49 protein-coding genes and 1 pseudogene (2 of these 50 only partly in view) are annotated in these 57,671 nt (G+C 72.4%); 24 read left to right on the top strand and 26 right to left on the bottom strand.

Features of this window, described 5'->3' with window-relative positions:
* The 4 genes from OIE51_RS17895 to OIE51_RS17880 all read left to right on the top strand — a co-directional run.
* Positions 1-1,329: the 3' portion of an ABC transporter permease gene (locus OIE51_RS17895; RefSeq protein ID WP_326598723.1), read on the top strand. The gene continues 126 nt to the left of window position 1, outside the view; the window shows 1,329 of its 1,455 coding nt (coding positions 127-1,455); its start codon lies off the left edge, out of view; the stop codon is at positions 1,327-1,329.
* An 18-nt stretch (positions 1,330-1,347) separates the two neighbouring features.
* Positions 1,348-2,034: an ABC transporter ATP-binding protein gene (locus OIE51_RS17890; protein ID WP_326598722.1), complete on the top strand. Its 687-nt coding sequence runs from the start codon at positions 1,348-1,350 to the stop codon at positions 2,032-2,034.
* Positions 2,035-2,113: 79 nt separating this feature from the next.
* The gene (locus OIE51_RS17885; RefSeq protein ID WP_326598721.1) at positions 2,114-2,779 is read left to right on the top strand and encodes a nucleoside triphosphate pyrophosphatase; all 666 of its coding nucleotides are present in this window, start codon (positions 2,114-2,116) and stop codon (positions 2,777-2,779) included.
* A gap of 739 nt (positions 2,780-3,518) precedes the next feature.
* Positions 3,519-5,297 (top strand): acetyl/propionyl/methylcrotonyl-CoA carboxylase subunit alpha, encoded by a 1,779-nt coding sequence (locus OIE51_RS17880; RefSeq protein WP_326598720.1) that lies wholly within the window; start codon positions 3,519-3,521, stop codon positions 5,295-5,297.
* A gap of 71 nt (positions 5,298-5,368) precedes the next feature.
* Here the strand turns inward: OIE51_RS17880 and OIE51_RS17875 are convergent, their stop codons facing one another.
* A complete protein-coding gene (locus OIE51_RS17875) occupies positions 5,369-6,274 on the bottom strand; it encodes a DeoR/GlpR family DNA-binding transcription regulator (RefSeq protein ID WP_442811954.1) in 906 nt (301 codons plus the stop codon).
* A gap of 168 nt (positions 6,275-6,442) precedes the next feature.
* The gene (locus tag OIE51_RS17870) at positions 6,443-7,882 is read right to left on the bottom strand and encodes an NAD(P)H-quinone dehydrogenase (protein WP_326598718.1); all 1,440 of its coding nucleotides are present in this window, start codon (positions 7,880-7,882) and stop codon (positions 6,443-6,445) included.
* A 95-nt stretch (positions 7,883-7,977) separates the two neighbouring features.
* Between OIE51_RS17870 and OIE51_RS17865 the strand changes: the two genes are divergently transcribed.
* The 3 genes from OIE51_RS17865 (at position 7,978) to OIE51_RS17855 (ending at position 11,040) form a co-directional block, all read left to right on the top strand.
* A complete protein-coding gene (locus OIE51_RS17865; protein ID WP_326598717.1) occupies positions 7,978-8,424 on the top strand; it encodes a gamma-glutamylcyclotransferase in 447 nt (148 codons plus the stop codon).
* Between the two features lie 104 nt (positions 8,425-8,528).
* Complete coding sequence (locus tag OIE51_RS17860) at positions 8,529-9,329, top strand: purine-nucleoside phosphorylase (protein WP_326598715.1); 801 nt, start codon at positions 8,529-8,531, stop codon at positions 9,327-9,329.
* A gap of 34 nt (positions 9,330-9,363) precedes the next feature.
* Positions 9,364-11,040, top strand: a complete 1,677-nt coding sequence (locus OIE51_RS17855; protein WP_326598714.1) for a phospho-sugar mutase — start codon at positions 9,364-9,366, stop codon at positions 11,038-11,040.
* Positions 11,041-11,430: 390 nt separating this feature from the next.
* Here the strand turns inward: OIE51_RS17855 and OIE51_RS17850 are convergent, their stop codons facing one another.
* Positions 11,431-12,075 carry a PH domain-containing protein gene (locus tag OIE51_RS17850; protein ID WP_326598713.1) on the bottom strand — a complete coding sequence of 215 codons (645 nt, stop codon included), beginning with the start codon at positions 12,073-12,075 and terminating at the stop codon, positions 11,431-11,433.
* A gap of 308 nt (positions 12,076-12,383) precedes the next feature.
* Here OIE51_RS17850 and deoC point away from each other — a divergent pair, with 308 nt between their 5' ends.
* The 3 genes from deoC to OIE51_RS17835 are packed head-to-tail and all read left to right on the top strand — an operon-like array spanning position 12,384 to position 15,646.
* Complete coding sequence (gene deoC / locus OIE51_RS17845; RefSeq protein WP_326600672.1) at positions 12,384-13,337, top strand: deoxyribose-phosphate aldolase; 954 nt, start codon at positions 12,384-12,386, stop codon at positions 13,335-13,337.
* Positions 13,338-13,344: 7 nt separating this feature from the next.
* Entirely contained in the window at positions 13,345-14,775 is a 1,431-nt protein-coding gene (locus OIE51_RS17840; RefSeq protein WP_326598712.1) for an aldehyde dehydrogenase family protein, read from the top strand.
* Positions 14,768-15,646, top strand: a complete 879-nt coding sequence (locus OIE51_RS17835) for an aldehyde dehydrogenase family protein (protein ID WP_326598711.1) — start codon at positions 14,768-14,770, stop codon at positions 15,644-15,646. The genes OIE51_RS17840 and OIE51_RS17835 overlap by 8 nt, the downstream gene beginning before the upstream one ends.
* A gap of 159 nt (positions 15,647-15,805) precedes the next feature.
* On the opposite strand, the gene OIE51_RS17830 is transcribed toward OIE51_RS17835, so the two are convergent.
* Positions 15,806-16,531 carry a SigE family RNA polymerase sigma factor gene (locus OIE51_RS17830; protein ID WP_326598710.1) on the bottom strand — a complete coding sequence of 242 codons (726 nt, stop codon included), beginning with the start codon at positions 16,529-16,531 and terminating at the stop codon, positions 15,806-15,808.
* 199 nt (positions 16,532-16,730) lie between these two features.
* Between OIE51_RS17830 and OIE51_RS17825 the strand changes: the two genes are divergently transcribed.
* The 4 genes from OIE51_RS17825 to OIE51_RS17810 all read left to right on the top strand — a co-directional run bounded on the left by OIE51_RS17825 (position 16,731) and on the right by OIE51_RS17810 (position 20,302).
* Positions 16,731-17,408: a response regulator transcription factor gene (locus OIE51_RS17825; protein WP_326598709.1), complete on the top strand. Its 678-nt coding sequence runs from the start codon at positions 16,731-16,733 to the stop codon at positions 17,406-17,408.
* Positions 17,405-18,958, top strand: a complete 1,554-nt coding sequence (locus tag OIE51_RS17820; protein ID WP_326598708.1) for a HAMP domain-containing sensor histidine kinase — start codon at positions 17,405-17,407, stop codon at positions 18,956-18,958. The genes OIE51_RS17825 and OIE51_RS17820 overlap by 4 nt, the downstream gene beginning before the upstream one ends.
* Positions 18,955-19,614 carry a hypothetical protein gene (locus OIE51_RS17815; protein WP_326598707.1) on the top strand — a complete coding sequence of 220 codons (660 nt, stop codon included), beginning with the start codon at positions 18,955-18,957 and terminating at the stop codon, positions 19,612-19,614. The genes OIE51_RS17820 and OIE51_RS17815 overlap by 4 nt, the downstream gene beginning before the upstream one ends.
* A 157-nt stretch (positions 19,615-19,771) precedes the next feature.
* Positions 19,772-20,302 (top strand): VanZ family protein, encoded by a 531-nt coding sequence (locus OIE51_RS17810; RefSeq protein ID WP_326598706.1) that lies wholly within the window; start codon positions 19,772-19,774, stop codon positions 20,300-20,302.
* A 114-nt stretch (positions 20,303-20,416) separates the two neighbouring features.
* Here OIE51_RS17810 and OIE51_RS17805 read toward each other — a convergent pair whose 3' ends face one another.
* The 3 genes from OIE51_RS17805 to OIE51_RS17795 form a co-directional block, all read right to left on the bottom strand.
* Entirely contained in the window at positions 20,417-20,794 is a 378-nt protein-coding gene (locus OIE51_RS17805; RefSeq protein WP_326598705.1) for an ATP-binding protein, read from the bottom strand.
* Between the two features lie 163 nt (positions 20,795-20,957).
* Positions 20,958-22,091, bottom strand: a complete 1,134-nt coding sequence (locus tag OIE51_RS17800) for an adenosine deaminase (RefSeq protein ID WP_326598704.1) — start codon at positions 22,089-22,091, stop codon at positions 20,958-20,960.
* Positions 22,092-22,245: 154 nt separating this feature from the next.
* The gene (locus OIE51_RS17795; protein ID WP_442811953.1) at positions 22,246-23,268 is read right to left on the bottom strand and encodes a LysR family transcriptional regulator; all 1,023 of its coding nucleotides are present in this window, start codon (positions 23,266-23,268) and stop codon (positions 22,246-22,248) included.
* 92 nt (positions 23,269-23,360) lie between these two features.
* Between OIE51_RS17795 and OIE51_RS17790 the strand changes: the two genes are divergently transcribed.
* From OIE51_RS17790 to OIE51_RS17780, 3 genes are all read left to right on the top strand, one after another.
* The gene (locus tag OIE51_RS17790; protein ID WP_326598703.1) at positions 23,361-24,644 is read left to right on the top strand and encodes an MFS transporter; all 1,284 of its coding nucleotides are present in this window, start codon (positions 23,361-23,363) and stop codon (positions 24,642-24,644) included.
* Positions 24,645-24,902: 258 nt separating this feature from the next.
* Complete coding sequence (locus OIE51_RS17785) at positions 24,903-25,955, top strand: hypothetical protein (RefSeq protein WP_326598702.1); 1,053 nt, start codon at positions 24,903-24,905, stop codon at positions 25,953-25,955.
* 209 nt (positions 25,956-26,164) lie between these two features.
* Positions 26,165-26,776 carry a TetR/AcrR family transcriptional regulator gene (locus tag OIE51_RS17780; protein WP_326598701.1) on the top strand — a complete coding sequence of 204 codons (612 nt, stop codon included), beginning with the start codon at positions 26,165-26,167 and terminating at the stop codon, positions 26,774-26,776.
* 543 nt (positions 26,777-27,319) lie between these two features.
* Here the strand turns inward: OIE51_RS17780 and OIE51_RS17775 are convergent.
* Positions 27,320-28,282 carry a GlxA family transcriptional regulator gene (locus tag OIE51_RS17775; protein WP_326598700.1) on the bottom strand — a complete coding sequence of 321 codons (963 nt, stop codon included), beginning with the start codon at positions 28,280-28,282 and terminating at the stop codon, positions 27,320-27,322.
* A gap of 122 nt (positions 28,283-28,404) precedes the next feature.
* Here OIE51_RS17775 and OIE51_RS17770 point away from each other — a divergent pair, with 122 nt between their 5' ends.
* The gene (locus tag OIE51_RS17770) at positions 28,405-29,331 is read left to right on the top strand and encodes an NAD-dependent epimerase/dehydratase family protein (RefSeq protein ID WP_326598699.1); all 927 of its coding nucleotides are present in this window, start codon (positions 28,405-28,407) and stop codon (positions 29,329-29,331) included.
* 24 nt (positions 29,332-29,355) lie between these two features.
* Positions 29,356-29,559, top strand: a complete 204-nt coding sequence (locus tag OIE51_RS17765; RefSeq protein ID WP_326598698.1) for an NAD-dependent epimerase/dehydratase family protein — start codon at positions 29,356-29,358, stop codon at positions 29,557-29,559.
* Positions 29,560-29,971: 412 nt separating this feature from the next.
* On the opposite strand, the gene OIE51_RS17760 is transcribed toward OIE51_RS17765, so the two are convergent.
* From OIE51_RS17760 to OIE51_RS17685, 16 genes and pseudogenes are all read right to left on the bottom strand, one after another.
* A complete protein-coding gene (locus tag OIE51_RS17760) occupies positions 29,972-30,406 on the bottom strand; it encodes a nitroreductase family deazaflavin-dependent oxidoreductase (protein WP_326598697.1) in 435 nt (144 codons plus the stop codon).
* Positions 30,407-30,472: 66 nt separating this feature from the next.
* Entirely contained in the window at positions 30,473-31,798 is a 1,326-nt protein-coding gene (gene mgtE / locus OIE51_RS17755; RefSeq protein ID WP_326598696.1) for a magnesium transporter, read from the bottom strand.
* A gap of 289 nt (positions 31,799-32,087) precedes the next feature.
* Positions 32,088-33,365 (bottom strand): thymidine phosphorylase, encoded by a 1,278-nt coding sequence (locus OIE51_RS17750; RefSeq protein WP_326598695.1) that lies wholly within the window; start codon positions 33,363-33,365, stop codon positions 32,088-32,090.
* A gap of 17 nt (positions 33,366-33,382) precedes the next feature.
* On the bottom strand, positions 33,383-33,769 hold the full coding sequence (locus OIE51_RS17745) for a cytidine deaminase (protein WP_326598694.1): 387 nt from the start codon (positions 33,767-33,769) through the stop codon (positions 33,383-33,385).
* Positions 33,766-35,055, bottom strand: a complete 1,290-nt coding sequence (locus OIE51_RS17740; protein ID WP_442811952.1) for an ABC transporter permease — start codon at positions 35,053-35,055, stop codon at positions 33,766-33,768. The genes OIE51_RS17745 and OIE51_RS17740 overlap by 4 nt, the downstream gene beginning before the upstream one ends.
* Entirely contained in the window at positions 35,052-36,170 is a 1,119-nt protein-coding gene (locus OIE51_RS17735) for an ABC transporter permease (RefSeq protein ID WP_326598693.1), read from the bottom strand. The genes OIE51_RS17740 and OIE51_RS17735 overlap by 4 nt, the downstream gene beginning before the upstream one ends.
* Entirely contained in the window at positions 36,167-37,759 is a 1,593-nt protein-coding gene (locus OIE51_RS17730; protein ID WP_326600669.1) for an ABC transporter ATP-binding protein, read from the bottom strand. Before OIE51_RS17730 ends, OIE51_RS17735 begins: the two co-directional genes overlap by 4 nt.
* A gap of 481 nt (positions 37,760-38,240) precedes the next feature.
* Entirely contained in the window at positions 38,241-39,293 is a 1,053-nt protein-coding gene (locus tag OIE51_RS17725; protein ID WP_326598692.1) for a BMP family lipoprotein, read from the bottom strand.
* Between the two features lie 177 nt (positions 39,294-39,470).
* Entirely contained in the window at positions 39,471-40,676 is a 1,206-nt protein-coding gene (locus OIE51_RS17720) for an amidohydrolase (RefSeq protein ID WP_442811951.1), read from the bottom strand.
* A 142-nt stretch (positions 40,677-40,818) separates the two neighbouring features.
* On the bottom strand, positions 40,819-41,871 hold the full coding sequence (locus OIE51_RS17715; protein ID WP_326598691.1) for a hypothetical protein: 1,053 nt from the start codon (positions 41,869-41,871) through the stop codon (positions 40,819-40,821).
* A 95-nt stretch (positions 41,872-41,966) separates the two neighbouring features.
* Positions 41,967-42,902, bottom strand: coding sequence for an N-acetylneuraminate synthase family protein (locus OIE51_RS17710; protein WP_326598689.1), 936 nt, complete (start codon positions 42,900-42,902; stop codon positions 41,967-41,969).
* Complete coding sequence (locus tag OIE51_RS17705; RefSeq protein ID WP_442811950.1) at positions 42,899-44,104, bottom strand: cytidylyltransferase domain-containing protein; 1,206 nt, start codon at positions 44,102-44,104, stop codon at positions 42,899-42,901. Before OIE51_RS17705 ends, OIE51_RS17710 begins: the two co-directional genes overlap by 4 nt.
* 94 nt (positions 44,105-44,198) lie before the next feature.
* Entirely contained in the window at positions 44,199-45,557 is a 1,359-nt protein-coding gene (locus OIE51_RS17700; protein ID WP_326598686.1) for a DUF6716 putative glycosyltransferase, read from the bottom strand.
* A gap of 203 nt (positions 45,558-45,760) precedes the next feature.
* Positions 45,761-47,344 carry an acyl-CoA mutase large subunit family protein gene (locus OIE51_RS17695; RefSeq protein ID WP_326598685.1) on the bottom strand — a complete coding sequence of 528 codons (1,584 nt, stop codon included), beginning with the start codon at positions 47,342-47,344 and terminating at the stop codon, positions 45,761-45,763.
* A 301-nt stretch (positions 47,345-47,645) separates the two neighbouring features.
* A pseudogene (locus OIE51_RS17690) lies at positions 47,646-48,188 on the bottom strand (RNA polymerase sigma factor); the annotation flags it as partial.
* Between the two features lie 323 nt (positions 48,189-48,511).
* Entirely contained in the window at positions 48,512-50,143 is a 1,632-nt protein-coding gene (locus OIE51_RS17685; RefSeq protein WP_326598684.1) for a beta-N-acetylhexosaminidase, read from the bottom strand.
* Between the two features lie 221 nt (positions 50,144-50,364).
* Here OIE51_RS17685 and sdhC point away from each other — a divergent pair, with 221 nt between their 5' ends.
* From sdhC to OIE51_RS17660, 5 genes are all read left to right on the top strand, one after another.
* Positions 50,365-50,745 (top strand): succinate dehydrogenase, cytochrome b556 subunit, encoded by a 381-nt coding sequence (sdhC, locus tag OIE51_RS17680; RefSeq protein ID WP_326598683.1) that lies wholly within the window; start codon positions 50,365-50,367, stop codon positions 50,743-50,745.
* A 5-nt stretch (positions 50,746-50,750) separates the two neighbouring features.
* On the top strand, positions 50,751-51,212 hold the full coding sequence (locus OIE51_RS17675; protein ID WP_326598682.1) for a succinate dehydrogenase hydrophobic membrane anchor subunit: 462 nt from the start codon (positions 50,751-50,753) through the stop codon (positions 51,210-51,212).
* Positions 51,213-51,233: 21 nt separating this feature from the next.
* Positions 51,234-52,988, top strand: coding sequence for a succinate dehydrogenase flavoprotein subunit (gene sdhA / locus OIE51_RS17670; protein WP_326598681.1), 1,755 nt, complete (start codon positions 51,234-51,236; stop codon positions 52,986-52,988).
* The gene (locus OIE51_RS17665; protein WP_326598680.1) at positions 52,988-53,770 is read left to right on the top strand and encodes a succinate dehydrogenase iron-sulfur subunit; all 783 of its coding nucleotides are present in this window, start codon (positions 52,988-52,990) and stop codon (positions 53,768-53,770) included. Before sdhA ends, OIE51_RS17665 begins: the two co-directional genes overlap by 1 nt.
* A gap of 143 nt (positions 53,771-53,913) precedes the next feature.
* Positions 53,914-55,281, top strand: coding sequence for an FAD-binding oxidoreductase (locus tag OIE51_RS17660; RefSeq protein ID WP_326598679.1), 1,368 nt, complete (start codon positions 53,914-53,916; stop codon positions 55,279-55,281).
* Positions 55,282-55,300: 19 nt separating this feature from the next.
* Here the strand turns inward: OIE51_RS17660 and OIE51_RS17655 are convergent, their stop codons facing one another.
* Positions 55,301-56,131 carry a hypothetical protein gene (locus tag OIE51_RS17655; RefSeq protein ID WP_326598678.1) on the bottom strand — a complete coding sequence of 277 codons (831 nt, stop codon included), beginning with the start codon at positions 56,129-56,131 and terminating at the stop codon, positions 55,301-55,303.
* 23 nt (positions 56,132-56,154) lie between these two features.
* Positions 56,155-57,671: the 3' portion of an ABC transporter substrate-binding protein gene (locus OIE51_RS17650; protein ID WP_326598677.1), read on the bottom strand. 124 nt of this gene lie beyond the right edge of the window; only the last 1,517 of its 1,641 coding nucleotides appear in the window; its start codon lies beyond the right edge, outside the window — the gene reads right to left on this strand; it ends in the stop codon at positions 56,155-56,157.

Raw genomic sequence — 57,671 nt, 5'->3', positions numbered from 1 at the left:
CGCGCCCAGGACGACGTCCTGGAGTCCCTCTACGGGCTCGGCACCGACATGACCGTCAGCAAGTCGGCGCCGACCCCCGAGGAGATAGAGAACGGCGAGGGGGGCGGGGCGGTACAAGGGCCGCGCTTCCGGTTCGACGCCGAGGAGGGCGCCGAGCAGGGCGGTGACGAGCTGGTCCTCGATGGCTTCCAGACGCTGGACGAGTCCGACGTGGACGAGATCGCCGGCATCGACGGCGTGGCCGGCGCCGTCGGCGGGCTCAAGCTGCGCGACCTCACCGTCTCCGGGTCCTTCGAGCCCGGCGAGGTCCGTCCGGTGGATCCCGGGGAGGACGGGGCCGGAGCCACCGGCCGCATGGATGTCGGGGGCGGCGGCGCCGACTTCGGCGTCGACCAGTTCGCCGTCTACGGCGCCGACGTCACCGCGCCCGGCATCGGCCCGCTCAGCGGCACCGAGGTCACCGAAGGGCGCGCGTTCACGGCGGAGGACGTGGACGCCGACGTGGCCGTCCTGGACACCGACTACGCGACGAGCGAGGACCTGGGCGTCGGCGGCACCATCACCCTGAAGGAGACCGACTTCGAGATCGTCGGCCTCGTCACCGCCACCACCGGCGACGCCGCCGGCGACGTCTACCTTCCGCTGGCCCGCGCCCAGGAGCTGTCCGACAACGCGGACAAGCTCAGCGAGGTCTACGTCCAGGCCACCGACAGCCAGCGGCTGGACGCGATCGAGACCGCCATCACGGACGTGGTGGAGGACGTCGACGTCACCACCGCCGACGACCTCGCCGACCAGGTGTCCGGCTCGCTGTCGACCGCCGCCGACCTGGCCGACGGCGTCGGCAGGTGGCTGTCGTACCTGGTCCTCGCCGTCTCGTTCCTCGTCGCCGGTCTGATGGCGTCCTCCGCCGTCAGCCGCCGCGTCCGGGAGTTCGGCACGCTGAAGGCGCTCGGCTGGACCCGCGTCCGGATCACCGGGCAGGTGATGAGCGAGTCCCTGGCCACCGGCCTCTTCGGCGGCGCGCTCGGCCTCGGCCTCGGGCTGCTGGCCGCCTGGACGATCAACACCGTCCGCCCCGACCTCACCGCCGAGCTGGGCGGCACGGGCGGCCCCGAGGCCGCCGGACCGCGCGGCGGCGGGTTCGTGCGTGAGGCGACCGAGACCGCGGCCGAGAGCCTGGACATCGGCCTCACCGCCCCCGTCAGCACGAACGTCCTGCTCCTCGCCATCGCCCTGGCCGTCACCGGCGGCCTGGTCGCCGGCGCGTTCGCCGCCTGGCGCGCCGCCCGCCTCCGCCCCGCAGACGCCCTCAGCCGCGTCGCCTGACCCTCCCGGAGACCTCCCGTGTACGAACTCACCGGCGTCACCAAGCAGTACCGGCGCGGCAAGGCCACCATCGCCGCCCTGGACGGCGTCTCGCTGTCCGTGCCCACCGGCAGCAGACTCGTCATCCAGGGCCCCACCGGAGGCGGCAAGTCCACGCTCCTGCAGCTCCTCGGCGGCCTCGACCGGGCCACGGCCGGCAGCGTGGTGCTCGACGGCACCGACCTCTCCCGGCTCTCCGAGGCCAAGCTGACCAAGCTGCGCGCGGAGCGGATCGGCTTCGTCTTCCAGGGCTTCCACCTCATCCCCACCCTCACCGCCCAGGAGAACGTGGAGACCGCCCTCGTCCCGCTCGGCCTGAAGACCTCGGAACGCCGCCGGCAGGCCGCCGAGGCCCTCGCATCGGTGGGGCTGGCCGAACGGGCCGGCCATCTGCCGAGCGAGCTCTCCGGCGGTCAGCAGCAGCGCGTCGCGATCGCCCGCGCGCTGGCCAAGCGGCCCCAGGTGCTGCTGGCCGACGAACCCACCGGAAATCTCGACGAGTCGACCCGCGACGAGGTGATCGAGGTGCTGGAGAGGCAGTGGAAGGAGCTGGGGCTGACGTTCATCATGGTCACCCACGACAGCGCCGTGGCCCGCCGGGCCGACCGGCTGGCGCGCATCGCGCGCGGGAAGATCACGGTCACCGACCGCCCGGCGGCCGACTGATACCCCACCCCTGGACGCCCCCGCCTCCGGTCCCGGCCCAACCCGCCGACCGGAGGCGGGGGCCGTTACGCTGACGCGCATGAGCGCCGCACCGACCTCGCCTTTCTCCCAGCCCGTCCGGCGGCTGGTCCTCGCTTCTCAATCGCCTGCTCGGCTGGGGCTGTTGCGGCAGGCCGGGCTCGCGCCCGAGGTCATCGTCAGCGGGGTGGACGAGGACGCGCTGAGCGCGGACACCCCGGCCGAGCTGGCGCGGGTGCTGGCGGAGGCCAAGGCGGCGGCGGTCGCGGCGCGGCCCGAGGCGGCCGGGGCCCTGATCGTGGGCTGCGACTCGGTGCTGGAGCTCGACGGGCGCGCGTACGGCAAGCCGGCCGACGCCGAGGACGCCATCGCCCGCTGGAAGGCCATGCGGGGGCGCTCCGGCCTGCTGCACACCGGTCACTGCGTCATCGACACGACGGCCGGCCCGGCGGCGCGGGACGTACCCGCGCGCGACGTGCCCGCGCGCGCCTCGGCCACCGCGTCAACGACGGTCAGGTTCGGCCAGCCCACGGACGAGGAGATCGCCGCCTACGTCGCGTCCGGCGAACCCCTCCGCGTGGCGGGGGCGTTCACCCTCGACGGCCGCTCGGCCCCGTTCGTCGAAGGGATCGACGGGAACGCCGGCAACGTCATCGGGCTGTCCCTGCCACTCCTGCGCGCGCTGCTCGCCCGGGTCGGGACCGGCATCACCGACCTGTGGGTCTGACACGGGACCGGGACCGGGACCGTCGACCGGCGGATACAGGCTCAGCGCCAGCATCACCAAGACGAATCCCACCATCAGCCCGGTGAACGCCACCCAGCCCGCGAGACCCACCGCGAGGGCGGCCAGCACCGCGTGCAGGACCGCCGCCGAGACGAGCGCGACACGCCCCAGCGGGCGCGGCGGGCGGTTCCCCACCGCCATCCGCACAAGAAGCACTCCGCACAACAGCAGGAAGGCGGACTGGAGTCCGCCCACCACCCACGAGGACACGCTGATCGTCGTCGCCGAGACCCCGCCGACGGACATGTCCTGTTTGTCCGCGGCTATTCCGAGAATCCAGTTCAGCAGCCCCAGGACCACCGCTGTTCCCCATACCAGCACTGCCGCCACCGCGGCCACACTTCGTCTGCCCCGGTTCACGTCGCGCACGCTACTGCCGAGTAAGCCTCCTCACAACCCCCACAGCGGAACGGGCTTCACGACCCAGGCGAATACTGGGTCGTTGTCCCTTTCCTACAAGGTCCGTTGAGCCACCCTGTGTCAGGCCGCCGGAGACTGGGACCCCGTCCCGTTGCCTAAGGTAAACAGCAGCGGGGCGCGTACCTTGGGACAGCAAGGCAAGTGAGCCGACCGAGGCGGTGCCCCTCACAGTGCGTGTGGGCAAGGTCACCCCTGTGGGCGACTCGTTGCGAGGTGTCGCCGGTACCTAAACTCGCCTTGTTCCAAGGAAGGAGTCATCGTGCGCAAGGTGCTCATCGCCAACCGCGGCGAAATCGCCGTCAGGGTCGCCAGGGCGTGCCGGGACGCCGGTATCGCCAGTGTGGCCGTCTACGCCGAGCCGGACCGGGACGCGGTGCACGTCCGGGCGACGGACGAGGCGTTCGCGCTGGGCGGTGACACCCCCGCCGCGAGCTACCTGGACATCGAGAAAGTCCTCAAGGCCGCCGCCGACGCGGGGGCCGACGCCATTCATCCCGGCTATGGATTCCTCTCGGAGAACGCCGACTTCGCGCAGGCCGTGCTGGACGCGGGCCTGACCTGGATCGGCCCGCCGCCCCACGCGATCCGCTCGCTGGGCGACAAGGTCGCCGCCCGCCACATCGCGCAGCGCGCCGGCGCCCCGCTGGTCGCCGGCACCCCCGACCCGGTCTCCGGCGCCGACGAGGTCCTCGACTTCGCGCGGGAGCACGGTCTGCCGGTCGCCATCAAGGCGGCCTTCGGCGGGGGCGGTCGCGGCCTGAAGGTCGCGCGCACCCTCGACGAGGTCCCGGAGCTGTACGAGTCGGCCGTCCGCGAGGCCACCGTCGCCTTCGGCCGCGGCGAGTGCTTCGTCGAGCGGTATCTCGACCGGCCCCGGCACGTGGAGACCCAGTGCCTGGCCGACCAGCACGGCAACGTCGTGGTCGTCTCCACCCGCGACTGCTCGCTGCAGCGCCGCCACCAGAAGCTCGTCGAGGAGGCCCCGGCGCCCTACCTCACCCCCGAGCAGAACCAGCAGCTCTACAGCGCCTCCAAGGCCATCCTGAAGGAAGCCGGCTATGTCGGCGCCGGCACCTGCGAGTTCCTCGTCGGGCAGGACGGGACGATCTCCTTCCTGGAGGTCAACACCCGCCTCCAGGTCGAGCACCCGGTCACCGAGGAGATCTCCGGCATCGACCTGGTGCGCGAGCAGCTCCGCATCGCCGGGGGCGAGGAGCTGGGATACGACGACCCGCCGCTGCGCGGCCACTCGTTCGAGTTCCGCGTCAACGGCGAGGATCCCGGCCGCGGCTTCCTGCCCGCGCCCGGCACCGTGACCACCTTCGCCCCGCCCAGCGGCCCCGGCGTCCGCCTGGACGCCGGCGTGGAGTCCGGCTCGGTCATCGGCCCCGCCTGGGACTCGCTGCTGGCCAAGCTGATCGTCACCGGCGCCACGCGCAAGCAGGCTCTGGAGCGCGCGGCACGGGCCCTGGCGGAGTTCCGCGTCGAGGGCATGGCCACCGCCCTGACGTTCCACCGGGTGGTCGTCAAGGACCCGGCGTTCGCGCCCGAGGTCAACGGCCGCGAGGGCGAGCCGTTCACCGTCCACACCCGCTGGATCGAGACGGAATTCGCCGCCACGATCGAGCCGTTCGACCCCACGGGCGGCGCAGACGGCGAGGAAGGCGACATCCGCGAGACCGTCGTCGTCGAGGTCGGCGGCAAGCGCCTGGAAGTCTCGCTGCCCGCCACGCTGGCCATGCCCCTGGCGCGGGCGGCCGTCGCGGGCGGCGCGCGTCCCGCCCGCCGCAAGCCCGCCAAGCGGGCCGGCGCCGCGGCGACCGGCGACTCCCTCGCCTCTCCCATGCAGGGCACCATCGTCAAAGTCGCCGTGGAGGACGGCCAGCAGGTCGAGGAAGGTGACCTGGTCATCGTCCTGGAGGCGATGAAGATGGAACAGCCGATCAACGCGCACCGCTCCGGCACCGTGTCCGGCCTCAAGGCCGACGTCGGCGCCTCGGTCTCCTCCGGTGCCGTCATCTGCGAGATCAAGGACTGATCCGGCGCCTCTTCCGAGGCCCGGGCCCGGCCGCCGCCTTCCGGGCGGCGGCCGTGGCATGTGCCGTGCCGCTATCTGCGGCGCGACGGAGCCAGGTCCGAGATCCGCTGACCCAGCGGCGAGGGGCCGGCCAGCCCCGGGTGCGCGCCGCCGCGCGGCGGCGGCACCGGGGCGTCTCCGCGCCGCGGCGGGTCGCCGCCGCGTTCGGACCCCGGCTTGCCGCCGGTGGCGCACGGGCCCACGACGGAGATACGCACCCCCTGATTCGCCAGCGCCTCCAGCTCCATCCCCGCGCGCTCGCACTCGGGCGGCGGCTGGTCGGTGACCAGCTGCGTGATCGAGTCCGTGGGCACGGTCTGGAAGGCCGTCTCCGCGCCGAGCTTGGTGTGGTCGGCGAGCACCACCACGTCACCGGCCGCGCGCACCAGCGCCCGGTCCACGCTGGCGGCCAGCATGTTGGACGTGGACAGACCGCGGTCGGCGGTGAGCCCGGAGCCGGAGAGGAAGGCCCGGCTGACGCGCAGCCCGAGCAGCGACTGCTCGGCGCCGCTGCCCACCAGCGCGTAGTTGGACCCGCGGAGGGTGCCGCCGGTCATCACCACCTCCACGCGGTTGGCGTGCGCGAGCGCCTGGGCGACCAGCAGGGAGTTGGTGACCACCGTGAGCCCCGGCACCCGGGCCAGCCGGCGGGCCAGCTCCTGGGTCGTGGTGCCGGCGCCGACCACGATGGCCTCGCCCTCCCGGACCAGGCCGGCCGCGTACTCGGCGATGGCGGTCTTCTCCGCCGTCGCGGCCAGGGCCCGCTGGGGGAAACCCGACTCGCGGGTGAGACCACCCGGGAGGACCGCGCCACCGTGTCTGCGGTCCAGCAGTCCTTCTGCCTCCAGGGCGCGGACATCGCGCCGCACGGTCACTTCTGAGGTCTGGACGACGCGGGCGAGCTCCCGGAGCGACACGGCTCCGTTGGCACGCACCATTTCGAGAATCATCTGGCGACGTTCTGCAGCGAACACGGAACCGACAGTAACCCCAACGACCATCTGCTTTCAGCCGGTTGCGCAGAATTACCGAAGTTGTCTGTGCGTACGCCCCCGGCGTGCTATATGCCAGGGGCGCATGCCTGCGATCCCAGCGCTGACCAGTGCCTACTGGTCAGCGGAGAGTTTCCGTGTATGGAGCTGCCGGGCCGCCTCGGCGATCGAGCCGGACAGAGACGGGTACACGGTGAACGCTTTTGCGATCTGTTCCACGGTCAGGCTGTTGTCGACCGCGATCGAAATCGGATGGATCAGCTCGCTCGCGCGCGGGGCGACGATCACGCCGCCGACCACGATCCCCGTGCCCGGACGGGCGAACAGCTTGACGAAGCCGTCCCGCACGCCCTGCATCTTCGCCCGGGGGTTGCGCAGCAGCGGCAGCTTCACCACGCGGGCGTCGATCCGGCCCTCCTCCACATCGGCCTGGGAGTAGCCGACGGTGGCGATCTCGGGGTCCGTGAAGATGTTCCCCGAGACGGTGTTCAGGTCGAGCGGCGCCACCGCGTCGCCGAGGAAGTGGTACATCGCGATCCGGCCCTGCATCGCGGCGACGGAGGCCAGCGCCAGCACGCCCGTGCAGTCCCCGGCCGCGTAGACGCCGGGGGCCGTGGTGCGGGAGACCTTGTCGGTCCAGATGTGCCCGGAGTCCCTGAGCTTGACGCCGGACTCCTCCAGGCCCATGTCCGTCGTGTTCGGCACCGCGCCGACCGCCATCAGACAGTGCGTGCCGGAGATGACCCGGCCGTCGGCCAGCGTGATCTCCACACGGTTCCCCACGCGCTTGGCCGCCGCCGCCCGCGAGCGGGCCATCACGTTCATCCCCCGGCGGCGGAAGACGTCTTCCAGCACGGCCGCCGCGTCCGGGTCCTCGCCGGGCAGCACGCGGTCCCGCGAGGAGACCAGCGTGACCCGGGAGCCCAGCGCCTGGTACGCCCCGGCGAACTCCGCGCCGGTGACCCCGGAGCCGACCACGATCAGCTCCTCGGGCAGCTCCCCGAGGTCGTAGACCTGGGTCCAGGTGAGAATCCGCTCGCCGTCCGGCCGGGCGTCCGGGATCTCCCTCGGGTGGCCGCCGGTGGCGACCAGCACGCAGTCCGCCACCAGGCTCCGGGTCTCGCCCTCCGTGTCGGTGACCGTGACCCGGCGCGAGCCGTCCGGCGCCTGGTCCGGCTCCAACCGGCCGTGCCCGCGCAGCACCCGCACCCCGGCGCGGGTGACGGAGGCGTTGATGTCGTGCGACTGGGCGAGCGCGAGCCGCTTGACCCGGCGGTTGACCTTGCCGAGGTCGACGCCGATGCCGCGCACCTCGTCGCCGATGCCGTCCCCGTCGTGGTCGATCTCTATACCGAGCTCCTCGTGCGAGGAGTCGAAACCCGTCATGACCTCGGCCGTCGCGATCAGCGTCTTGGACGGCACGCAGTCGGTGAGCACCGAGGCACCGCCCAGTCCGTCCCGGTCGACGACGGTCACCTCCGCACCGAGCTGCGCGCCCACCAGCGCTGCCTCGTAGCCGCCAGGTCCGCCACCAATAATCACGATCCGAGTCACCTTTCCAGTGTCTCGCACCACTCGCCCGATCTCGCCCCCGGGGCAGGTGGTGCCGGACCGACCGCCACCGCCACCCCTCCCGTACGCTCAGTCCCATGTCCCTCTACGCCGCATACGCCGGAAACCTCGACCCCCGGCTGATGTCCCGTCGCGCACCGCACTCCCCCCTGCGTGGCACCGGCTGGATCACCGGCTGGCGACTCACGTTCGGCGGCGAGGAGATGGGCTGGGAAGGCGCCTTGGCCACGATCGTCGAATCGGCCGGCCAGCCGGCGTCGGACGTCTTCGTGGCCCTCTACGACATCGCGCCGATGGACGAGGACGCGCTCGACCGCTGGGAGGGCGTCGGCCTGGGGATCTACCGCCGCACCCGCGTCCAGGTCCACACGCTGGACGGCACGGTCTCGGCCTGGGTGTATGTGCTGAACGCCTACGAGGGCGGCCTGCCCTCCGCCCGCTACCTGGGCGAGGTCGCCGACGCGGCGGAGTCGGCGGGCGCCCCGCACGACTACGTGATGGAGCTGCGCAAGCGCCCCTGCTGAGGCGGGCGGCGGGGGTCGCGCGACGCGGCTGATGTTGGCTGTGATGCGTTCTTGCACCCGGCGAGCGTCTACGCGCGTAGGCAAATACCGGTTAGGCTCAGCGCGTGAACGCATCTGAGATTGAGGGCGCGGCCGACGCCGCGGCGGCCCGCATCCGGGAGTTGACCGGGGTCGCCGGCCACGACGTCGCGCTGGTCATGGGCTCCGGCTGGGTGCCGGCGGCGGACCAGCTCGGGGAGCCGCGGCACGAGTTCGACTTCACCGAACTGCCCGGCTTCCCGGCCCCCAGCGTCGAGGGGCACGCGGGCCGGATCCGCTCCTACCGGGTGGGCGAGAAGCAGGCACTGGTCTTCCTCGGCCGCACCCATTATTACGAGGGACGCGATGTCGTCGCCGTGGCCCATGGCGTGCGCACGGCCGTCGCCGCGGGCTGCAAGGTCGTGGTGCTCACCAACGGCTGCGGCGGTCTCCGCGCGGGCATGCGCCCCGGCCAGCCGGTTCTCATCGGTGACCACATCAACCTGACCGCCGCCTCGCCCATCAACGGCGTCAACTTCGTCGACCTGACCGACCTGTACTCGCCGCGGCTGCGCGCGCTGTGCAAGGAGATCGACCCCAGCCTCGAAGAGGGCGTGTACGTCCAGTTCCCCGGGCCGCACTACGAGACCCCGGCCGAGATCCGGATGGTCCGCGCCATCGGCGGCGATCTGGTGGGCATGTCGACCGTGCTGGAGGCCATCGCCGCCCGCGAGGCGGGCGCCGAGGTGCTGGGCATCTCGCTGGTCACCAACCTCGCCGCGGGCATCACCGGCGAGCCGCTGAACCACGAGGAGGTCCTCCGGGCCGGCCGCGACTCCGCAGCCCGGATGGGCGGTCTGCTCTCCCAGGTGCTAGGACGGATCTGACCGCGACGCCATCGCGACGGGAGGAGAGGAAACGATGCCCCAGGAGACCGAGGACGGCTCGGCGCTGATCGCCCGCGCCCGGGACTGGCTCGCCGAGGACCCGGATCCGGACACGCGCAAGGAGCTGGCGGGCCTGATCGCCGAGGGCGCGACCGAGGCGCTCGCCGAACGGTTCGCCGGGACGCTCCAGTTCGGCACGGCGGGGTTGCGCGGAGAGATGGGCGCCGGCCCGGCGCGCATGAACCGCGCGGTCGTCATCCGCGCCGCCGCCGGCCTGACCGCCTACCTCGCCCGGCGCTCCCCCGGCCTGGTCGTCATCGGCTACGACGCCCGGCACAAGAGCGCCACCTTCGCCCGCGACACCGCCGCCGTGGTCACGGGCGCCGGGCTGCGCGCCGCGCTGCTGCCGCGCCCGCTGCCCACGCCCGTGCTGGCCTTCGCGATCCGGCACCTCGGCGCGGTCGCCGGAGTGACCGTCACCGCCAGCCACAACCCCCCGCGCGACAACGGCTACAAGGTCTACCTCGGCGACGGCAGCCAGATCGTGCCCCCGGCGGACGCGGAGATCGCCGCCGAGATCGCCGCCGTCGGCCCGCTGCACACCGTCCCCCGCGCCGAGGAGGGCTGGCAGGTGCTCGGCGAGGAGATCGTGGACGCCTACCTGGCCCGCACGGACGCCGCGCTCTCGGCCGACTCGCCGCGCACCACCACGGCCGTCTACACGCCGCTGCACGGCGTCGGCCGGTCGGTGCTGACGGCCGCGTTCGCCCGCGCGGGCTTCCCCGCGCCGATCGAAGTGGCCGCACAGGCCGAGCCCGACCCCGACTTCCCCACCGTGGCCTTCCCCAACCCGGAGGAGCCCGGGGCGATGGACCTGGCCTTCGCCGCGGCCCGCGCCGCCGCGCCGCGGCCCGATCTGGTCATCGCGAACGACCCCGACGCCGACCGCTGCGCGGTGGGCGTCCCGGACCCGGCGGCCGACGGCGGCTGGCGCATGCTGCGCGGCGACGAACTCGGCGCGCTGCTGGCCACCCACCTGGTGGGCGAGGGCGCGCGCGGTACGTTCGCGGCGTCGATCGTCTCCTCCTCCCTGACCGGGAAGATCGCCGCGGCGGCCGGGCTGCCGTACGAGGAGACGCTCACGGGCTTCAAGTGGCTCGGCCGCGTGCCCGATCTGGCGTACGCCTACGAGGAGGCCCTCGGGTACTGCGTCGATCCGGTCGGCGTCCGCGACAAGGACGGCATCACCGCCGCCCTCCGGGTGGCCGAGCTGGCCGCCGTGCTGAAGGCGCGGGGCCGGACCCTGACGGACCTGCTGGACGACATCGCCGTGACCCACGGCCTGCACGCCACGGACCAGCTCTCGGTCCGGGTCGCGGACCTGTCGCTGATCGCGGACGCGATGCGACGGCTGCGGACCGCGCCACCCACCGAACTGGCGGGCCTGCCGGTCACCACGGCCGAGGACCTCGGCCGGGGCACGGAGACGCTGCCGCCGACCGACGGCCTGCGCTACACCCTCGCCGGGTCCGACGCCATCACCTCGGCCCGCGTGATCGTCCGGCCGAGCGGCACGGAGCCGAAGATCAAGTGCTACCTGGAGGTCATCACCCCGGCCCCCACCACCGCCGACCTGCCGACGGCCCGCACCAGGGCCGCCGCCGTCCTGACCCGCCTGAAGGAGGACCTGGCCCACCACGCCGGCCTGTGACCCCCGCCCCGCCGCCCCTGCCCAGCACCCCGGCGCACGGGCGGCGGGAGCCGGGCGGACCGGCGATCCGGCACGCCACACAGGGCGGCAAGCACCCCGCACCACCGGGGCTCGGACAACGCCGACGGCCGAGCGACCCACCCAGCCCCAGGCGGGGACGGCGGCAACGGCCGACCCGCCCGCCGTCCCGACGCAGAACCGATCCGGCACGGCGCGCGGGCCCGAGAACACCACGCCCAGCCCCAGCACCCGGGCCTCGCGGCGCCAGCGACCGGGCGACCTCCCCGCCGCCCGCACCAGGGCCCCGGTCGTCGAGACGGCGGCCGAAGTCCGCCCCGGCACGGGCGACGGGGACCGGTCAGCGCGTCAGCGCGTCAGCGCGTCAGCGCGTCAGCGCGTCAGGAGGAGGACGATCAGCGCCACCGCGCCGACGGCCAGTGGCGCCAGGATCTCGTAGCTCCACCGGACCCCGACCCCGCCCTGCGCGGCCTCGTCCGCCGCGTGCCGCTCGGCGAGCTCGCGCAGCTCGGCCACGGCCGCGTCGCCGGGCGCCGTCTTCGGCCCCGGGTCGTTCCCCACGTCGAACGTCCCGCCGCCGAGCCCGAGGCCGCCCATCAGGCCCGAACGGCGCGGCTGACTGCCGGCCGCCTGCTCGTTGTGCCGGTTCGCCTTCGAACGGGCCCGCAGGGAGACCGGAATCGCCCACAGCTGATACTTCGCGCCGGCCGCCAGCAGCTCCGTCGAATAGCTCGCGCGGATCGCCTCCACCGCGCCCCAGGGCGCCGTGATGGTGCGGAACGGGTTCCGCACGCGGAGCCGCTCGTCCGAGGCGAACACGGCCGGCCGGAAGGTGAAGGCCACGACCAGCGGCACCACGAAGAGCAGCACGGACGCGGCGGTCGCGGGCTCACGGCCCTCGCCACGCAGGATCGCGTCCCCGCCCAGCCATCCCCCGAGGCCGAGCAGCAGGCAGCCCGCCACGACGGCGGCCGGGGAGCGGTAGACGCGATCCGCGTACTTCTGGGGCTCACTCATGCGTCCGATTCTGCCGGACCCCTCGGCCGGAAAACGCCGGTCGCCCCCACCCGGAGCCGCCGAACGCCTCACCGGGTCGGCGCGGACGGCACCGACGCGCCGACCTCCCGACGGCGCGGCCCCGAAGGTCTGTGGCACACCATCCGCCGACCACGCCGTACCCGCGCCCGACATCCCCCTCCGGCCACTCCCCCGCACGCCACGGCCCCCCGCCCGGCCCGGAAGCGACCGGCCCACGCGCGAACAAGCCACTTCCCGCCTCGGACGTGACAGGCCACTACGCGCGTAGATATGCTGATCTGGTGACCATGCCATCCACAGCACCGGCACTGCCCCTGGCCGACGTGACCGCGACCGACGCGGCCTTGCGCCGCTTCCTGCACGGTCTGCCCGGAGTCGACGCGGTCGGGCTCGAAGCCCGCGCCGCGGCTCTGGGGACTCGTTCGATCAAGACGACATCGAAGGCGTTCGCCATCGATCTGGCGATCTCGATGATCGACCTCACCACCCTGGAGGGCGCGGACACCCCGGGCAAGGTGCGGGCGCTGTGCGCCAAGGGCATCCGGCCCGATCCGGGGGACCGGTCCGTGCCGTCCGTGGCGGCGATCTGCGTCTACCCGGACATGGCCGCCGTCGCCGTGGAGGCGCTGCGCGGCACCGGGGTGTCGGTCGCCTCGGTCGCCACCGCCTTCCCGGCCGGCCGTGCGGCCCGTTCGGTGAAGCTGGCGGACGTCGCCGAGGCCGTCGCGGCGGGCGCGGGCGAGATCGACATGGTGATCGACCGGGGCGCGTTCCTCGCGGGCCACTACCTGGAGGTCTTCGAGGAGATCACCGCCGTGAAGGAAGCCTGCGGGCAGGCCCATCTCAAGGTCATCCTGGAGAACGGCGAGCTGGCCACCTACGACGCCATCCGCCGCGCGTCCTGGCTGGCGATGCTGGCGGGCGCGGACTTCATCAAGACCTCGACGGGCAAGGTCGCGGTCAACGCCACCCCGGCCAACACCCTGCTGATGCTGGAGGCCGTGCGCGATTTCCGCGCCGCCACCGGCGTCCAAGTGGGGGTCAAGCCCGCAGGCGGTATCCGCACCAGCAAGGACGCGATCACGTACCTGGTGCTGGTGAACGAGACGGCGGGCGAGGACTGGCTGAGCCCGCGCTGGTTCCGCTTCGGCGCCTCCAGCCTGCTCAACGACCTGCTCATGCAACGCCAGAAGCTGAGCTCCGGCCGGTATTCCGGTCCCGATTACGTGACGGTGGACTGAGGCTGCCATGAAGTTCGAGTACGCACCCGCGCCCGAGTCCCGGGCGACCGCCGACATCGCGCCGTCCTATGGGCTGTTCATCGACGGCGCGTTCCGCGAGGCGGCCGACGGCACGGTCTTCAAGACGATCTCGCCCGCCTCCGAGGAAGTCCTCTCCGAGGTCGCCCAGGGCGGCGCCGAGGACGTGGACGCCGCCGTGGCCGCCGCCCGCGCCGCGTTCCCCGGCTGGTCCGCGCTGCCGGGCGCGGAGCGCGCCAAGTACCTGTTCCGGATCGCCCGGATCGTCCAGGAGCGCTCCCGCGAGCTGGCCGTGCTGGAGTCCCTGGACAACGGCAAGCCGATCCGCGAGTCCCGCGACGTCGACCTCCCGCTGGTCGCCGCGCACTTCTTCTACTACGCGGGCTGGGCCGACAAGCTCAGCCACGCGGGCTACGGCCCCGACCCGAAGCCGCTGGGGGTCGCCGGCCAGGTCATCCCGTGGAACTTCCCGCTACTGATGCTCGCCTGGAAGATCGCCCCCGCCCTGGCCTGCGGCAACACGGTGGTCCTCAAGCCGGCCGAGACCACCCCGCTCACCGCCCTGCGCTTCGCCGACATCTGCCGCCAGGCGGGCCTGCCGTCCGGCGTGGTCAACATCGTCACCGGCGACGGCACCGCGGGAGCCGCCCTCGTCGGGCACCCGGACGTGGACAAGGTCGCCTTCACCGGCTCGACGGAGGTCGGCCGCGCGATCGCGCGCACCCTGGCCGGTACGGACAGGAAGCTCACGCTCGAACTCGGCGGGAAGGCGGCCAACATCGTCTTCGACGACGCCCCGCTCGACCAGGCCGTCGAGGGCATCGTCAGCGGCATCTTCTTCAACCAGGGCCACGTCTGCTGCGCCGGCTCCCGCCTCCTGGTCCAGGAGTCCGTCGCGGACGAGGTGCTGACCGCCCTCAAGCACCGCATGACCACCCTGCGCGTGGGCGACCCGCTGGACAAGAACACCGACGTCGGCGCGATCAACTCCGCCGCCCAGCTCGCCCGCATCCGCGACCTCGCGCGGGCGGGCGAGGCCGAGGGCGCCGAACGCTGGTCGCCCGCCTGCGACCTGCCCGACACGGGCTTCTGGTTCGCGCCGACCCTCTTCACGGGCGTGAGCCAGGCCCACCGGATCGCCCGCGAGGAGATCTTCGGCCCGGTCCTGTCCGTGCTGACCTTCCGCACCCCCGACGAGGCCGTGGCCAAGGCCAACAACACCCCCTACGGCCTGTCCGCCGGCATCTGGACGGACAAGGGCTCCCGCATCCTGTGGATGGCCGAACGGCTGCGCGCCGGGGTCATCTGGTCCAACACCTTCAACAAGTTCGACCCCACCTCGCCCTTCGGCGGCTACCAGGAGTCGGGCTACGGCCGCGAGGGTGGCCGCCACGGACTGGAGGCTTACCTCGATGTCTGAGTCGTCCGCGCCGGCGATCCCGGTCCTGAAGACCTACAAGCTGTTCATCGGGGGGAAGTTCCCCCGCTCCGAGAGCGGACGGGTGTACGAGGTGACCGACGCCAAGGGCCGCTGGCTGGCCAACGCGCCGCGCGCCTCCCGCAAGGACGCGCGCGACGCCGTCACCGCCGCCCGCAAGGCGTTCCCCGGCTGGTCGGCGGCCACCGCCTACCACCGGGGCCAGATCCTCTACCGCGTCGCCGAGATGCTCCAGGGCCGCGCCGACCAGTTCCGCGCCGAGGTCGCCGCCGCCGAGGGCCTGTCCAGGCCCGCCGCCCGGACGGCGGTCGACGCGGCGATCGACCGCTGGGTCTGGTACGCGGGCTGGACGGACAAGGTCGCCCAGATCGCCGGCGCGGCCAACCCGGTCGCCGGCCCCTACGTCAACCTCTCGACCCCGGAACCGACCGGTGTGGTGGCCGTGGTGGCGCCGCCGGAGTCGTCGTTCCTCGGCCTGGGCTCGGTCATCGCCCCGGTCGTCGCCACCGGCAACACGGCCGTCGTGGTCACCGCGCGGAGCTCCCCGCTGCCCGCCCTCACCCTGGCCGAGGTCCTGGCCACCTCCGATGTCCCCGGCGGCGTGGTCAACATCCTCTCCGGCCACACCGACGAGCTGGCCCCGACCCTCGCCGCCCACCAGGACGTCAACGCCATCGACCTCACGGGCGCGGACCCGGAGCTGGCGAGGGAGTTGGAGATCAGCGCGGCCGACAACCTGAAACGGGTCCGCCGCCCGCGCCGCTCCGCCGAGAACTGGACGGCCGACCCCGGCACCGGCCGCCTGCTCGCGTTCCTGGAGACGAAAACCGTCTGGCACCCCATGGGCGTCTGAGCGCGCGAGCGGGAGACGACGCGAAGGCGTGCGGGTCCGGCCGAACCCCCCGGCCGGCCGGACCCGCACTCCCCCACTCCCCCCACTCCCCCCGTTCCCCCTGGTCCCCCCGTCTTTCCCCCGGTCCCCCGCTCCCCTTCCCCTCGGGCTCCCCGTCGGTCAGGCGACCAGCTCGCCGAAGGACTCCTCCACGTCCTCGCCGAAGCTGAGCGTCCGGTCCTCGCGCAGCCGGCGCAGCGTGCGCCAAATGCTGCTCTTCACCGTGCCGACGCTGATGTTGAGCGTGTCGGCGATCTCCGGGTCGGTGCGCCCCTCGTAGTAGCGGAGCACCAGCATCGTGCGCTGCTGCTCCGGCAGCCGCGCCAGCGCCTGCCAGAGCACGGTCCGCAGCTCGGTGCCGCGCATCGTGTCCTGCTCACCGGGCGCCTCGGGCAGTTCCTCGGTCGGGTACTCGTTGAGCTTCCGCCGCCGCCAGGCGCTGATGTGCAGGTTGGTCATCGTCCGCCGCAGGTATCCGCCGACGGCCGCCTTGTCGGTGATCCGGTCCCAGGCGCGGTAGGTGGAGAGCAGCGCGCTCTGGAGCAGGTCCTCCGCCTCGTGCCGGTCACCGGTCAGGTGGTACGCCGTGGCGTACAGGGAGGCGCGGCGCTCGCGCACGTAGGCGGTGAACTCCGCCTCCGTGCCCCCCTGGCGCCGCACGCTCCCGGTACGTCCCCCCTTCACGTCCACCGCGGTCAGGTGCGGTGAACGCTGATGCCCGATGCCCCGCCGGCCCCCCAGCCGGTGCGCGGCCCCGGACTTCTCCCCGTACCGGACGGGAACCATCCCGGCGGTCTGGCGCGTCTCACTCGCCGCCGTACCGGTGACGCTGTGCACTGCGCTCATCCCGCTCCCCCTCGTGAAGGCCGTCCGTGTCGTGCGCTGGGCAATACACTGCCGGGCCAGTTTCATGACGGAGTCCCCCGTCTGTCACAGCGGTGTCACAGCGACCGCCGCACCCGGGCGGGAAGGGGCCAGGCTGACGGGGACGCTTCAATCAACAGAGAGTCGAACTCCGCCCGATCCATAGGACACAATGACCAGCGTGGCTTTCCTGTTGCTGATCGAGGACGATGAGGCGGTGCGGACTGCCCTGGAGCTGAGCCTGACGCGCCAAGGGCACCGTGTCGTGACCGCCGCGACGGGTGAGGACGGCCTGAAGCACCTGCGAGAACAGCGGCCCGACTTGATCGTGCTGGACGTCAACCTGCCCGGTATCGACGGCTTCGAGGTGTGCCGGCGCATCCGCCGCACCGACCAGCTCCCCATCATCCTGCTCACGGCGCGCAGCGACGACATCGACGTCGTCGTCGGCCTGGAGTCCGGCGCCGACGACTATGTGGTGAAGCCGGTCCAGGGCCGGGTCCTCGACGCCCGTATCCGCGCGGTGATGCGGCGCGGCGAGCGGGAGTCCAACGACGCGGCGACGTTCGGCGCGATCATCATCGACCGGGCCGCCATGACCGTGACGAAGAACGGCGAGGACCTCCAACTGACCCCCACCGAGCTGCGCCTGCTGCTGGAGCTGAGCCGCCGTCCCGGCCAGGCCCTGTCCCGCCAGCAGTTGCTGCGCCTGGTGTGGGAGCACGACTATCTGGGCGACTCCCGCCTGGTCGACGCCTGTGTCCAGCGGCTGCGCGCGAAGGTCGAGGACGTGCCCTCGTCGCCCAAGCTCATCCGCACCGTGCGTGGTGTGGGGTACCGGCTGGACGCCCCTTCGTGAGCGATGCCGCGGAGGCCCGGGTGCGCGGCTGGCTGCGTCGCCTGCTGCGGCTGACCAGTCTGCGACTGCGGCTGGTGACGGTCTTCGCCGTGGTGGCGCTGGTCGCCGCCGTCTCGGTGTCCGGCATCGCGTACTGGCTGAACCGGGACGCCGTGCTGACCCGGGCCCAGAACGCGGCCCTCCGCGACTTCCGCGACTCCCTCGGCGACCAGGCGAGCGCGCTGCCCGAGGCGCCGAGTTGCGACGATCTGCGCGGCATGGCCCACGACGTGGCGAACAACACGCTCAACTACCTCGTGGTGCTCGTCTCCGACGGGGACGACGGGCTGATATGCACCGCCGAGTCCAATCCGTCCGCGTTCAGGCTGGAGACCATCCCCGACTCGCTGATGGACGCCGTGCGCGAGCCGCGCGAGGGCGACGGCTCCACGACCTACCACATGTACTGGCAGCGGATCACGCTGAACGGCGATCCGTATCTCATCGGCGGCGGGCAGGTGATGGACGGCGGCCCGACCGGGTACATGCTCGCCTCCCTGGCCCCGGAGCGCGACGACCTCAACTCGCTGGCCTGGTCGCTCGGGATCGCCACCGCGCTGGCCGTGATCGGCTCGGTGCTGCTCGCCCAGGCCGCCGCCACCATGGTGCTGCGGCCGGTGCAGCGCCTGAGCGACGCCGCGCAGCGACTCGGCGACGGCGAGCTCGACACCCGCCTCCAGGTGCGCGGCGCGGACGAACTGGCCGAGCTGACGCGGAGCTTCAACCACGCCGCCGCGTCGCTCGAACGGCGCGTGCAGGACCTCAGCGCGCGCGAGGCGGCCAGCCGCCGGTTCGTCGCCGACATGTCGCACGAGCTGCGCACCCCGATGACGGCGATCACCGCGATGACCGAGGTGCTGGAGGACGAGGTCGACAACCTCGACCCGATGATCGCGCCCGCCGTCCAGCTGGTGGTCAGCGAGACACGGCGGCTGAACGACCTGGTGGAGAACCTGATGGAGGTCACCCGCTTCGACGCGGGGACCGCCCGCATGGTGCTGGACGAGGTGGACATGGCGGACCAGGTGACGGCCTGCATCGACGCCCGCGCCTGGCTCGACGCGGTCCATGTGGACGCGCCGCGCGGCGTCCTGGCGCTGCTGGACCCGCGCCGGCTCGATGTGATCCTGGCCAACCTCATCGGCAACGCCCTCAAGCACGGCGGCAGTCCGGTGCGGGTCACGATCACCGAGGAGGGCTCGGACGTGCTGGTCGAGGTCGCGGACCACGGTCCCGGCATCCCGGAGGAGGTGCTGCCGCACGTCTTCGACCGGTTCTACAAGGCCAGCGCCTCCCGGCCGCGTTCGGACGGCAGCGGTCTGGGCCTGTCGATCGCGCTGGAGAACGCCCACCTGCACGGCGGCGACATCGCGGCCCGCAACGGCCCGGACGGCGGCGCGGTGTTCACCCTCCGGCTGCCGCGCGAGGCGAGCCCGCCGGAGGAGGAGCAGCTGCCGGGAAGCGACAGCGGCCGGCGGGCGGCGGGCACGACCGAGCGAGACGCGCGGTGAGCGCGGGAAACGCGGCACGGCGCGCGTGCGCCGTCCTGCTCGCCGCCACCGCCGCCGCTGCCGCCGCCGGATGCGGGATCAGGGCGACGGATGTCCCCGTGGACGCGGGCCCGGCGCCGACCCGGGCGAGCTGCGACATCCCCACCGAGGACACCGCCGGGGACGGCAGCGAGATCTACCTGGTGTGCGGCTCGCGCGTGCAGGCCGTGAGCCGGACCGTGCCGGCGGACGGGGACGACGGGGACGACGGGGACGACGGGAGGGGACCGGAGAGCGACGGGAACGGGACCGCGGACGACGACCGGGTGGCCGTCGCCGAGGCGTTGCTGGCCGAGCTGCGGGCCGACCCGACGCCGGACGAGCAGGCGGCGGGCCTGAGCAGTGAGGTCCCGGCCGGCCTGGAGGTGTCCGGGCCGGTCGCGGACGACCCGGTGCCGGCGCTGCGGCTCAGCCAGCGGCCGGGCGACCTGTCACGGGTCGGACTCGCCCAGATCGTCTGCACCTTCGCCAACGACGAGGCGCTCGGCAGCTCCGGGGAGACCGTGATGTTGGGCGGTCCCGCCGACTCCTCACTGGGCCAGCCGAGGATGTACTCCTGCGCCACGGCGATGCGCACCATCTCCGAGACCGGGCGCTCACCGCTCAGCCCGCCCTGAGCCACGGCGCCGGCCGACCCCGGCCGTAAGACCCAGGTCACACCGGGACCGGATCACACCAGCGGCGGGAACCGGGCCCGCCGCGCCGGGCGTCCTGATCCCCGTGCGGCATCATCCTGCGGGCTCGCCAGGGCCCGGCGTACACCCGAGACTGCGGGTGACGGCTCTCGTTCTCCTCATCACCTACCTGGTGTGCGTCACCGGGCTGGCGCTCCGTCCGCTGGAAGTGCTGTGGGTCTCCCCGGCGAACCTGGAGCCGTTCGCCACGATCCGCGCCGACATCGCCCGGGGTCCGGCCGAGGCCGGCCGCACCGTCGGCGCCGGGCTGCTGCGCCTGGCCCCGCTCGGGGTGTTGCTGCCGCTGCTGGGCCGGCGGCTGGGCGGGCCGCGGTTCACCTCGTTCCGGCGCACGGTGTTCGTGGGCGGGATGCTCTCGCTGGCCCTGGAGTTCTGGCAGTCGCTGCTGCCGAGCCGGGTCGCGGACGTGGACTCCATCATCCTCAACACCGCCGGCGTCGCCCTGGCGCACCTGCTCTGCTACGGGCCGCTGCGCGCCGCCACCGCGCGCGGACCGCGCGCCAGCTCGTCGCGCGGGACGGCCCGGGTCTGCCCGCACCTGGTCCGGCGGCGTCCCAGGGGCCAGGTCCGCCAGGCCCGCCGGGTCTGGGCGTCGCTGTCGCAGCTCTGACGCCCGACCGCCGGCCGCCGGGCCCCCGGTGGGGGCGACACGCGACGAGGGCCGCGCCCCGCGAGATCGTCGCGGGGAGACGGCCCTCGTGCTGCCTGCCTGTGCGCTGTCCGCTCAGCTACCGAGGTGCAGGCTGCCGAGCAGGTTGTCGGTGGGGATGCCGAGCTCGGAGGTCGGGTCGACCGGCATGCCGCCGAGCAGCTCGGTGGCCGGCTGGATCAGCCCGTCGGAGGTGGTGTGGGACAGCGTCCGGTCGGCGACCGGGAGGGCTTCGGTCTCCCCGGTGAGCACGTCGGTACCGGTCCTGACCACCTCGCCGCTGTCGCCGGGCAGCTTGTCCGCCGTCTCGTGCAGCGGGAGAGTGTTCACCACGTCGCCGGTGGTCTGCCCGACATCGTCGGTGACCGAGGCGGAAGCGGTGCCCGCCGCGGCGGCCACGAGGGCGGCACCGAGGGCGGCGACGCCGAGGGTCTTCTGAGTTGCCTGCTTCATCAGTAACTACGTCCTTTGTGGGTTTCGAGCGGCGAGCCGAAGGTAACCACTGCGAAGCCGAAGCCGCAATGAATCGAAATGCGCGCCGTCGCCCGTAACCCACCCGGCGGGATTCGTCGTACCGGACACGGCGCCCACTCGCCGCGCCCGGCATCCGGCCTGGTCAGAGGGGCGTGGACCGCCCCTGGGGGAACAGCCATTCCGAGCGCAGCGCCGCATATCCGGGCTTGATCACGTCATTGATCATCGCCAGACGTTCATCGAAAGGAATGAACGCGGATTTCATCGCATTGACCGTGAACCACTGAAGGTCGTCCAGCGTGTACTGGAATGTCTCCACCAGATGGGTGAATTCGCGGCTCATGCTCGTGGCGCTCATCAGCCGGTTGTCCGTGTTGACCGTGGCCCGGAAGTGCAGCCGCCGCAGCAGGCCGATGGGGTGCTCGGCGTACGAGGGCGCGGCGCCCGTCTGGAGGTTGGACGTCGGGCACAGCTCGAGCGGGACGCGCTTGTCGCGGACGTACGCCGCCAGCCGCCCGAGCGTGACCGAGCCGTCCTCCGCGACCTTGATGTCGTCGATGATCCGCACCCCGTGCCCGAGCCGGTCGGCGCCGCACCACTGCAACGCCTGCCAGATGGACGGGAGTCCGAACGCCTCACCGGCGTGGATGGTGAAGTGGTTGTTCTCCCGCTTGAGGAACTCGAAGGCGTCCAGATGCCGGGTGGGCGGGAAGCCGGCCTCGGCGCCGGCGATGTCGAAGCCGACCACGCCGAGGTCCCGGTAGCGGTTGGCCAGTTCGGCGATCTCCAGGGCCCGGGCGGCGTGCCGCATCGCGGTCAGCAACGCGCCCACCCGGATGCGCCGGCCCTCGGCGGCGGCCAGCCGTTCCCCTTCGCGGAAGCCGTCGTTGACGGCCTCGACAACCTCCTCCAGCGTCAACCCGCGCTCCAGGTGCTGCTCGGGCGCGTACCTGATCTCGGCGTACACCACGCCGTCCGCGGCCAGGTCGAGCACGCACTCGGCGGCGACCCGGGCCAGCGCCCCGGCGGTCTGCATCACGGCGCAGGTGTGCGTGAACGTCTCCAGGTACCGTACGAGCGAGCCGGAGTCGGCGGCCTCGCGGAACCACGCCCCCAGCCGCTCGGGGTCGGTCTCGGGCAGCCGTTCGTAGCCCTGCTCGCGGGCGAGCCCGACGATGGTGGCGGGCCGCAGCCCGCCGTCGAGGTGGTCGTGCAGCAGCACCTTGGGGGCGCGCCGGATCTGGTCCTCACTGGGCGTAGTCTCACTCGGGGTCACCCCGGCACTCTAACCCCTACGCGCGTAGAGCACCTGGCGTCCGGCGATCGGGCCAGAGCGCCGCCCGGGCGGATGACGGGATGGAGCAACCCCGAAGGCCACCGGGACCGTCCGCTCGACGGATCCCGGCTCGAGGGGGCGGCGGCCCGCGTCGTCACCGGGCGTCGTCCTCGCCCCGCACCGCCGGGAGGCCGGGCTCGCCGACCAGGCGGCCCCTGCGGCTCAGCAGGAACCGCTTGAAGTCCGCGACCGGGCGCGTGTCGGGTCGGCCGGCCATCCACGCGAGGCCGATCTCCCGCACCGCCCGGGGCGCGGTGACGGTCAGGTCGCGGACGCCGGGCCTCGGCATCGTCGGCGGCGGCAGCAGCGCGACGCCGAGCCCGGCGGCCACCAGGCCGCGCAGCGTCTCCGGCTCCTCGCCCTCGAACGCGACGCGCGGCCGGAACCCGGCCCGCTCGCACAGCGCTTCGGTCAGCCGCCGCAACCCGTAGCCGGGTTCGAGGGTGACGAACGGCTCCTCGGCGGCCTCGGCGAGGCGGACCCGGCGGCGGCCGGCGAGCCGGTGGTCGGCCGGAACGACGAGGAAGAGGCGCTGCTCGTCCAGGCGGCGGGTGACCAGGTCCAGAGCCTCGGGGATGGGCGAGGTCAGACACAGGTCCAGCTCGCCGGTCCGCATGCGCTCGATCATGTCCTCGCCGTAGCTCTGCACCAGCGCGAAGCGCACGCGCGGGTGGTCCACGCGGAAGGCGCGCAGCAGCCCGGGAACGGTCTCCGGGCCCATGGTGTGCAGGAAGCCGAACGCGACCTTGCCCGCCGCCGGGTCGGCGTCGGTGCGGACGGCCTCGGCGGCACGTTCCACCTCGCCGAGAGCGCGTTCGACGGACCGGGCGAACGAACGACCCGCCGGGGTCAGGGAGATGGCGCGGCCGTGCCGGGCGAGCAGCGAGACGCCGAGGTCGGCCTCCAGCCGGGCCATGGCGCGGCTCAGGGTGGACTGGGGAACGGCCAGGTCGCGGGCGGCCTGGGTGATGTGCTCGTGCCGGGCGACGCCGGCGAACCAGGCGAGGCGCGGCGTGAGCAGCGCGGCCCACGACGCGGGGGACAGGTCGGCCGTGGCCGCCGCGGCCGGTGTGACGGATGTTACGGAGACGTCTTTTCCGTTGCCCGGAGGTGACACACCCACTCCTCACCTCTATTCATGCGTGAAAGGAACGATTATGCCCTCTTCATGCATTGGACGCATGAAAAGGGGCGACCTACGTTGGACGCATGCCCACAGCAGTTACTGGGGCTCACGCCACAGCGAGGGCCTCCGCCGCGCCGCCGCCGTCCGCACCCCCGACCTCCTCCCCCGGCCACCCCGCCCACCAGCGGATCAACCTCGCGCTCTTCGCCATCGGCATGGCGACGTTCGCGATGCTCTTCTCCACCCAGGCGCTGCTGCCCGACATCGCCACGGCCTACGGCGTCAGCCCGGGCCGGGCGAGCTGGACCGTCTCCGGGACCACCATCGGACTCGCGCTGGCGGTGCTGCCGCTGAGCACGCTCTCCGAGCGGTTCGGTCGCCGGCGGATGATGACGGCGTCGGTCGGCGTGGCCGTCGCGCTGGCGCTGGTGATCCCGTTCGCGCCGGACCTGCGGACGCTGATCGCGCTGCGGGTGCTCCAGGGCGCGGCGATCGCCGGCATCCCCGCCTCGGCGGTGGCGTATCTGGCCGAGGAGCTGCCCGCGCGGGCCACGGTCGGTTCGATCGGCCTGTTCATCGCGGGCAACAGCGTGGGCGGGATGTCCGGCCGGGTGCTGACCGGCTGGGTCGCGGAGGGCGCCGGCTGGCGGGCCGCGCTGGGCGCGGTGGCCGCGCTCGGGCTGCTGTCCGCCGTGGTCTTCCGGAGCCTGCTGCCGCCGGCGCGCCACTTCACGCCGGTCTCCCTCCAGCCGCGCCTGATGCTGCGCACGGTCGCGGGCCACCTCTCCCGGCCGCTGCTGCTGCGGCTGTACGGGATCGGGATGCTGCTGATGGCGGCGTTCAGCGCGACGTACACGGTGATCGGCTTCCGGCTGGTCGAGGAGCCGTTCGGCCTCTCGGCGGGGCTGGCCGGTTCGGTCTTCGTCATCTATCTGGTGGGCACGGTCTCGTCGTCCGCGACCGGGCCGCTGATGGAGCGGCTGGGCCGGCGTGGCGCGCTGTACGCGGCGATCGGCACCGCGGTGGCCGGGCTGCTGCTGACCCTGGTGGACAGCCTGATCGCGGTGCTGGCCGGGCTGGTGCTGATCACCGGTGGGTTCTTCTTCGGCCACGCGGTGGCCTCGGGTTCGGTCAGCCGGAGCGTGACGGACGGGAAGGCTCAGGCGTCGGCGCTGTACCAGGTGACCTACTACCTGGGGGCGAGCCTCGGCAGCACGGCCGGCGCGGTGATCTTCCACCGGGCGGCCTGGGGCGGGCTGGTGGTGTTCGGCCTGACCGCCCTGCTGATGACCGCGGCGATCACGCTGTACGCCACGCGCCAGGCCCGGGTGTCGGAGCGCCGGGGCGCGGCGGCCGTGCCCGCCTGAACGGGCGGGCGGCGGGCGGCGGGCGGCACTGATCACCCGAATCGGCGGGCTCCGGTCTCTTCCCGGGCCCGGCCGGTGGCGGACCTTTCTCCCGTGAGGGTCTTGCGATCCGCCAGCGGGGGTCCTCCGGAGAACTCGCCGCGGTCCACCGCCTTGCGAGATCGAAGGGGTGAGTATTTACTTACCCGAGAGGGGTGAGTGAGTGCTCACCCACCCCTCTCGCTCTTCCCTTGGTCTGGATTCGAGGAGGAACCAGCCGTGACGTCGTCGAACGCACCCCACCAGCCGCACGTCGAGTTCTACACCCGGAACGGCCTGGCCGGACCGGCGGCTTCCGTCCACCGCGACCAGTACACCCCGCCCTACACCCGCGTGCGCGGCTCGTACGCCCCGCACCGGGTCAACCTCAACCACCTCGCCGACGACGTCTGGCACGAGCGGCGCGGGCTGCCCGTGCCGGTGCTCGGCGGCCAGGGCGTCAGCATCGAGAGCAGCTGGCGCATCGAGCCGATGCCGTTCGCCCTGCGCAATGTCACGGCGGACGAGCTGCACTTCGTGCTGCGCGGCAGCGCCCGGCTGGAGACCGACTTCGGCGTCCTGGACCTGCGTGCCGGGGACTTCGTGCTCCTCCCCCGAGCCGTCACCTACCGGCTGACGGCCATCACCCAGGCGCTCCAGGAGATCATCGTCGTCAGCGACGAGGCGCTGGCGTTCCGCACCGACGACCGGCCCCGGGTGCTGGACACCCGCCGCCACGTGGACATCCCGGCCCCGCAGGGCTCGCCGGCCGTCGTGGAGGACGAGTTCGAGCTGGTCATCCGGCACGGCCGCGAGCTGACGTCGTACTTCTACGACTACGACCCGATGGCCTGTCTGAAGACGGACGGCGAGCCGGTCGTGCGGCGGTTCAACCTCCGGGACGTCCACCAGTCCGCCGTGGGGACCGGCGGGGCGGCCCTGCCGGTGTGCCTGCTGGCGGACGACGGGGAGCTGGCCCGCCTCTACTCGGTGGGTGGCCGTGGCCTGGAGCGCCCGCAGATCCACCGCAACGCCGACTACGACGAGGTGATCCTCTACACCGCCGGCCCCGGCGCCTTCGGCGCGGTGAACCAGGCCGGGACGATGCTGTGGACGCCCAAGGGCATCACCCAGCAGGGCCCGGAGAGCGAGCCGGGCAAGAGCTTCCAGGCGTGGATGCTGGAGACCCGCTCCCCGCTGACCCTCACCCCGGCCGGGCGCGAGGTGGCGCGGCTGATGGAGACGGGCCATTTCAGCCTGCACAAGCAGCCCAAGCGGAACCCGCTCCTCTAGCCCCTCCCGGACGCGTTCCCCGCGCTCCGGGGACCCTCCTCACCCCGCCGAGGAGAGGGAGCGCGGGGAACGCCACACCCGTCACGTGCCCTCGGGGGATCGAGCCCCATGGACTCCGGTGCCCCTCCGATCTCCGGTTCCCCTCTGGACCCCGTTGATGTGGGTAAGTAATCACTCACACCCGCTCCGCCCGGAAGGAACTCCGCCGCGTGTCACTCCAGTCTTCGGCTCCCGTCGCCACCCGGGTCCGCATCCTCGACGCCGCCGAGCAGCTCATGCGCACCACCGGCCTGGCGCACACGACCACCAAGGCGATCGCGCAGGCGGCGGGCTGCTCCGAGGCCGCGCTCTACAAGCACTACGGGAGCAAGGAGGAGATCTTCGTCCGGGTCCTCCAGGAGCGGCTGCCGCACATCGGCCCGCTGCTGGCGCGGCTGGCCGACGATCCGGGCGACCGTTCCCTGGCCGAGTGCCTGGCCGAGATCGCCGAGCACGCCGTCGAGTTCTACCTGTCGGTCGGCTCCATCTCCTTCTCCCTCTTCGCCGAGCCCGCCTTGCTGCGCCGGCACCGCGCGGCGCTGCGCGAGATGGACACCGGTCCGGAGGAGCTGCTACGCGCGCTGACCGCCTATCTGCGCGGCGAACGGCGAAGAGGCCGCGTCAGCCGGGGCGCCGACCCCGCCGCCACCGCGTCGCTGCTGCTCGGGGCCTGCTTCCAGCGCGCGTTCCTGCACTGCTTCTGGGAGGAGGAGCCGCCGACGCCGCTGCGTGAGTTCTCCACGACGCTGGCGGACACGCTGCTCACCGGAATCAGCGCCTGAGGGGGCGTCAGGCATCGGCCTCGGGTGTGATGCCGGGGTACGCCGAAGTGTTGATCAAGACGCGACCTGAGTCTGACGCGAGCCGGCCGGGTCCCGGCCGATCCTGGGAGGGCACCACACGCCCGCACCGGGAGAGTCCGCATGGCACCGTCACCCGTTCCCGCTCCGCCCCCTCCCGTCTCCCCCGCCGCACCGCGCCGCCGGGTCCGCCGGCCGGCGCGCGTCACCGGCCTGCCTCCGCCGCCCGCCGGGCTCCGGCGGATCGCCGGAGCGCCCGGTGTGCCGCCCGGCTCCGCCGTCGGCTCGGGGCCGCGCCCCGGTGGGACAAGGCTCCCGGAGCCGGCGCACATGATCGGGCTCTCCCTTTCGCCGAGTGTCTCGCCCTCCTCGCCCTCGATCTCGTCCGGCGCCGGAGCGAGGTCGTGCCTCGCCGCATTCCCTGGGCCGGACGGGCGGACGGTTCCGGGGCCCGTCGCCTTCCGCCCGGCGACGGCCGGCGCCACGGCGCTCATGCCGTCGGCCGTCGTCGCCGTGGCGTTCTTCCTACGCCGCGGGCGCGCGGCCGAAGGCGGCGCGATAGGCGCGCGGCGTGAGACCGGTGCGGCGGGCGAGGTGGCGGCGCAGCGAGTCGGCGGTGCCGATGCCGCTGCGGTGGGCGATGTGATCCATCGGCAGATCCGTCGTCTCCAGCAGCTCAAGGGCCCGGTCCAAGCGCCGGTGCAGCAGCCACTGGAGCGGGCTGAGCCCGGTCTCCGCCCGGAAGCGGCGGGTCAGCGTGCGGACGCTCGTGCTCGCGTGGGCGGCGAGATCGGTCAGCGACAGCGGCTCCGCCAGCCGGCACAGCGCCCACTCCCGGGTGGCCGCCAGCGACAGCCCACTCTCCGGCGGCACGGGGTCCCGGACGAGCTGGGCCTGTCCGCCCGGCCGGGCGGGGGCGGCCACCAGCTGGCGGGCGGCCTCACCGGCCACGGCGGCGCCGAGATCGGCGCGGATCAGATGCAGACAGAGATCGACCCCGGCCGAGCCGCCGGCCGAGGTCAGTACCTGCCCATCGTCCACGAAGAGCACGTCGCCCACCAGGTCCACATCAGGGAACCTCCGGCGGAACTCGTCGCTGACCGCCCAGTAGGTCGTCGCGCTGCGCCCGTCCAGCAGCCCGGCCTGGGCCAGCACGAACGAGCCGGAGCAGATCGACGCGATCCGCTTGCCCGCCGCCGCGGCCTCGCGCAGCGCGTCGAGCACCCGGGTGTCGGTCTCCTCCCGTTCGCCGATGCCCGTGACGACGACCGTGTCCGCCTCCGCGATCACGCCCAGATCGTGCGGGACGACGACGTCCAGGCCGCCGAGCCCCTGGATGATGCCGGGCCGCACGGCGCAGACCCGCACCTCGTAGGCGGGCCGGCCCGCCGGGCCCAGCTCCCCGAACACGAATCCCGGAATGGCGAGATCGAATGTCGTGACGGGCGGCACGGCGACGACGGCGACGCGGTGCGGGGTCTCGGCCATGGCCCGAACCTCCGGATGATTGGCACGCGGGCCCCTACCGTGAGCCCGCCGGGCGAACGGAGAGTGGGGCACCGGATATTCCCGTCCGGGTCAGCCTCCCTGTCGTCCCCAGGAGTACACCCATGCCCACGCATGTCGTCATCGGCGCCGGCCCCATCGGCTCGGGCGTCGCCCGCCTGCTCGCGGACTCCGGCGACCGGGTCCGCGTCGTCACCCGCGGCGGCGGCGGCCCCGACCATCCGTCGGTCGAGCGGGTGGCGGCCGACGCGACCGACGCCGCCCGGCTGACGGAGCTGACCACCGACGCCACCACCCTGTTCAACTGCGCGGCGCCGCCCTACAACCGCTGGCCCGAGGAGTTCCCGCCGCTGTCCGACGCGGCGATCTCGGCCGCCGAGCGCACCGGGGCGCGCTATGTCCTGATGGGCAACCTGTATGGGTACGGCCCGGTGGACGGGCCGCTCACCGAGGACCTGCCGCTGGCGCCGACCTCGCGCAAGGGCCAGGTGCGGGTGCGGATGTGGGAGGACGCGCTGGCCGCGCACGAGGCCGGCTGGCTGCGCGCCACCGAGGTGCGGGCCAGCGACTTCCTCGGCCGGGGCGCGGGCTCGCTCTACAACCTGATGATCACCGCGAACATCCTGGCCGGCGAGCCCGCCGCCTACCCGGCGGACCTCGACGCGCCGCACGCCTGGACCCACGTCGGCGACGCCGCCGCCACGCTGGTGGCGGCGGCCAGGACGGACGAGGCCTTCGGCCGTGCCTGGCACGCCCCGTCCACCTCCCATGCCTCGGCCCGGGAGCTGACCGCCCGCCTGGCCGGGCTGACCGGCTCTCCCGCGCCCCGGCTGCGCGAGATGACGGACGAGGAGGTCGCCCAGGCGGGGCTGGCCGACCCGATCGTGGCCGAGCTGCCCGAGATCCTCTACCTCGACCGGCGCCCGCTGGTGGTGAATGCGGAGGCGGCCGAGCGGGTGCTCGGGGTCAAGCCGACGCCGTTCGACCAGGCGCTGCTGGAGATGGCCGAAGGCCACCGGGCGTCCGCCTGACCGAGCTTGCACGCGCGGTAACCCGTGAGAGGACATATTCGGCGCACACAACAAAGGGAGCGCGGCCGACTCCCCGACGGGAGGAGCCCGGTGAAGGTCTTCGTCACCGGTGCGACCGGTTACATCGGCGGTTCGGTGGCCGTCCGGCTCCTCCAGGCCGGTCACACGGTGAGACGCCTCGCCGCATGGCGCGAGCCGGTCCCCGCGGTCCTCTCCGGAGCCTCCTGAGCCGCCCGCCGGCCGCCTGCGCGGACCGGCGCCCGCCGACCCCGTCCGCGCCGTCGCCATCAGGGCCTCGGCCGCCGCGCGCCCGGCGGGCGGGGGCCGGGTCGCCGTCGATGGCGGCCATGGTGATCGCCCCCTCGACCAGGAGCGGCGCCCACGGGGTCAGCGCCGCGGGATCGCCGACCCGCGGGCTGTCGACGAGACCGGCGAGGTGCTCCCGCGGCGCGCGCTGGTGGTCGCGGGCGGCGCGGACCACGGCGTCCGAGACGAAGCGCCCAACTCCCCGAAGGCGTGGACGAAGGCGCGGCCCCGGAAGCCGGGCCCGGCGCACCAGGTGGCCGGCCAGTCGCCGACGGAGCCCGGACGCGGTGGAGCGCGCCCGCCGCGCACACCGCGGCCGGGCGCGCTCGCCCGCTCAGACGCGGGTCAGGACGACGATCGGGATCTCCCGGGACGTCTTCGTCTGGTAGTCGTCGTAGTCGGGCCAGATCTCGGTCATCCGCGGCCACAGCCGGGCCCGCTCCTCCGGGGTCGCCGTGCGGGCCCTGGCCGTGAACTTGTCGGCGCCGACCTGGAGTCGGACCTCGGGGTCGGCCACCAGGTTGTGATACCAGGCGGGGTGATCGGGCTTGCCGCCCTGCGAGGCGACGATCAGGAAGTCCTCGCCATCCCGGCCGTAGATCAGGGCCGTGCGGCGCAGCACGCCGGACTTGCGGCCCCGGGTGGTCAGGAGCAGCGTCGGGACGCCGTCGCGCCAGAGGTGACCTTCGCGGCCGTCCGTCTCGACGTAGCGCCGGATATGATCACTCACCCAGCTCGTCGGGCTGTCGTGAATCTCTGTTTCAGCCATGCCGCCCAGCGTAGGCGATCACGACATGTCCGGCTTCCCCGCTTCCCGGCTTCACCACTGTCGCCGTCAGATGCCCAGCATCACCTTGGCGATGGAGAAGTAGATGACCAGGCCCGTCGCGTCGACCAGCGTGGTGACCATCGGCGCCGAGACCACCGCCGGGTCGATCCGCAGCTTCTTCGCCAGCAGCGGCATCGTGCCGCCGACCGTCGAGGCCCAGGCGCAGATCACCACCAGGGTCAGGCCGACCACGGCTGCCACGTCCAGCCCGACGAAGAACGCGCCGACGACGAAGCCGACGCCCGCCAGCATGCAGCCGAGCAGCAGACCCGTGCGGCACTCGCGCCAGATGACCCGGATCAGGTCGGAGGTGCGGACCTCGCCCACCGCCAGGGCGCGGACCGCCGCCGTGGCCGCCTGGGCGCCCGCGTTGCCGCCGGTGCCGATCAACAGGGGGACGAAGAGGGCGAGATCGGTGACCGCGTTCAGCTCGCCCTCATACATCTGTGTGACGGAGACGGTCAGCGTCGCCGCCACCAGCAGCAGCATCAGCCACATCATCCGGGTGCGGGAGAGCTGGAAGACGCTGGCGGACATGTAGTGCCGCTCCAGCGGCTCCGCGCCCGCCTGGCGGGCCACATCCTCGGTGTCCGCCGCCTCGATGACCTCGAAGGCGTCGTCACTGGTGAGCAGGCCGACGAGCCGGTCCTCGCTGTCCACCACCGGCAGGTCGAGCACGTTGGTCTCGCGCATCAGCCGCGCCGCGTCCTCGGCGCGGGCGGTGGCCCTGGCCATGGGCGGCTCGGTCACCACCAGGTCGGAGACCATCGCGGTCGGCTCGCTCAGCACCAGCTCGCGCAGCTCCACGATGCCGGTCAGCCGCCGGCCCCGGTCCACGACCGGGAGGGTGTAGATGGTCTCGGCATGGGCGCCCCGGCGGCGGACGACCTCCAGCGCCTGCCCCACCGTCAGGTCCTGCTGGAGCGCGACCGTCTCCGGCGTCATGAAGCGGCCGACGGACCCCTCGGGATAGCCCAGCAGCGCGGCGGTCATCTGCCGCTCGTGCGCGCTCAGCCCCGCCAGCACCCGCTGGGCGACCTTGGCCGGAGCCTCCTTGAGCATCCGGGCCCGGTCGTCGGGGTCCATGTTCTCGACCAGATCGCGGAACGCCTGGTCGCGCAGGCCCTGGAGGATCTGCTGCTGGTCGACGGGGTCGAGCTCCTCGAAGACCTCGAGGGCGCGGTCCTTGTCCAGCAGTCGGAAGGTGATCACCGACTCCACGGCGTCCATCCGGGCGATCTCGTCGGCGATGGCGTACGGCGGCTGCGTCTCCAGCCACTCCAGCGCCCCCGCGAGGTCGTGCTCTTCCAACAGGGCGGGCAGGTGGGTCATGACGAGGGAACCCCCAGGAGACGGAAGGCGATCACGGGCATCCGGAGTGCGCGCACACGCCTGCCGTCCCAGGCCGCTCGGCTACCTGGGCGGGATGACGCGGCGCGGGGGATGGCTGGGAGGTTCGCTGCGCATCGCAGTCTCACCTCCTGCCGTGTCGGTCCGCCAAAACCGTTCTTCAGGGTACAAGGCATCAGCAACGATCATGGCAAAAATTCCGACATTATGGACAGTCGGTGATGTGTTTGGCATGAACGTTTCGAGTCGCTGAACAGACGTGTCGGAAACGCTATGCGATCCGACCGAGCACGGTCGGAGTCGCCCGCACGTCCGCTCCCTCCTCGATCCGGATCGCGTCTCCCGCCAGCTCCGCCAGCGCCGCGTCGAACCGTTCCGGGGTGTCCGTGTGCAGGGTCAGCAGCGGCGCCCCGGCCGTCACCTTGTCCCCCGGCTTGGCGTGCAGTTCCACGCCCGCGCCCGCCTGCACCGGGTCCTCCTTACGGGTCCGGCCCGCGCCCAGCCGCCAGGCCGCCACCCCCACCGCGTAGGCGTCCAGCCTCGTCAGCACCCCGGAGGCCGGCGCGGCCAGGACGTGCCGCTCGCGCGCGGTCGGCAGCGGCGCGTCCGGGTCACCACCCTGAGCGGTGATCATGCGGCGCCAGCGGTCCATCGCCGAGCCGTCCGCCAGCGCCCGCGCCGGGTCGGCGTCGGTCAGCCCGGCCGCGTCCAGCATCTCGCGGGCCAGCGCCAGCGTCAGTTCCACCACGTCCGTCGGCCCGCCGCCCGCCAGCACCTCGACCGACTCCCGGACCTCCAGCGCGTTGCCGGCCGTCAGGCCCAGCGGCGTGTTCATGTCCGTCAGCAGCGCGACGGTCCGCACGCCGTGGTCGGTGCCGATCTCGACCATGGTCTCGGCCAGTTCACGGGCGTCCTCGACCGTCTTCATGAACGCGCCGGAGCCCGCCTTCACGTCCAGCACCAGCGCGCCGGTACCCTCCGCGATCTTCTTCGACATGATCGAGGACGCGATCAGCGGGATCGACTCCACCGTCGCGGTCACGTCCCGCAGCGCGTACAGCTTCCGGTCCGCCGGGGCCAGCCCGGCGCCCGCCGCGCACACCACGGCCCCGGCCTCGCGCAGCACGCCCAGCATCTCGTCGTTGCTGAGCGAGGCCCGCCAGCCCGGGATGGACTCCAGCTTGTCGAGCGTGCCGCCCGAGTGGCCCAGGCCCCGCCCGGACAGCTGCGGAACGGCCGCGCCGCAGGCCGCCACCAGCGGAGCCAGCGGCAGGGTGATCTTGTCCCCGACGCCGCCCGTCGAGTGCTTGTCGGTCGTCGGCAGCGGCAGGCGGGAGAAGTCCATGCGCTCGCCGGAGGCGATCATGGCCGCCGTCCAGCGGGCGATCTCCGGGCGGGTCATGCCGTTGAGCAGGATGGCCATGGCCAGCGCCGCCATCTGCTCGTCGGCGACGTCCCCCCGCGTATAGGCGGCGATGATCCAGTCGATCTGCTCCGGGGTCAGGACCCCGCCGTCGCGCTTGGCGCGGATGATGGTGATGGCGTCCATGGGTGTGCGGCTCTCCACTAGTCGAGGTGCCAGGCGTCGGGCAGCAGGTCGGACAGCGGCCGGATGCCGTCCGCCGTGTCCACCCGCAGCGTCGGGCCGCCGTGCTCCATCAGCAACTGGCGGCAGCGCCCGCACGGCGTGATCACGTTGCCCCGGCCGTCGCAGCAGGTGAAGTGGGTCAGCCGGCCGCCGCCGGTGGCGTGCAGGGCGGAGACCAGGCCGCACTCGGCGCACAGGCCGAGGCCGTAGGAGGCGTTCTCCACATTGCAGCCGGTCACCGTCCGCCCGTCGTCCACCAGGGCGGCGGCGCCCACCGGGTATCGCGAGTACGGGGCGTAGGCCCGGGACATGGCATCCCGGGCCGCCGCGCGCAACGCCTCCCAGTCGGGCGTCGTGCCGGTCATGTGGCCTGTCCCCTGCGGTACGGCCTGCCGTCCGCCTTGGGCATGCGCAGCCGCTGCGCGAAGAGGGTGAGGACCAGCAGCGTCGTCAGGTACGGGCTGGCCGTGACCAGTTCGAGCGGCAGGGTGTCGGTCGTGACGTACCAGGCCCACAGCGCCACGGCGGTGGCGGCCACGATCACCGCCTGGACGCGCTTGCCCCGGTAGAACTGCCAGACCGCCGCGGCGGCCAGGCCGAGCGCGAAGAGCAGGAGCGTGGCGTGGACGACGGGCCGGTCGCGGGTCTGGAGGACATCCATGAAGCCGAAGAGCCCGGCGCCGGCCGCGACGCCGCCGGGGCGCCAGTTGCCGAAGATCATGGTGGCCAGACCCAGATAGCCACGACCGCCCGTCTGGCCGTCCTGGTACATGCGGATCAGCACCGCCAGGTACGCGCCGCCCAGACCGGCCAGGCCGCCGGAGACGGTGAGCGCGGCGTACTTGTAGAGGTAGACGTTGACCCCGAGGGACTCGGTGGCTTGCGGGTTCTCGCCGCAGGAGCGCAGCCGCAGCCCGAAGGGCGTCTTCCACAGCACCAGGTACGTGCCGACGAAGAGGACGACGGCGAGCAGCGTCAGCCAGGAGACCTCGTGGACGGTGGCGCGCAGGATGCCCGCCAGGTCCGAGATCAGGAACCACTTCTTGTCGGCCAGGTCGCCCAGACAGTCCGAGACGCCGGGGACGGTGAACGGCTCCATCCGCTCCATCGGCGGGGACTGCTTGTCGTTGCCGCCCCGGGCCGCCGCCTCGCTGTTCTCGGCGGCGAACCACAGCTTCGCGAGGTACTGCACGACGCCGAGGGCCAGGATGTTGATGGCGACGCCGGAGATGATGTGGTCGACGCCGAAGGTGACCGTGGCCACCGCGTGGATCAGGCCGCCGAGCGCGCCGCCGACGACGCCGGCCAGCACGGCCGCCCACGGCCCGTGCTGCCAGCCCATCCAGCCGGCCGAGAAGAGGCCGAGCATCATCATGCCCTCAAGGCCGATGTTGACCACGCCGGACCGTTCGGCCCACAGGCCGCCGAGGCCGGCCAGGCCGATCGGGACGGCGAAGCCCATGGCCGCGCCCCACTGGGCGGTGGAGGTCAGGCTCGCCTGGTCGGTGATCGCGCGGACGGCGGAGAGCAGCAGCAGCGCGCCGGCCAGGATCAGCAGCACCACCGGATACGTGAGCCGGCGGCGGCTCTCGCGCGCCGGGCCGCTGCTCGGCGGCACCTTGTCGGTGGTGGTGGACAGGGTGGTGGTCACGCGGGCACCTCCGCCGCGTCGTTCTTGCGGGACTGGGCGGCGAGCTGTTCGCCCACTTGGCGCTGCTGGCGCCTGATGCCCCAGCGGCGGACGATCTCGTAGGCGACGACGACGGAGAGCACGATGACGCCCTGCATCACGCCGACGATCTCTTGGTCGTAGCCCTCGAACTCCAGCTGGGTGCCGGTCCGTTCCAGGAAGCCCCACAGCAGGGCGGCCAGGCCCATGCCGATGGGGTGGTTGCGGCCCAGCAGGGCGATGGCGATACCGGTGAAGCCGATGCCCTCGGGGAAGTCGTTGCCGTAGTTGCCCGACTCGTTCAGCAGCGTCGGCATGCCGACCAGACCGGCCACCGCGCCGGACAGCAGCATGGCGGTGACCACCGTGCGCTTGACGCTGACGCCGCTCGCCTCGGCGGCCGGCTCGGAACGGCCCACGGCCCGCAGGTCGAAGCCGAAGCGGGTGCGGCCCAGGACGAACCAGTAGAGCAGGCCGACCGCGACGGCGACGAGGATCGTGCCGTACACCGGGTCGGGGGTGGTGGGGAACTCGAAGAAGAAGCTGGAGCCGGGGATGTCCTCGGTGTGGATGATGTTCTCGTCGCGCTCGGCGAGGCGTCCCTCCTGGAGGAAGTACGCGATGAGCGAGCCGCCGATGAAGTTCAGCATGATCGTGGTGATGACCTCGCTGACGCCCCGGGTCGCCTTCAGATAGCCGGCGATACCCGCCCAGATGGCGCCGCAGACCATCGCGGTCAGCAGGATGACCGGGATCTGGACGATGCCCGGCAGGCTGAGCGCGCCGCCGACCACGGCCGCGAAGAAGGCGGCGACGCGGTACTGGCCGTCGACGCCGATGTTGAACAGGTTCATCCGGAAGCCGATGGCGACGGCGACCGCCGACAGGTAGTACGGGATCGACTTGTTGACGATCCAGACCTGGCTGTCGCTCTTGCTGCCGTAGTCGAGCATCACCTCGAACGCGCGGAACGGGTTGTCGCCGGTGATGCCCATGATGGCCGAGGTGATGGCCAGCGCCGTCACGATCGCCAGCAGGGGCGCGGCCAGCGCCAGGACCAGCTTCTCCCGGTCCAGTCGGCGCAGCAGGGCGTTCACGACGGGGCCTCCTCTTCCGTCCCGGGCTCCAGATGGCCGGTCGCGGTGCCGGTCATGGCCCCTCCCAGCTCCTCGGGGGTGATGGCGGCGGGGTCGGCGTCCGCGACGAACCGGCCCCGGTACATCACCCGCAGGGTGTCCGACAGTCCGATCAGCTCGTCCAGGTCCGCCGAGATGAGCAGCACCGCGAGCCCCTCGCGGCGGGCCTCACGGATGTGGTCCCAGATCTGCGCCTGCGCGCCGACGTCCACGCCGCGCGTCGGGTGCGCGGCGATCAGCACCTTCGGGCGGTGGCTCATCTCGCGGCCCACGATCAGCTTCTGCTGGTTGCCGCCGGACAGGGAGCCGGCTGTGACCTCGATGCCGGGCGTGCGGACGTCGTACTCCTCGACGATCCGGCGGGTGTCCGCCCGCGCCTCGCGGGCCGTCAGCAGCGGACCCCGGCTGTTGGGCGGCTCGGTGACGTGGCCCAGCATCCGGTTCTCCCACAGCGGGGCCTCCAGCAGCAGGCCGTGCCGGTGCCGGTCCTCGGGGATGTACCCGATGCCGCTCTCGCGGCGCACGCGGGTCGAGGCGTGCGCGATGTCGGCGCCGTTCATGGTGATCCGCCCGGAGTCCGGGCGCCGGATGCCCATGATGGCCTCGACCAACTCGACCTGGCCATTGCCCTCCACGCCGGCGATGCCCAGCACCTCGCCCTTGTGGATGGTGAGGTCGATGCCGGTCAGGACCTCACGAAGCAGGCCGTCGGCGTCCCGGCCGGACAGGTGCAGCCCGGAGACGGTGAGCACCGGCTCGTCGGTGACGGTCGACTCGCGGGTCTCCGGCGTGGGCAGCTCGCTGCCGACCATCAGCTCGGCGAGCTGCCTGGGCGTGGTCCCGGACGGCACCACCGTGCCGACCGTGGTGCCGCGCCGGATCACGGTGATGTCGTCGGCGACGGACAGCACCTCACCCAGCTTGTGGGAGATGAAGAGAACGGTCAGGCCCTCGGCGGTCAGCTCCCGCAGGTTGCCGAACAGGGCGTCGACCTCCTGCGGCACCAGCACGGCCGTCGGCTCGTCCAGGATCAGGGTCCGGGCACCCCGGTAGAGAACCTTGAGGATCTCCACCCGCTGCCGGTCCGCCACGCCGATCTCCTCGACCAGCACATCGGGGCGGATGCCCAGGCCGTAGGCGTCGGAGAGCTGCACGATGCGCCGGCGGGCGCGGGCGCCGATACCGTGCGGCTTCTCGGCGCCGAGGACCACGTTCTCCAGGACGGTGAGGTTGTCCGCGAGCATGAAGTGCTGGTGCACCATCCCGATGCCGCGCGCGATCGCGTCGGCCGGGCTCCGGAACGCGACCTGCTCACCGTCGATGGTGATGGTGCCCTCGTCCGGCCGCTGCATGCCGTAGAGGATCTTCATCAGGGTGGATTTGCCGGCGCCGTTCTCCCCGACAAGGGCGTGGATCGTGCCGCGTTTGACGGTGATGTCGATGTCGTGGTTGGCGACGACGCCGGGAAAGCGTTTGGTGATGCCGCGCAGGGCGACGGCCGGGACGCCGGGGTCCTTGCCGAGCTGTGCTCGGCTGCTGGGGGCTGGGATGACGCACTCTCCTCGAAGCTTAAGGAGCGAAGCCGGGCGTGGGCGCTTGAGTCAGCCGAACGCTACCGCGCCCGGCGGCTGACCGGACGGGGTCCACCGGAATTTCTACCCGCGTAGAGAGTCCCGTCCGACCGAGCGGCACCGAGACGGTGCCCGACCCGGGGGCCCGCGATCCGCGAGGGATCACAGGCGCGGAACGGGCCGGTGAGGCCGCCTCACCGATCCGAGCGGAGCCGGGCGTCCCGCCGGCGCGGGCCCCGGGCCGGCCTCCGCGCGGATCGCGCCGGGGGCCACCGTGCTGGGCGGCAGGCCGTGGGGCCAGGTCGGGAGCCACCGGGGGTGTCGCCGCGGGCGACCCCCGCGTGACCGCTCGCCGGGGCCGGCCGGAGCGGCGTCCGGACCGTCGCGGGTCTCGCGACGGTCCGGAGCCGCCCCGGCCGGCCACCGTGCGGGGCGGGGCCGAGGGCCCGGGAACCGGGACCTACGGGGTGTCGTTGACGACGACCTCGCCATCGATGATCTTCTGGGTCGCCTCTTCGATCTGGGCCTGGATGTCATCGACGAAGCCACCCGAGGTGGCCAGCGAGACGCCGTTCTCGGCCAGGGTGTACTCGTGGACGCCGGACGGGGCCTCGCCGCCGACGACCGCCTCGATGAGGTCGAACACCGCCACGTCCACACCCTTCACCACCGAGGTGAGGATCGAGTCCTGGAACTCGGCCAGCCCCGGCTGCGCGTACTGGTCGGAGTCGACACCGATCGCCCAGGCGCCCTCGACACCGGCGACCTGCTCGATCGAGCCCTGGCCGGAGGAGCCGGCCGCGGTGTAGATGACGTCCACGCCGCGGTCGAGCATGCCGCTGGCCTGCTCGGCGGCGCGGGCCGGGTCGCTGAAGCCGCGGTCGTCGTCGCGGTAGAGGTAGTTGACCTCGACCTCGACGTCCGGGTTGGTGTCCTCGACCCCCTGCACGAAGCCCGCCTCGAACTTCTGGATCAGCGGGATCTGCACGCCGCCGATGAAGCCGACGGTGTCGGACTCGGTCTTCAGGGCGGCGGCGACGCCGGCCAGGTAGGAGCCCTCGTGCTCGGCGAAGACCATGCCGTAGACGTTGTCGCCCTCGGGGGCCGAGTCGACCACGCCGAATGTGGTGTCCGGGAAGTCCGCGGCGACCTCCGCGATGGCGTTGCCATAGAGGAAGCCGACGCCGATCACCGGGTTGTAGCCCTCCTGGGCCAGGGAGGTGAGGCGCTGGACACGGTCGGCGTCGGTCTCGCCGTTGCGGGCCGTCTGGTACTCGACGTGGACACCGAGCTCTTCCTCGGCCCGGTCGCCACCGCGCGCGGCGGACTCGTTGAACGAGTGGTCGTTCCGGCCGCCGACGTCGAAGGCGATGCCGACGCCGTGCGAGGAGTCACCGGTCTCGTTGCCGTCGTTCTCGTTCGATTCGGTGGAGCTCTCACCACAGGCACTGGCGGTGAGCGCCAGGACCGCCGAAACGGCGACCGTTGCTGCAAACCTGGATACGCGGCGCAAGAGGGCTGTCCCTTCGGTCGAAAGCGCCTCTTACGGCGCTGCTGGGCCGATCGTAACGCGCGTAGACCGGCAGCGAACCCCACAGTTCGTCCTGTTATCAGATCGGTGTTAACGCAACCTGTACGCAACATCCGCACCGGCCGCACACCTGGTCCCCCACTGTCCGGCGCCGACGGGCTACTGGCTGAGCAACGCCGCCTGGGTGAGCAGCTCGACGCCGACCGAGATCGCGTGCTCGTCCACGTCGAAGTCACCCTGGTGGATGTCGCGCGGCGCCGCCGAGGGGTCGCCCGGCGGGCGCACGCCGAGGCGGGCCATGGCGCCGGGCACCCGCTGGAGATACCACGAGAAGTCCTCACCGCCGAGGCTCTGCTCGGTGCCGGTCACCGCGTCCGCGCCGAACCGGGCGGTCATCGCCTCGGCGAGCAGCGCGGTGGAGGCCGCGTCGTTCACCACGGGCGGCACGCCCCGCACGTACTGGATCTCGGGCTTGGCCCGGTACATCGTGGCCACCTCGTCCACGGCGGCGAGCACCAGGTCGGGGGCGGCGTGCCAGGCGTCCAGGTCCAGGCATCGCATGGTGCCGGACAGCTCGGCGGTCTGCGGGATGACGTTGGGCGCGTGCCCGGTCTCCAGCCGGCCCCAGGTGATGGCCAGGCCGGCGCGGGTGTCCACCCGGCGGGCGATCAGCGCCGGGACCTCGGTGGCGACCTTGGCGGCGGCCGTGACCAGGTCGGTCGTCAGGTGCGGGCGGGCGGTGTGGCCGCCGGGACCGGCGAGCTTGACCTCGATGCGGTCGCAGGCGGAGGTGATCGCGCCGGTGCGCACGCCGATGCGGCCGGCTTCCAGCCGGGGGTCGCAGTGCAGCGCGAGGATGCGGGCGACGCCCTCCAGCACACCGGACTCGATGGCGTCGGGCGCGCCGCCGGGCAGCACTTCCTCGGCGGGCTGGAAGATCAGCCGGACCGGGCGCGGCAGCAGCCCCCGCTCGGCGAGCCGGGCCAGCAGCAGCCCCGCGCCGAGGACGACCGTGGTGTGCACGTCGTGGCCGCAGGCGTGCGCCCGGCCGGGGATGGTCGAGCGGTACGGCACGGTCTTGGTGTCCGGGATGGGGAGCGCGTCGATGTCGGCGCGCAGCGCGAGGATCGGGCCGTCGGCGCCCGGGGAGCCGATGTCGCACATCAGTCCGGTGCCGCTGTCGAGAAGGCGGGGTGCGAGACCGGCGCGCTCCAGACGCTCCCTGATGACCGCGGTGGTACGGACTTCCTGGTTGCCCAGCTCGGGATGCATGTGCAGATCCCGGCGGAAGGCGATGAGCTCGACCCGCAGCGCCTCGTCGAGAGACGGCGACTGGGCGGGCTCCGGAGACAGCAGATCACTCACGTGATCGAGCCTAGCCCCGAACGGCGGTCAACAGGGCGTTCACCGGAGAAAGTTCATACTCCGAGACGACCCTGTGCTCGCATAAGACCGAGTGTGACTGGGTATGACTGCTTAATTCAGCCCCGCGTGTGGCACGCGTCACTCACTTCGGCGCGGGCGGCGGGGCGGCCAGGCTGTGCGTGGCACGCGCCGTGCTGGTGACGGCGGCCAGGAAGCCGCTGGCGCGCTCGGTGACCCGGTCGGTGAACAGGGACTCGGCGACGTCGCACACGACGACCTCCACCGCGGTGTCCGCCAGCACGTGCGGCAGCGTGTGCACGACCGTGGACGGGAAGCTGAGGATCTTGGACCCGATCGGGCCGCGCCGGGCCACCAGCTCCAGCGGCAGATCGGGCCTGACTATCTCCACGCCCGCCTCCCGGCTCAGCCGGCGCAGCTTCTCGCCGCTCTCCTTGCGGTGCGCGAAGTACCGGGTTATGCCGTGCTCCTTGACGAGCTCGGCGACGGCGGCCGTGTAGCCGTCCTCGTGCAGCACACCCGTCTCCACCAGCGAGGTGCCCACCAGGTCGGCGCCGCCGGTGAGGCGGGGCGCCCCGAAGCGAGACCTGGTCCAGGAGAAGGTGTTGGCCGAGACGGTGATCCCCTCCATGGCCACCACGGGCATGGCGGTGAACACCTCGACCGAACGCCCGGCCGCCGGGCTGAGCCGCCGCACCGCGCGCCGCGCGACGGGCGCGAAGAGCAGGGCGCGCGGGCCCCTGGCGCTGGGGCGGTGCCAGCGCACCAGCCGCTCTCCGCGCGCGAGCTGGGCGGTGAACTCCATGGTCGCCGTGCCGTCGTCCACGACCACGACATCGCGGTTCCTGGCCATGGAGACCAGGAGCTGGAGATAGTGGGAGAACGGGTCCCCGATCACCAGCCGCCTGGCCCGGCGCAATGGCCCGGCCAGGGACGCCAGCGCCCGCGACGGCGTCATGGCGCCGCCACGGGCCTCGCGCCACAGCACACGGCAGCCGGAGTCCCGGGCGAGCTGCGCCATGCGGCGCAGCTGCCCTCTGCTGGTCGGGTCGTGGGGCGGAAGGATGATCACGGTGAAGCCGCCGGGACCGCTCGTGTGGGCCCATTCCAGTGTGTTCAGCAACTGGACCGGGCTCTCGGCGAACGCCAGCGTCTGCCCACACGCGTCATCGGTCATGCGGTACCGTCCCAGTCCTTATCCTCCGGACCGACCCTCGGGGGCCGGCCTTGCCCATCTGCCGGTGACCGGCCCGTGTGCCGGTGACCGAGGGCTCAGACCGCGGCGGTCGCGGGCTCGCCCGCGTCCTCGCGCTCGGCAACCTCGCCCTTGACGCGGCGCAGCTTCTTCATCGGGCCCAGCTCGCTGTCGTAGACGCGCTTGACGCCGTCACCGAGGGACTCCTCGATGGTGCGGATGTCGCGCACCAGCCGGGACAGGCCCTGCGGCTCGACCGAGGCGGCCTGGTCCGAGCCCCACATGGCACGGTCGAGGGTGATGTGCCGCTCCACGAAGGTGGCGCCGAGGGCGACGGCGGCCAGCGTGGTCTGCAGGCCGGTCTCGTGGCCCGAGTACCCGATGGGCACGTTGGGGTACTCGGCCTGGAGGGTGTGGATCACCCGCAGGTTGAGCTCCTCGGCCTTGGCCGGGTAGGTGCTGGTGGCGTGGCAGAGCAGGATGTTCTCGCTGCCGAGCACCTCCACCGCGTGCCGGATCTGCTGGGGCGTCGACATGCCGGTGGACAGGATGATCGTGCGGCCCGTGGCGCGCAGCGCGCGCAGCAGCTCGTCGTCGGTGAGCGACGCCGAGGCGACCTTGTGGGCCGGCAGGTCGAACCGCTCCAGGAACGCGACGGCCTCGGTGTCCCAGGGCGAGGCGAACCAGTGGATCCCGCGCTTCTTGCAGTACTCGTCGATGGCCCGGTACTCGTCCTCGCCGAACTCGACGCGGTGCCGGTAGTCGATGTAGGTCATCCGGCCCCACGGGGTGTCCCGCTCGATGTCCCACTGATCGCGCGGAGTGCAGATCTCCGGCGTCCGCTTCTGGAACTTCACCGCGTCGCAGCCGGCCTCGACGGCGGCGTCGATCAGCGCGAGGGCGTTCTCCAGATCACCGTTGTGGTTGATGCCGATCTCGCCGGTGACGTACACGGGGCGGCCCGGGCCCACGACACGGTCGCCGAAATCACGAAGACGGTTGCCTTGGGTCATGATGTGGTCAGTTCCTTTCCGAGGATCCACGAGGCGATCTCGCGGATCGCGCCTGCGCCACCCGGCGCGGAGGTGACCGCGCGCGCGGCGCCACGTACGACGTCCTGGGCGCTGGCGACGGCGACCGGCCAGCCGACGAGGCCGAAGCACGGCAGGTCGTTGACGTCATTGCCCGCGTAGAGCACGCGCTCCGGCGCGATTCCCTGCTCCTCGCACCACTGCTTGAGGGCGAGGTCCTTCCGGTCGACACCGTGCAGCACGGGAATGCGCAGCTTGCGCGCCCGCGCGGCGACGACCGGGTTCTCCTCCGTGGACAGGATCAGCAGGGGGAGACCGGCCCGCCGCAGCGCGGAGATGCCGAGCCCGTCGCCGCGGTGCACGGCGACGAGCTCCCGTCCTTCGGAGTCGACGAGCACGTGATCGTCCGTCTGCGTGCCGTCGAAGTCGAGCACGACCGCGTCGATGTCGGCGCGGGTCGGCAGGTAATCGGGGAAGGGCCCGGCGGGGGCGCTCGCCTCGCCGCCGTCGAAGAGCGGCGCCAGGGCGCGGGCGCGGGCGATGTCGTGCGGGTCGTCGATCTCCAGCACGCGCGCGGGGTCGGTGCGGACCAGCTCGGTACGGCCGAAGAAGCGGTGCCGCTCCGCGCGGAAGCCGTCGGCGCGCATCGCGTAGGCGGCGCCGGTCTCCAGCAGGTCCTCCGGCCGGTCCTGGCGACGCGGCCGGTACGCCTTGTCGTGGTTGACGCCGTGCCCGCCGGCGTGCGGGGTCTCGCGCCACAGGAAGCCGTGGAACGGGGCGGCCGTGAGGGCGGTGTCGGCGCCGTCGAGGACGGCGGCGGCGACGCCGTCGATCTCCTCGCGGGTCAGGAACGGGCTGGTGCACTGCACGAGCAGGACGACGTCGACCGTCACGCCGTGCCGCCGCTCGTAGGTGTCCAGGGCGTGCAGCACCGCGGCCTCGCTGGTGGCGGTGTCCCCGGCGATGTCGGTGGGGCGCTCCACGACCTCGGCGCCCGCGGCGTGCCCGGCGGCGGCTATCCCGGGGTCGTCGGTGGAGACCACGACGGAGGTGAGCAGGCGCGCGGCGCGGCACGCGCGGACGGCGCGGGTGACCAGCGGGGCGTCACCGACCTGCGCGAGATTCTTTCCGGGCACTCCCTTGGAGCCCCCGCGCGCGGGGATAACAGCCAGCACCGTACTCATGGTCATGCCTTGCCTCGGAAGTCGTTTTTCGGCTCTCGTACACAAGGACACGCGGGCTCCGCCATCCGTTGCGCACACATACTTATAATCTCGCTCACAATTGCCCCCAGCGCCGGATGAGCGGCGCCACCCGCTGAACACCCGCCCGGTAGGCACCGCGCGCGGTGCGGCGCAGCAGGCGGCGCGAGGCGGCGCGCATGCCCGCCTGCGGGGCGGGGGCCTGGGGTCCGGCGACGGGCTCGCCCTCGGCGTCCAGGCCGTGGCGGCCCAGGACGCCGGGCAGATATCCGGGGGCGGTACGGGCCGTGTAGTAGGGGGCCAGGGGCGGCAGCCCCTTCTCCGCGCGCGCTTCGAGCAGCGCGTCGAGCCGGCCGCGCGCCACGGCGAACGCCCGTTCGTGCGAGGTGGCGACGCCCTGGTCGGCCAGCCACTCCGGGTCGGGCTCCGGCAGGTGGCCCGAGTCCAGCTCGTCCCAGGAGGCGAAGCAGCCGGAGCCGATGAAGTAGTGGTTGCCGAGGGCCTCGCGGACACCGAGGTCGGAGAGGACCGCGGTGGGGATCGACCGGTGCAGTGACTCCAGCGCGGCGGTGGAGCTGACCGTGACCAGCAGGTCCGTCTCGTCCAGGACCTCGCCCATGTTGCCGTAGGCCAGCCGGAAGTTGGGCGGCTGCTCCTCCTTGGCGCGCTCGGCCAGGCGCTGGTAGGGCAGCTCCTCGATGTGCGTGGTGTGCTCGCTGGGCTTGCTGCGCAGCTTGAGCACGACCTCCCGCTCGGGGTGCCTGCGGGCGTGCTCGACGGCCCGGTCCAGCAGGTAGACCCGGTCCTTGCGGCTGTCGGGCACCGAGGGCTGGACGGCGAAGACCACCCGGTAGGGCCGCTCACCGCGCTGGGCAGGGCCCGGGTCGTACGCACGTCCGTCGAGGAACGGCAGGGCGCACTCGGTGACGGACGAGCTGTCGGCGCGGACGCCGTCGTAGATCGCGCGGAAGCGCCGCGCGTCGAAGGGGCTGTTCGCCAGCACGAGGTCGGCGCCGTGGCGCAGCAGCAGCCCGTCGGGCAGCTTCTCGTAGACGACGCCCACATAGCCGGTGACGACGACGGGCCGCCGGTCGGCGGTGCGCCAGGCTCGGGCCAGCCCGTGCAGCATGGCCTGGATGGTGCCCCCCACGCAGGCGAGGATCAGGACATCGATCGGCTCCTTGCCGCTGTCCTCGTGGGCGCGCTCGCCGAGGTCGGCCAGGAAGTCCGTGGCGCTGACCTCGTGCAGGACATCCGCCTCGGCCCCGATCTCCGCGAGCTGCCGCTCGGTCGGCGTGGCACGACCCCACAGCAGATAGCCATGGACGGTCGATTCCGGGGCGATCCGGCGCGCGGTCAGCGCGCCCCACTTCCACCGGGTATCGGAATCCGCCAGCACGGCCACACGCAGTGGGGTGGGGGATGGAACGGGCACGCCTCCCACGCTAGGGAGCGGTATCGAGTGCCGGGCCAACTCAGTCACAACAACCAGTTAACAGCATGACACGTTAAAACCAACTCGGTTCACCCAGCCCGCACAGGGCCCCGCGAAACCCGGCGATTCCAGCGCTCCGAGACAGAAATCCCCCGGTGGGCGACGTGTGGTCACCTGCCGGGGGATGTCGGAGCCGGACGGGCTCAGAAGGTCTCCGAGGGCACGTACGCCCCCCAGACGTCACGCAGCGCGTTGCACACCTCGCCGACCGTGGCGCGCAGCCGCAGCGCCTCCTTCATCGGATAGAGCACGTTCTCCGAGTCTCCGGCCGCGGCGGCGGCCAGCGCGGCCAGCGCCGCGTCCACCGCCTCCTGATCCCGCTCGGCTCGCAGCCGCGCCAGCCGCTCCGCCTGCTGCGCCTCGATGGCCGGGTCCACCCGCAGCGGCTCGTACGGCTCCTCCTCGTCGAGCTGGAACCGGTTGACGCCGACCACGATCCGCTCGCCGGACTCCGTCTCCTGCGCCACGCGGTACGCGCTGCGCTCGATCTCGGACTTCTGGAAGCCCTGCTCGATCGCGTTGACGGCCCCGCCGCGGTCCTCGACCTGCCGCATCAGCTCGACGACGGCCGTCTCCATGTCGTCGGTCATCGTCTCGATCACGTACGACCCGGCGAACGGGTCGACGGTGGCCGTCACGTCCGTCTCGTACGCGAGGACCTGCTGCGTGCGCAGCGCCAGCCGGGCCGACTTGTCGGTCGGCAGCGCGATGGCCTCGTCGTAGGAGTTGGTGTGCAGCGACTGGGTGCCGCCGAACACCGCGCCGAGGGCCTGGACGGCGACGCGCACCAGGTTGACCTCGGGCTGCTGCGCGGTGAGCTGCACGCCCGCGGTCTGGGTGTGGAAGCGCAGCATGAGCGACTTGGGGTTCTTCGCGCCGAACTCGTCGCGCATCACCCGCGCCCAGATCCGCCGGGCCGCGCGGAACTTGGCGATCTCCTCCAGCAGAGTGGTCCTGGCGACGAAGAAGAACGACAGCCGGGGCCCGAAGTCGTCCACGTCCATCCCGGCGGCCACCGCGGTGCGCACATACTCGATGCCGTCCGCCAGCGTGAACGCGATCTCCTGCGCGGGCGTCGCGCCCGCCTCGGCCATGTGGTAGCCGGAGATGGAGATGGTGTTCCACTTGGGCAGCTCGGCCTTGCAGTACTTGAAGATGTCCGCGATCAGCCGCAGCGACGGCTTGGGCGGGAAGATGTACGTGCCCCGGGCGATGTACTCCTTCAGCACGTCGTTCTGGATGGTCCCGGTGAGCTGGTCCGCGCCGACGCCCTGCTCCTCGGCGACGAGCTGGTACAGCAGCAGGAGCAGCGCGGCGGGCGCGTTGATCGTCATCGACGTGGACACCTTGCCCAGCGGGATGCCGTCGAAGAGCACCCGCATGTCGTCCACGGAGTCGATCGCCACGCCGACCTTGCCGACCTCGCCGGACGAGATCGGCGCGTCCGAGTCGTGCCCCATCTGGGTGGGCAGGTCGAACGCGACGGACAGGCCCATCGTCCCGTTGGCGATCAGCTGCTTGTACCGGGCGTTGGACTCCACGGCCGTGCCGAAGCCCGCGTACTGCCGCATCGTCCACGGCCGGCCCGTGTACATGGACGGGTACACGCCCCGGGTGTACGGATACTCGCCGGGCTGACCCAGCTTCTCCCGGGGGTCCCAGCCCTTGAGCGCTTCGGGACCGTACACCGGCTCGATGGGCTTTCCGGATTCGGACTCTCGCGTCATGTGGTCAGCCTCCCGCGTCTTCGCGCCCCTGCCGCAACGGACTGTAGCGAGGAGCATCCTCCCGGTGGGAGGGGGCGTGGCTGGGAGAAGCGTCACAACCCGGCGAGCGGGCGGAGACGGTGAAGGGTGCGCGGGCGGGGCTAGGGGGAAAGCCGCCCCGCCCGCGCCTGGGGTTCCCTGAGGTACGGGGGGGACCTCGGGAATACCCCGCGGCCGATGACCAGTCGGCCTGCTTCTTACTGCGCCGTAGCCTCGATTTCCGTTACAGCTTCCGTCACAGCCGTCCGTCGTCCCAGAGCTCGACCAGCTCGGCCAGCCGGCGCAGTCCCCGGTGGTTCGCGGTGCGCACCGCGCCGGGGCGGCAGCCGAGGACCGTGGCGGCCCGTTTGGCGTCCAGACCGAACATCGTCCGCAGCACCACGGCCTCCGCCTGCTCCTGCGGCAGCTTCGCGACCAGCGCGAACGCCTGCGAGGTGGACAGCGCGGCTAAGGCCTCCTCCGCGGTGTCGGCCGAGGACGCGAGGTCGGTCAGCCCGGCCTCCTCGGTGCCGCACTCCTGGGGGCGCCGACCGCGCGCCCGCAGGTAGTCCAGCGCCCGGTTCCGCGCGATCCTCGCCGTCCAGCCACGGAAGCGGTCGGCGTCACCACTGAATCTCCCCAGATCCCGCGATATGTGCAGCCACGCCTCGGCCGTGACATCCTCGGCGTCGGGCTCGGCGACGATGGTGCGCACATATCCGAGCAGCCGTGGGTGGACGGCCCTGAACACCGTCCGGAACGCGGTCTCGTCCCCTTCCTGAGCCGCGAGCACCGCCGCGGTCAGGTCGATGTCTGCCCCCTGCACTCCCGGCCCCCCTTTGCGGCTGGCACCGCATTCTCCCAAGGCTGGTGACTGTGAGTCTCTAGCGTCTGAACGCTACGCTTTCTGGACGGCTGAGTCCATGGCGCATCCGGACGTATCCGCTCGGTAACAGAAACCTGTTCCATGGCGCTGAAGAGGATGCGGACGGCAGCTCCGTCAAGCTCCCGTCCGGCGGCAGCCGGGGTCTCTCCTGTGGGGGGTGGCGGCCCCGGCTGTTCATGCTTCGCCGCCGGTCGGCCAGATCAGGGCACCTGGCCGACCGGACCCGGGCGGCCCGCGCCGACCGCCGGGCGGTCCGGTCCGGGTCAGTCCCCGGTCCCCGCCACCTCGTCGGCGAGGGCCGTGAACTCCTCCCAGCCCAGCTCGGGGTCGCCCGGGTCCCAGAGCTTTTGCGCCACCGCGCGCAGCGGCATGCGGATGCCTTCGGCCACCTCGGCCGGAGTCTGCGCGTCGGCGATGTCGCACCACACGGCCAGCCGCCCGCCGGGGATCCGCCCGGCACCGGCGTACTCGTCCGGCACCGGCGCGGAGCCGCGCAGCACGTCGGGCGTCCACTCCCGGTAGATCCGCTCGCCGGTCGGGTAGGCGAAACCGTTGGCCTCGCCCAGGACGTAGTAGAGGTACTCGGAGTTGAGATTGACGACCTGGTACCCGGCGTCCAGGTACTCCACGGGCTCCCTGGCGCCGTACTCGCGGCCCGTCCAGTACGTGACCTGCCGGTCTCGGTCCGGAGCGACGGTCCCGCCCCGGTGCATGCCGTCGTTCCACACCTGCGGCGTCCGGCCGAGCTCCCGGGTGGTCTCCGCGCGGTCGTTGAGCCAGCCGGTGGCCAGGTCCCGGACGGTGGCCTCCGGTCCGTACCGGTCGCGCGCCGCCTCGGCCAGCCCGGGATAGGTGGCCTCCGGGTCCGAGCTGAACAGCGCCACGTACTCGTCGCCGCCCAGGTGCCACAGGCGGCTGGGGAAGAGGTCGTCGTACTCGCGCAGCAGGTCGTCGATCAGCTCGCCGGCCGCCGGGTCCGCGATGTCGATGGCGCCCTCCGCCACGCTGCCGTCGGCGCGCGTCAGCCGCAGCTCGGGGTGGGCGTCGAGCACGGCGCCCAGATGGCCGGGCGAGTCGAACTCCGGGATGACCTCGATGTGCAGCGACGCGGCCAGGTCCACGATGCCGCGCATCTCGTCCTTGGTCAGGTGCGGGTCGGAGACGATCTCGGGGTGGCTGTCGCTCTCCACGCGGAACGCCTGGTCGTCGCTGAGGTGGAGCTGGAGCTGGTTGAGCTTGAGGTCGCCCATCTCGCGCAGCCGGTCCTCGATCCAGTCGGCCGGGAAGTGCTTGCGAGCGATGTCCAGCGACAGGCCGCGCTGCGGCCGGTCAGGGCGGTCCTCGACGGTGCCCTGCGGAAGGCCGCCGCGTCCGTCGACCGCCTGCGCCAGGGTCCGGGTGCCGTAGAAAACGCCCGCGTCGGTCCGCGCGGTGATGGTGACCCGCTGATCGTCGGTGACCAGGGTGTAGCCCTCGTCCCCGGTGTCCGCGTCCGGGTTCAGGGCCAGCTCGACGTCCCCGGCGCGGGCGGCCCCGGCGGCCCGGCCGGCGCCGAGCTCGCCGGCCAGCCGGTCGGCCTCGTCGTCCAGCGGCCCGTCGGGGTCGGCGACCACGCGCGTGGCGTCGGCCGGCGCCCAGCCGGGGCCGGGCTCGGCGTCGAAGGAGCGGACGGCGGGAATGGTGGCCGGCTCCCCGGTGGGGCCGGTGGGCAACGGGGAGGGCGTGGGGCTCGGGCCGGCCCGGGGCGTGGAGGCCGCCGACGACCGGCCGACCGCGCCGGCGCGATCCGTCCCGGCCTCCCCGTCCGCCCAGCGGACGGCGGCGACCACCGCGGCCGTGGCGAACACGAGCACAGCCGCGGCCAGTGCGAGTATTCGCCAGGGCACACGTCGCATACCTCGACGGTAACCGCTGGCCCTGGCACGGCAAGCCCGGGCAAACGGATGACGCGGGTGCCTGATTGCTCACACCCCGGCCCCCCCCGGCTGAAGTAGGTGTACCCCGTCGATACCATGTGCGCGGCCGGTGGACCGTACCCGGCCGGGCCAGACCGACATCCGTCAGAAGCGAGGAGCTGCCGGCCGGCCCTCCTGAAACGCTTGTGAAGGGTTCTTCCGTGCCGGCAGGAACGTTGTACCGCGGCCGGGAAGGCATGTGGTCATGGGTGGCGCACCGCGTCACCGGTGTCACCGTTTTCTTCTTCCTGTTCGTCCATGTGCTGGACACCGCGCTGGTCCGTGTCTCGCCCGAGGCATACGACGACACGATCGCGGTCTACAAGACACCCATCGTCGCCGTGATGGAGTACGGCCTCGTCGCCGCCGTCCTCTTCCACGCCCTCAACGGGCTCCGGGTGATCACCGTCGACTTCTGGGCCAAGGGCGCCCGATACCAGCGGCAGATGCTGTGGACCGTGGTCGGCCTGTGGGCCCTGACCATGGCCGGGGCGGCGTATCCGGTGCTCGGGCACGCCCTCCGTGAGCTGTTCGGGAGCTGATGATCATGGCCATCGAAACCACCGACCCCGCCGACGCGACCTACGGGCCCGACCACCCCGCGCCGGTCATCGAACCGCCCCGCGCCCGCACCGGCAGGTCCCCGCGCACCACCCGCACGAACTTCGAGCTGTACGGCTGGGTGTTCATGCGGGTGTCCGGCATCCTGCTCGTGGTGCTGGTGATCACCCACCTGCTGATCCAGCTCGTGCTGGACGGCGGCGTCAGCAAGGTCAGCTTCGCCTTCGTCGCGGGCCGCTGGGCCTCGCCGTTCTGGCAGGCGTGGGACCTGATCATGCTGTGGCTCGCCATGCTGCACGGCGGCAACGGCCTGCGGACGATCATCAACGACTACGCGGAGCGCGACACCACGCGCTTCTGGCTGAAGATGCTCCTGTACACGGCCACGGTCTTCACCGTGCTGCTGGGCACCCTGGTGATCTTCACCTTCGACCCGAACATCAGCTAGCGCAGCGGGGCAGACGAGCCAATGCAGATCCACAAGTACGACACCGTGATCGTCGGCGCCGGCGGCGCCGGGATGCGCGCGGCCATCGAGGCGACCAAGCGCAGCCGCACCGCCGTGCTGACCAAGCTGTACCCGACCCGCTCCCACACGGGCGCCGCCCAGGGCGGCATGGCCGCGGCCCTCGCCAACGTCGAGGATGACAACTGGGAGTGGCACACCTTCGACACCATCAAGGGCGGCGACTACCTGGTGGACCAGGACGCCGCCGAGATCCTGGCGAAGGAGGCCATCGACTCCGTCCTCGACCTGGAGAAGATGGGCCTGCCGTTCAACCGCACCCCCGAGGGCCGGATCGACCAGCGCCGCTTCGGCGGGCACAGCCGCAACCACGGCGAGGCGCCCGTGCGCCGCTCCTGTTACGCGGCCGACCGGACCGGGCACATGATCCTCCAGACGCTGTACCAGAACTGCGTCAAGGAGGGCGTGGAGTTCTACAACGAGTTCTACGTCCTGGACCTGCTGCTCAGCGAGACCGGCGGGGTCAAGCGGACCGCCGGCGTGGTGGCGTACGAGCTGGCCACCGGCGAGCTGCACGTCTTCCAGGCCAAGGCCGTGGTCTTCGCCTCCGGCGGCAACGGCAAGTTCTACAAGGTGACCTCCAACGCCCACACCCTGACCGGCGACGGCCAGGCGGCGGCGTTCCGGCGCGGACTGCCGCTGGAGGACATGGAGTTCTTCCAGTTCCACCCGACCGGCATCTGGAAGATGGGCATCCTGCTCACCGAGGGCGCGCGCGGCGAGGGCGGCATCCTGCGGAACAAGGACGGCGAGCGCTTCATGGAGAAGTACGCGCCGGTCATGAAGGACCTCGCCTCCCGCGACGTCGTCTCCCGCTCGATCTACACCGAGATCCGCGAGGGACGCGGCTGCGGCCCCGACGGCGACCACGTCTACCTCGACCTCACCCACCTGCCGCCGGAGCAACTCGACGCGAAGCTGCCGGACATCACCGAGTTCGCCCGCACCTACTTGGGCATCGAGCCGTACACCGACCCGATCCCGATCCAGCCGACCGCGCACTACGCGATGGGCGGCATCCCCACCACCGTGCGCGGCGAGGTGCTGGCCGACAACACGACCGTGGTGCCCGGCCTCTACGCGGCCGGCGAGGTCGCCTGCGTCTCCGTGCACGGCGCCAACCGGCTCGGCACCAACTCGCTGCTGGACATCAACGTCTTCGGCCGCCGGGCCGGCATCGCCGCCGCCGAGTACGCCGCCACCGCCGACTACGTCGAACTGCCGCCGGAGCCCGAGAAGTTCGTGGCCACCGAGGTGGAGCGGATGCGGGACGCCACGGGCGAGGAGCGCGTCCCGGTGCTCCGGAAGGCGCTCCAGGAGACGATGGACAAGAACGCCATGGTCTTCCGCACCGAGCAGACCCTCAAGGAGGCCCTGGCGGACATCGCGGAGCTGCGCGCCCGCTACCGCGACGTGTCGGTCCAGGACAAGGGCAGGCGGTTCAACACCGACCTGCTGGAGGCTCTCGAACTGGGCAACCTGCTGGAGTTGGCCGAGGTGCTCGTCGTCTCCGCCCTGGCCCGCAACGAATCGCGCGGCGGTCACTACCGCGAGGACCACCCGAACCGCGACGACGTCAACTTCATGCGGCACACCATGGCCTACCGCGAGGTGGACGCCGACGGCAACGAGTCGATCCGGCTGGACTACAAGCCCGTCGTCCAGACCCGCTACCAGCCGATGGAGCGTAAGTACTGATGGCTACCCCGACGTTGGAGAAGACCGACCGCCCGGCCCCGGACCCGAGCGAGCACCTGGTCACGGTCACCTTCCGGATCCGCCGGTTCAACCCGGAAGAGGCCGCCGAGGCGTTCTGGCAGGACTTCGAGATCAGGATCGACCCGAAGGAGCGCGTCCTGGACGCGCTGCACCAGATCAAGTGGGAGCTGGACGGCTCGCTGACGTTCCGCCGCTCGTGCGCCCACGGCATCTGCGGCTCGGACGCGATGCGGATCAACGGCAAGAACCGGCTGGCGTGCAAGACCCTGATCAAGGACATCGCCAGCCTGAAGAACGGCGTGAGCACCAAGCCGATCTCCGTCGAGCCGATAAAGGGTCTGACCGTCCTGAAGGACCTGGTCGTGGACATGGACCCGTTCTTCCAGGCGTACCGGGACGTGATGCCGTTCCTGATCACCAAGGGCAACGAGCCCACCCGCGAGCGGCGTCAGTCCGCGGCGGACCGGGAGCGTTTCGACGACACCACCAAGTGCATCCTGTGCGCGGCGTGCACCTCGTCGTGCCCGGTGTTCTGGAGCGACGGGCAGTACTTCGGCCCGGCGGCGATCGTCAACGCCCACCGCTTCATCTTCGACTCCCGCGACGAGGGCGCCGAGCAGCGGCTGGAGATCCTCAACGACCGTGACGGCGTGTGGCGTTGTCGCACGGTGTTCAACTGCACGGACGCCTGCCCGCGCGGCATCGAGGTGACGAAGGCGATCCAGGAGGTCAAGCAGGCCCTGATCACCCGTCGTTTCTGACCCGCGACACCGGCGCCACGAAACCCCGGCCGCCCGCGCGCCCGCGCGCGGGCGGCATCCAGCGGGCGGCATCCAGCGGCGCGGCGCCGACCAGGCGTTTTCCGCCTATAGGATTTTCCCTACCGAGATGTGAAACTGCTGGCATGAGCACTCTTGTCGCGCGCCTGCACGAGGGGCTGCCGGTCCAGGCGGTCCTGACCGATCCCGATGTCACGGCCTCCTACGCGCACGACATGGCCGGCTTCTGCCCGGCCGGCGCCCCCGCCGCCGTGGTACTGCCGCGCACCGCGGAGCAGGTGCGGCACGTGATGCGGACGGCGAGCGAGCTGCGGGTGCCGGTGGTGCCGCAGGGCGCGCGGACCGGGCTGTCGGGGGCGGCCAACGCCGTGGACGGCTGTGTCGTCCTCTCCCTCGTCCGCATGAACCGGATCATCGAGATCGACCCGGTGAACCGGATCGCGGTGGTCGAGCCCGGCGTCGTCAACGCCGACCTCTCCAAGGCGGTGGCCGCGCACGGCCTGGCCTATCCCCCGGACCCGTCGAGCTGGGAGCAGTGCACCATCGGCGGGAACATCGGCACCGGCTCCGGCGGGCTGTGCTGCGTCAAGTACGGCGTGACCGCCGAGTATGTGCTGGGGCTGGACGTGGTGCTGGCCGACGGGCGGCTGTTGTCGACCGGACGCCGCACCGCCAAGGGGGTGGCCGGCTACGACCTCACCCGCCTCTTCGTCGGCTCCGAGGGCACGCTCGGCGTCGTCGTCCGGGCGGTGCTCGCGCTGAGGCCCGCGCCACCGCCCAGCCTGGCGCTGGCCGCCGAGTTCCCGTCCACGGCGGCGGCCGGCGACGCCGTGTGCCGGATCATGGCCGCGGGGCACACCCCCTCGCTGCTGGAGCTGATGGACGCCACCACCGTCAAGGCCGTCAACACCATGACCAGGATGGGCCTGCCGGAGTCGACGCGGGCGCTGCTGCTGGCCGCGTTCGACACCGCCGACCCCGCCGCCGACCTGGCCGCGGTGGCCGCGGTGTGCCGTGCGGCCGGGGCCACCGGGGTGGTCCCGGCCGACGACGCGGCCGAGTCGGAGCTGCTGCTGGCCGCCCGGCGCGCCGCGCTCCCCGCGCTGGAGGGGGTGAAGGGCACGACGATGATCGACGACGTCTGCGTGCCGCGCGACCGGCTGGCCGACCTGCTGGAAGGCGTCGCGCGGATCGCCGAACGGCACGGCCTGACCATCGGCGTGTGCGCGCACGCGGGCGACGGGAACACCCACCCCACCGTGTGCTTCGACGCCTCCGACGCGGACGAGTCGCGGCGCGCCCGGGAGTCGTTCGACGAGATCATGGCGCTCGGACTGGAGCTGGGCGGCACCATCACCGGTGAGCACGGCGTCGGGCTGCTCAAGCGGGAGTGGCTCGCCCGCGAACTCGGCCCGGTCGGCCTGGAGCTCCAGCGCTCGCTGCGGCGGGTCTTCGACCCGCTGGGCATCCTCAACCCCGGCAAGGTGTTCTGAGGCCCGGCCGCCCGCGGGCTCAGTCGACGGACCCCGTGCACAGTTCGTCCAGCAGCCGCCGCCGGAACTCGGCGGGCTCGCGGTCGATCTCGGGCAGCAGCACCGCGCGCCAGTCGTCCGCCAGCCGGTCCAGGGCCTGGCCGATGGCCCGGTACAGCACCCGCCGGGTCACCAGCAGCGGCACGGCCGCCACCGGGCGGGCCAGCCCCCGGCCGCGCAGCGTGATGACCACGTCGAGCCGCCACGTGCCGTCGGCCGCGTCCACGCGGGGCACGGCCGTCACCCCGGCGCGCAGTATCGGGTGGCGGATGTCCAGGGTCAGCGGGGGAGCGCCCGGGGCCGCGCCGCCGGGCTTCCCGCCCACCGCGTCCCACCAGCGGGCCAGGTCGAGTCCGCCGTGCAGCGTGAACCAGCGCAACCGCCTGCGCCGCCCGTCCGGGCGGGTCAGCGCCCCGTCCACGGTCAGCTCGACGTGCTCCGGCCGTTCCGCGCTGCGCAGCCGGACCACGGAGGAGACGACGGCGCCGGAGGTCTCGCCGCCCTCGGGCACCGTGTACGGGGGCTCGGTGATGTCGAAGCGGACGCCGGTCTCCCGCCGCCGGTCCCAGGTCAGGAGTTCCGCCGCGGCGAGGTACGTGCCGCTGGCCGTGAATCCGTACCGGGCGCCCGGCCGCAGATGCTCGCCGTCGGTGAGCGTCACCTCGACGACCGGCCGGCCGTCCCCGGCGATCAGCGTGCCGTCGCCGTCCGCCCTCACGCTCTCCGCGATGTCGTGGACCACGCCGACGGCGCTGTCGACGCGGCGGCGGCCGATGGGTTCGAGAACGATCGTGTGCCGTAGTCGTGCCATACTCCCGCATCCTGCCGTACCGGTCAGATGCGGCGCAGCTCCCACAGGCGCCACACGCCGCTGTGGGTCGACAGATGCTGGATGCCGGTGATGTCCGACCGGCTGATGGTGATCTGCTTGGCCTGCCAGATCGGGATGATCGGCGCTTCGTCGGCGGCGTGTTCGTGAATGGTCCGGAAGTCCTCGGCGGCGCGGCCCCGGTCGGACTCGGTCTGGGTCCGGGCGATCAGCTCGTCGATGGTGTCACTGTGGTAGCCGGTGTTGAGGCCGTCGCCGGGGCCGAGGAGCGCGGCGGTGAACGTGGCCGGATCGGGGAAGTCCGGGCTCCAGCCGACGAGGTAGGCGTCGTACGGGTGCGTCCCGTACACGGTGGGGATGAACTGGCTCCAGTCGTAGTACTGGATCTGGACCTCGAAGAGGCCGTCGGCCTCCAGCTGCCGCTCCATGAGGTCGGCTTCCTCGTTGCTGGCGACGCCGCGCGAGTAGGCGAGGTGGAAGGCGACCGGCACCTCCAGGCCCGCGCTCTCCAGCGCGTCGCGCAGTTCGTCGGGGTCGCGGTCGCGGTACCGGTCGTAGTACGGGGTGCCGTGCCCGGTGAAGCCCACGGGGATCAGGGAGTAGAGGGGCTCGACGGTGTCCTGCTGCACATGGCGGCTGATCGCCTCGCGGTCCAGGAGGGAGGCGGCCACCTCGCGGGCGGTCTCATCCGCCATGGGCGCGCCCTCGCGGGTGTTGAAGGCCAGCACCCGGATGGAGCCGTCGGTGGACTCGGAGAAGCGGAAGTCCGGGTCGCTGATGTTGATCTCGGCCATCATCTGGGGCGGCATCTTGCCGTCGTTGACGTCGAGCTCCCCGGCCTCCCACGCCTCGGCCAGCAGCCGCTCGGCCGGGGTGCCGTCCTCCGCCTGTCTGAAGTACCGGACGGTGACCGGGAATTCGGGGACCTCGGCGGCGCCCCGGTAGGCGGGGTTGGGCTCCAGCTCGGCGAGAACGCCCTCCTGGTAGCCGACGAGCAGATACGGTCCCGAGCCGACGACCCGTCCGTCCGTGCGCGGCTCCAGCTCCTCGTAGCTGTCCTGGTCGACGATGGCCCCGGCGCTGCCCGCGACGATGAAGGGGAAGGTCGCGTCCGGCTGGTTCAGCTCGAAGACGATGTCCCGGCCGTCGATCCGCACCGCCTCCAGGGAGGCCAGCAGGGCGGCCGGACCCGCGTAGACGAACTTGTCCTCCTCCGGGATGCTGTCGTCGCCGGCCTCCCGCTCGGCGCGCGCGGCCATGGCGAGGACGCGGTCGTAGGAGAACTTGACGTCCTCGGGAGTGACCGGGTCGCCGTCACTGAACGTGAGGTCGTCGCGGAGCCGGCAGCGGAAGACCGTGAGCTCGTTGTCGGTGAACCCGCAGCTCTCGGCCGCGTCGGGAACGGGCTTCTCCTGCCCGGGCGTGAAGGTCAGCAGCGACTGGTAGAGGTTGCTCATCAGCGACCAGGCGCCGGCGTCATAGGCACCGCCTGGATCGACCATGGTGGGCGTCGCGGTGCTGC

Origin of the sequence: Streptomyces sp. NBC_01803 (genome assembly GCF_035917415.1) — a bacterium.
Classification (GTDB): Bacteria; Actinomycetota; Actinomycetes; order Streptomycetales; family Streptomycetaceae; genus Streptomyces.
Note: the sequence above shows the minus strand (reverse complement) of the source record. Positions and strands in the feature narration are given on the sequence as shown.

Excerpts from the sequence above, each read along its gene's own strand:
- OIE51_RS17885 (WP_326598721.1), top strand. The coding sequence starts at position 2,114 with ATGAGCGCCGCACCGACCTCGCCTTTCTCCCAGCCCGTCCGGCGGCTG.
- OIE51_RS17875 (WP_442811954.1), bottom strand. The coding sequence starts at position 6,274 with ATGGTGCGTGCCAACGGAGCCGTGTCGCTCCGGGAGCTCGCCCGCGTC.
- OIE51_RS17865 (WP_326598717.1), top strand. The coding sequence starts at position 7,978 with ATGTCCCTCTACGCCGCATACGCCGGAAACCTCGACCCCCGGCTGATG.
- OIE51_RS17855 (WP_326598714.1), top strand. The coding sequence starts at position 9,364 with ATGCCCCAGGAGACCGAGGACGGCTCGGCGCTGATCGCCCGCGCCCGG.
- OIE51_RS17850 (WP_326598713.1), bottom strand. The coding sequence starts at position 12,075 with ATGAGTGAGCCCCAGAAGTACGCGGATCGCGTCTACCGCTCCCCGGCC.
- deoC (WP_326600672.1), top strand. The coding sequence starts at position 12,384 with ATGCCATCCACAGCACCGGCACTGCCCCTGGCCGACGTGACCGCGACC.
- OIE51_RS17840 (WP_326598712.1), top strand. The coding sequence starts at position 13,345 with ATGAAGTTCGAGTACGCACCCGCGCCCGAGTCCCGGGCGACCGCCGAC.
- OIE51_RS17835 (WP_326598711.1), top strand. The coding sequence starts at position 14,768 with ATGTCTGAGTCGTCCGCGCCGGCGATCCCGGTCCTGAAGACCTACAAG.
- OIE51_RS17830 (WP_326598710.1), bottom strand. The coding sequence starts at position 16,531 with ATGAGCGCAGTGCACAGCGTCACCGGTACGGCGGCGAGTGAGACGCGC.
- OIE51_RS17805 (WP_326598705.1), bottom strand. The coding sequence starts at position 20,794 with ATGAAGCAGGCAACTCAGAAGACCCTCGGCGTCGCCGCCCTCGGTGCC.
- OIE51_RS17790 (WP_326598703.1), top strand. The coding sequence starts at position 23,361 with ATGCCCACAGCAGTTACTGGGGCTCACGCCACAGCGAGGGCCTCCGCC.
- OIE51_RS17775 (WP_326598700.1), bottom strand. The coding sequence starts at position 28,282 with ATGGCCGAGACCCCGCACCGCGTCGCCGTCGTCGCCGTGCCGCCCGTC.
- OIE51_RS17770 (WP_326598699.1), top strand. The coding sequence starts at position 28,405 with ATGCCCACGCATGTCGTCATCGGCGCCGGCCCCATCGGCTCGGGCGTC.
- OIE51_RS17760 (WP_326598697.1), bottom strand. The coding sequence starts at position 30,406 with ATGGCTGAAACAGAGATTCACGACAGCCCGACGAGCTGGGTGAGTGAT.
- mgtE (WP_326598696.1), bottom strand. The coding sequence starts at position 31,798 with ATGACCCACCTGCCCGCCCTGTTGGAAGAGCACGACCTCGCGGGGGCG.
- OIE51_RS17750 (WP_326598695.1), bottom strand. The coding sequence starts at position 33,365 with ATGGACGCCATCACCATCATCCGCGCCAAGCGCGACGGCGGGGTCCTG.
- OIE51_RS17745 (WP_326598694.1), bottom strand. The coding sequence starts at position 33,769 with ATGACCGGCACGACGCCCGACTGGGAGGCGTTGCGCGCGGCGGCCCGG.
- OIE51_RS17715 (WP_326598691.1), bottom strand. The coding sequence starts at position 41,871 with ATGACCGATGACGCGTGTGGGCAGACGCTGGCGTTCGCCGAGAGCCCG.
- OIE51_RS17710 (WP_326598689.1), bottom strand. The coding sequence starts at position 42,902 with ATGACCCAAGGCAACCGTCTTCGTGATTTCGGCGACCGTGTCGTGGGC.
- OIE51_RS17705 (WP_442811950.1), bottom strand. The coding sequence starts at position 44,104 with ATGAGTACGGTGCTGGCTGTTATCCCCGCGCGCGGGGGCTCCAAGGGA.
- OIE51_RS17695 (WP_326598685.1), bottom strand. The coding sequence starts at position 47,344 with ATGACGCGAGAGTCCGAATCCGGAAAGCCCATCGAGCCGGTGTACGGT.
- OIE51_RS17685 (WP_326598684.1), bottom strand. The coding sequence starts at position 50,143 with ATGCGACGTGTGCCCTGGCGAATACTCGCACTGGCCGCGGCTGTGCTC.
- OIE51_RS17675 (WP_326598682.1), top strand. The coding sequence starts at position 50,751 with ATGGCCATCGAAACCACCGACCCCGCCGACGCGACCTACGGGCCCGAC.
- sdhA (WP_326598681.1), top strand. The coding sequence starts at position 51,234 with ATGCAGATCCACAAGTACGACACCGTGATCGTCGGCGCCGGCGGCGCC.
- OIE51_RS17665 (WP_326598680.1), top strand. The coding sequence starts at position 52,988 with ATGGCTACCCCGACGTTGGAGAAGACCGACCGCCCGGCCCCGGACCCG.
- OIE51_RS17660 (WP_326598679.1), top strand. The coding sequence starts at position 53,914 with ATGAGCACTCTTGTCGCGCGCCTGCACGAGGGGCTGCCGGTCCAGGCG.
- OIE51_RS17655 (WP_326598678.1), bottom strand. The coding sequence starts at position 56,131 with ATGGCACGACTACGGCACACGATCGTTCTCGAACCCATCGGCCGCCGC.